50 protein-coding genes (2 of these 50 only partly in view) are annotated in these 56949 nt (G+C 67.8%); 16 read left to right on the top strand and 34 right to left on the bottom strand.

Annotation, left to right across the window (positions count from 1 at the left end; translation table 11 throughout):
- The 4 genes from AC1DGD_RS09505 to AC1DGD_RS09490 form a co-directional block, all read right to left on the bottom strand.
- On the bottom strand, positions 1–118 hold the beginning of the coding sequence (locus AC1DGD_RS09505) for a sensor domain-containing protein (protein ID WP_476856637.1). Its footprint begins 2162 nt before the window's first position; only the first 118 of its 2280 coding nucleotides appear in the window; it begins with the start codon at positions 116–118; the stop codon falls past the left edge of the window.
- Positions 119–266: 148 nt separating this feature from the next.
- Positions 267–1439, bottom strand: coding sequence for a glycosyltransferase family 4 protein (locus tag AC1DGD_RS09500; protein ID WP_476856636.1), 1173 nt, complete (start codon positions 1437–1439; stop codon positions 267–269).
- Between the two features lie 386 nt (positions 1440–1825).
- A complete protein-coding gene (locus tag AC1DGD_RS09495) occupies positions 1826–2065 on the bottom strand; it encodes a hypothetical protein (RefSeq protein WP_143264731.1) in 240 nt (79 codons plus the stop codon).
- Between the two features lie 66 nt (positions 2066–2131).
- Positions 2132–3568, bottom strand: coding sequence for a flotillin family protein (locus tag AC1DGD_RS09490; RefSeq protein ID WP_079553343.1), 1437 nt, complete (start codon positions 3566–3568; stop codon positions 2132–2134).
- A 355-nt stretch (positions 3569–3923) separates the two neighbouring features.
- Between AC1DGD_RS09490 and AC1DGD_RS09485 the strand changes: the two genes are divergently transcribed.
- A complete protein-coding gene (locus AC1DGD_RS09485; protein WP_476856635.1) occupies positions 3924–5405 on the top strand; it encodes a phenylacetate--CoA ligase family protein in 1482 nt (493 codons plus the stop codon).
- A gap of 32 nt (positions 5406–5437) precedes the next feature.
- Here the strand turns inward: AC1DGD_RS09485 and AC1DGD_RS09480 are convergent, their stop codons facing one another.
- Genes AC1DGD_RS09480 through AC1DGD_RS09470 form a run of 3 tightly spaced genes read right to left on the bottom strand, consistent with a single transcriptional unit; the run spans position 5438 to position 7595 of the window.
- Positions 5438–5845: an HNH endonuclease gene (locus AC1DGD_RS09480; RefSeq protein WP_476856634.1), complete on the bottom strand. Its 408-nt coding sequence runs from the start codon at positions 5843–5845 to the stop codon at positions 5438–5440.
- Complete coding sequence (locus AC1DGD_RS09475; protein ID WP_476856633.1) at positions 5800–6372, bottom strand: hypothetical protein; 573 nt, start codon at positions 6370–6372, stop codon at positions 5800–5802. Before AC1DGD_RS09475 ends, AC1DGD_RS09480 begins: the two co-directional genes overlap by 46 nt.
- Positions 6369–7595, bottom strand: a complete 1227-nt coding sequence (locus AC1DGD_RS09470) for a serine hydrolase domain-containing protein (RefSeq protein WP_476856632.1) — start codon at positions 7593–7595, stop codon at positions 6369–6371. Before AC1DGD_RS09470 ends, AC1DGD_RS09475 begins: the two co-directional genes overlap by 4 nt.
- A gap of 203 nt (positions 7596–7798) precedes the next feature.
- Here AC1DGD_RS09470 and AC1DGD_RS09465 point away from each other — a divergent pair, with 203 nt between their 5' ends.
- From AC1DGD_RS09465 to AC1DGD_RS09455, 3 genes are all read left to right on the top strand, one after another.
- The gene (locus tag AC1DGD_RS09465; RefSeq protein ID WP_476856631.1) at positions 7799–8338 is read left to right on the top strand and encodes a GNAT family N-acetyltransferase; all 540 of its coding nucleotides are present in this window, start codon (positions 7799–7801) and stop codon (positions 8336–8338) included.
- Between the two features lie 54 nt (positions 8339–8392).
- Complete coding sequence (locus AC1DGD_RS09460) at positions 8393–8830, top strand: VOC family protein (protein WP_476856630.1); 438 nt, start codon at positions 8393–8395, stop codon at positions 8828–8830.
- 174 nt (positions 8831–9004) lie between these two features.
- Positions 9005–10699 (top strand): SulP family inorganic anion transporter, encoded by a 1695-nt coding sequence (locus tag AC1DGD_RS09455; RefSeq protein ID WP_476856629.1) that lies wholly within the window; start codon positions 9005–9007, stop codon positions 10697–10699.
- 41 nt (positions 10700–10740) lie between these two features.
- On the opposite strand, the gene fdxA is transcribed toward AC1DGD_RS09455, so the two are convergent.
- The 9 genes from fdxA to AC1DGD_RS09410 all read right to left on the bottom strand — a co-directional run bounded on the left by fdxA (position 10741) and on the right by AC1DGD_RS09410 (position 18756).
- Entirely contained in the window at positions 10741–11070 is a 330-nt protein-coding gene (fdxA, locus tag AC1DGD_RS09450; protein ID WP_476856628.1) for a ferredoxin, read from the bottom strand.
- A gap of 6 nt (positions 11071–11076) precedes the next feature.
- Positions 11077–12552, bottom strand: coding sequence for an aldehyde dehydrogenase family protein (locus tag AC1DGD_RS09445; protein ID WP_476856627.1), 1476 nt, complete (start codon positions 12550–12552; stop codon positions 11077–11079).
- Between the two features lie 56 nt (positions 12553–12608).
- Positions 12609–13397: an SDR family oxidoreductase gene (locus AC1DGD_RS09440; RefSeq protein WP_476856626.1), complete on the bottom strand. Its 789-nt coding sequence runs from the start codon at positions 13395–13397 to the stop codon at positions 12609–12611.
- Positions 13397–14329: a dihydrodipicolinate synthase family protein gene (locus AC1DGD_RS09435; protein ID WP_476856625.1), complete on the bottom strand. Its 933-nt coding sequence runs from the start codon at positions 14327–14329 to the stop codon at positions 13397–13399. Before AC1DGD_RS09435 ends, AC1DGD_RS09440 begins: the two co-directional genes overlap by 1 nt.
- 61 nt (positions 14330–14390) lie before the next feature.
- Positions 14391–15221 (bottom strand): enoyl-CoA hydratase-related protein, encoded by an 831-nt coding sequence (locus AC1DGD_RS09430; RefSeq protein ID WP_476856624.1) that lies wholly within the window; start codon positions 15219–15221, stop codon positions 14391–14393.
- A complete protein-coding gene (locus AC1DGD_RS09425) occupies positions 15218–16489 on the bottom strand; it encodes a CaiB/BaiF CoA transferase family protein (RefSeq protein WP_476856623.1) in 1272 nt (423 codons plus the stop codon). Before AC1DGD_RS09425 ends, AC1DGD_RS09430 begins: the two co-directional genes overlap by 4 nt.
- The gene (locus AC1DGD_RS09420; protein WP_476856622.1) at positions 16486–17868 is read right to left on the bottom strand and encodes an FAD-dependent oxidoreductase; all 1383 of its coding nucleotides are present in this window, start codon (positions 17866–17868) and stop codon (positions 16486–16488) included. Before AC1DGD_RS09420 ends, AC1DGD_RS09425 begins: the two co-directional genes overlap by 4 nt.
- Positions 17869–17900: 32 nt before the next feature.
- Positions 17901–18035: a hypothetical protein gene (locus tag AC1DGD_RS09415; protein WP_476856621.1), complete on the bottom strand. Its 135-nt coding sequence runs from the start codon at positions 18033–18035 to the stop codon at positions 17901–17903.
- A 112-nt stretch (positions 18036–18147) separates the two neighbouring features.
- The gene (locus tag AC1DGD_RS09410) at positions 18148–18756 is read right to left on the bottom strand and encodes a helix-turn-helix domain-containing protein (RefSeq protein ID WP_028277301.1); all 609 of its coding nucleotides are present in this window, start codon (positions 18754–18756) and stop codon (positions 18148–18150) included.
- A gap of 590 nt (positions 18757–19346) precedes the next feature.
- On the opposite strand from AC1DGD_RS09410, the gene AC1DGD_RS09405 reads away from it, so the two are divergent.
- Complete coding sequence (locus AC1DGD_RS09405) at positions 19347–20651, top strand: MFS transporter (RefSeq protein WP_476856620.1); 1305 nt, start codon at positions 19347–19349, stop codon at positions 20649–20651.
- Between the two features lie 106 nt (positions 20652–20757).
- A complete protein-coding gene (locus AC1DGD_RS09400) occupies positions 20758–21267 on the top strand; it encodes a cytidine/deoxycytidylate deaminase family protein (protein WP_476849144.1) in 510 nt (169 codons plus the stop codon).
- A 232-nt stretch (positions 21268–21499) separates the two neighbouring features.
- Here the strand turns inward: AC1DGD_RS09400 and AC1DGD_RS09395 are convergent, their stop codons facing one another.
- Positions 21500–21919, bottom strand: a complete 420-nt coding sequence (locus AC1DGD_RS09395; protein ID WP_253906807.1) for a DUF4383 domain-containing protein — start codon at positions 21917–21919, stop codon at positions 21500–21502.
- 220 nt (positions 21920–22139) lie between these two features.
- Here AC1DGD_RS09395 and AC1DGD_RS09390 point away from each other — a divergent pair, with 220 nt between their 5' ends.
- On the top strand, positions 22140–23459 hold the full coding sequence (locus tag AC1DGD_RS09390) for a cell division protein PerM (RefSeq protein WP_230011170.1): 1320 nt from the start codon (positions 22140–22142) through the stop codon (positions 23457–23459).
- A 22-nt stretch (positions 23460–23481) separates the two neighbouring features.
- Here the strand turns inward: AC1DGD_RS09390 and AC1DGD_RS09385 are convergent, their stop codons facing one another.
- On the bottom strand, positions 23482–23925 hold the full coding sequence (locus AC1DGD_RS09385) for a hypothetical protein (RefSeq protein WP_476849143.1): 444 nt from the start codon (positions 23923–23925) through the stop codon (positions 23482–23484).
- A 39-nt stretch (positions 23926–23964) separates the two neighbouring features.
- On the opposite strand from AC1DGD_RS09385, the gene purN reads away from it, so the two are divergent.
- Complete coding sequence (gene purN / locus AC1DGD_RS09380; RefSeq protein ID WP_476856619.1) at positions 23965–24540, top strand: phosphoribosylglycinamide formyltransferase; 576 nt, start codon at positions 23965–23967, stop codon at positions 24538–24540.
- 361 nt (positions 24541–24901) lie between these two features.
- Positions 24902–25648, top strand: a complete 747-nt coding sequence (locus AC1DGD_RS09375) for a hypothetical protein (protein WP_476856618.1) — start codon at positions 24902–24904, stop codon at positions 25646–25648.
- Between the two features lie 93 nt (positions 25649–25741).
- Here the strand turns inward: AC1DGD_RS09375 and AC1DGD_RS09370 are convergent, their stop codons facing one another.
- Entirely contained in the window at positions 25742–27094 is a 1353-nt protein-coding gene (locus tag AC1DGD_RS09370; RefSeq protein WP_243180242.1) for an MFS transporter, read from the bottom strand.
- A 150-nt stretch (positions 27095–27244) separates the two neighbouring features.
- Here AC1DGD_RS09370 and purH point away from each other — a divergent pair, with 150 nt between their 5' ends.
- On the top strand, positions 27245–28930 hold the full coding sequence (gene purH, locus AC1DGD_RS09365; RefSeq protein ID WP_476856617.1) for a bifunctional phosphoribosylaminoimidazolecarboxamide formyltransferase/IMP cyclohydrolase: 1686 nt from the start codon (positions 27245–27247) through the stop codon (positions 28928–28930).
- Positions 28931–30016: 1086 nt separating this feature from the next.
- Here purH and AC1DGD_RS09360 read toward each other — a convergent pair.
- The gene (locus AC1DGD_RS09360; protein WP_476856616.1) at positions 30017–31015 is read right to left on the bottom strand and encodes a trypsin-like serine peptidase; all 999 of its coding nucleotides are present in this window, start codon (positions 31013–31015) and stop codon (positions 30017–30019) included.
- A gap of 245 nt (positions 31016–31260) precedes the next feature.
- Between AC1DGD_RS09360 and AC1DGD_RS09355 the strand changes: the two genes are divergently transcribed.
- Positions 31261–33483, top strand: coding sequence for an NADP-dependent isocitrate dehydrogenase (locus AC1DGD_RS09355; RefSeq protein ID WP_476856615.1), 2223 nt, complete (start codon positions 31261–31263; stop codon positions 33481–33483).
- Between the two features lie 197 nt (positions 33484–33680).
- Here AC1DGD_RS09355 and AC1DGD_RS09350 read toward each other — a convergent pair whose 3' ends face one another.
- The 10 genes from AC1DGD_RS09350 to AC1DGD_RS09305 form a co-directional block, all read right to left on the bottom strand.
- Positions 33681–34217, bottom strand: coding sequence for a mucin-associated surface protein (locus AC1DGD_RS09350; RefSeq protein WP_476856614.1), 537 nt, complete (start codon positions 34215–34217; stop codon positions 33681–33683).
- Positions 34214–35416, bottom strand: coding sequence for a serine/threonine-protein kinase (locus AC1DGD_RS09345; RefSeq protein WP_476856647.1), 1203 nt, complete (start codon positions 35414–35416; stop codon positions 34214–34216). The genes AC1DGD_RS09350 and AC1DGD_RS09345 overlap by 4 nt, the downstream gene beginning before the upstream one ends.
- 474 nt (positions 35417–35890) lie before the next feature.
- The gene (locus AC1DGD_RS09340; RefSeq protein ID WP_476856613.1) at positions 35891–37147 is read right to left on the bottom strand and encodes a hypothetical protein; all 1257 of its coding nucleotides are present in this window, start codon (positions 37145–37147) and stop codon (positions 35891–35893) included.
- Positions 37148–37299: 152 nt separating this feature from the next.
- Positions 37300–38370, bottom strand: a complete 1071-nt coding sequence (locus AC1DGD_RS09335; protein ID WP_476856612.1) for a Gfo/Idh/MocA family protein — start codon at positions 38368–38370, stop codon at positions 37300–37302.
- A gap of 184 nt (positions 38371–38554) precedes the next feature.
- Positions 38555–39262 carry an ABC transporter ATP-binding protein gene (locus tag AC1DGD_RS09330; protein WP_476856611.1) on the bottom strand — a complete coding sequence of 236 codons (708 nt, stop codon included), beginning with the start codon at positions 39260–39262 and terminating at the stop codon, positions 38555–38557.
- Between the two features lie 2 nt (positions 39263–39264).
- Entirely contained in the window at positions 39265–40713 is a 1449-nt protein-coding gene (locus AC1DGD_RS09325; RefSeq protein ID WP_476856610.1) for an ABC transporter permease, read from the bottom strand.
- Between the two features lie 280 nt (positions 40714–40993).
- The gene (locus AC1DGD_RS09320) at positions 40994–42097 is read right to left on the bottom strand and encodes a substrate-binding domain-containing protein (protein ID WP_476856609.1); all 1104 of its coding nucleotides are present in this window, start codon (positions 42095–42097) and stop codon (positions 40994–40996) included.
- A 65-nt stretch (positions 42098–42162) separates the two neighbouring features.
- Positions 42163–43431 (bottom strand): multiple monosaccharide ABC transporter permease, encoded by a 1269-nt coding sequence (gene mmsB / locus AC1DGD_RS09315; protein WP_476856608.1) that lies wholly within the window; start codon positions 43429–43431, stop codon positions 42163–42165.
- 54 nt (positions 43432–43485) lie between these two features.
- Entirely contained in the window at positions 43486–45042 is a 1557-nt protein-coding gene (gene mmsA / locus AC1DGD_RS09310) for a multiple monosaccharide ABC transporter ATP-binding protein (protein ID WP_476849130.1), read from the bottom strand.
- A 131-nt stretch (positions 45043–45173) separates the two neighbouring features.
- Complete coding sequence (locus AC1DGD_RS09305; RefSeq protein ID WP_243180206.1) at positions 45174–46364, bottom strand: ROK family transcriptional regulator; 1191 nt, start codon at positions 46362–46364, stop codon at positions 45174–45176.
- A 241-nt stretch (positions 46365–46605) separates the two neighbouring features.
- On the opposite strand from AC1DGD_RS09305, the gene AC1DGD_RS09300 reads away from it, so the two are divergent.
- Complete coding sequence (locus AC1DGD_RS09300; RefSeq protein WP_476856607.1) at positions 46606–47412, top strand: nitrilase-related carbon-nitrogen hydrolase; 807 nt, start codon at positions 46606–46608, stop codon at positions 47410–47412.
- Here the strand turns inward: AC1DGD_RS09300 and AC1DGD_RS09295 are convergent.
- Positions 47391–49166: a PucR family transcriptional regulator gene (locus AC1DGD_RS09295; protein ID WP_476856606.1), complete on the bottom strand. Its 1776-nt coding sequence runs from the start codon at positions 49164–49166 to the stop codon at positions 47391–47393. The two genes, AC1DGD_RS09300 and AC1DGD_RS09295, sit on opposite strands and share 22 nt — an antisense overlap.
- A 111-nt stretch (positions 49167–49277) precedes the next feature.
- Here AC1DGD_RS09295 and AC1DGD_RS09290 point away from each other — a divergent pair, with 111 nt between their 5' ends.
- Both AC1DGD_RS09290 and AC1DGD_RS09285 read left to right on the top strand, forming a co-directional pair.
- Positions 49278–50816 (top strand): amino acid permease, encoded by a 1539-nt coding sequence (locus tag AC1DGD_RS09290; RefSeq protein WP_476856605.1) that lies wholly within the window; start codon positions 49278–49280, stop codon positions 50814–50816.
- Complete coding sequence (locus AC1DGD_RS09285; protein ID WP_476856604.1) at positions 50813–52510, top strand: flavin monoamine oxidase family protein; 1698 nt, start codon at positions 50813–50815, stop codon at positions 52508–52510. The genes AC1DGD_RS09290 and AC1DGD_RS09285 overlap by 4 nt, the downstream gene beginning before the upstream one ends.
- A gap of 27 nt (positions 52511–52537) precedes the next feature.
- Here the strand turns inward: AC1DGD_RS09285 and AC1DGD_RS09280 are convergent, their stop codons facing one another.
- From AC1DGD_RS09280 to purU, 3 genes are all read right to left on the bottom strand, one after another.
- Positions 52538–53059 carry a gamma carbonic anhydrase family protein gene (locus AC1DGD_RS09280; RefSeq protein WP_223914204.1) on the bottom strand — a complete coding sequence of 174 codons (522 nt, stop codon included), beginning with the start codon at positions 53057–53059 and terminating at the stop codon, positions 52538–52540.
- A gap of 104 nt (positions 53060–53163) precedes the next feature.
- On the bottom strand, positions 53164–53643 hold the full coding sequence (locus AC1DGD_RS09275; RefSeq protein ID WP_476856603.1) for a methyltransferase domain-containing protein: 480 nt from the start codon (positions 53641–53643) through the stop codon (positions 53164–53166).
- A gap of 21 nt (positions 53644–53664) precedes the next feature.
- Entirely contained in the window at positions 53665–54525 is an 861-nt protein-coding gene (gene purU / locus AC1DGD_RS09270; RefSeq protein WP_476856602.1) for a formyltetrahydrofolate deformylase, read from the bottom strand.
- A gap of 313 nt (positions 54526–54838) precedes the next feature.
- Between purU and glyA the strand changes: the two genes are divergently transcribed.
- Together glyA and AC1DGD_RS09260 are read left to right on the top strand one after the other, a co-directional pair.
- Positions 54839–56137, top strand: coding sequence for a serine hydroxymethyltransferase (glyA, locus tag AC1DGD_RS09265; RefSeq protein WP_028277328.1), 1299 nt, complete (start codon positions 54839–54841; stop codon positions 56135–56137).
- 3 nt (positions 56138–56140) lie between these two features.
- A protein-coding gene (locus AC1DGD_RS09260) for a bifunctional methylenetetrahydrofolate dehydrogenase/methenyltetrahydrofolate cyclohydrolase (protein ID WP_476856601.1) crosses the window boundary here: on the top strand, positions 56141–56949 show its 5' portion. 112 nt of this gene lie beyond the right edge of the window; only the first 809 of its 921 coding nucleotides appear in the window; the start codon lies at positions 56141–56143; the stop codon falls past the right edge of the window.

Genomic DNA, 56949 nt, shown 5'->3' with positions numbered 1-56949 from the left:
CGTAGCCCGGGACCGCGGCGGATACTTCCTGGGGGACTGTCGTGGGGACTGTGCCGGGGGCTTCCTCCGGGTACGACGACGCCGTCACCCGGCTACCGCCGTGCGAACCTGAGACCACCAACGAGACATTTAGAACCCTCCCATCGGGAAATCATAGGCGCCGGAAGCCTCCCTTGGGTGTCAAGAGGGTGTCAACACGTGGGCGGGGCCGAATCCGTGCCCGTGGCGGAGGACCAACCGCCCAGTTGCGCTATCACCTAGGGTGCTTAAAACCCCGGTTTGGCAGCCCTAAGTGATAGGGCAACGCGGGGGGAGCGGCCCACCTGGGACTCGCCGATCACGGCCCTGTAGTGGCCAACGAGTTCGGCGCCGAGCACGGACCACGTCCGGCCCTGGACCGAGGCGTGCGCGGCCACGGCGAACGCTCGGCGCTTGGCGTCGTCGCCCATCAGGTCCATCACCCGGGCACGGAACCCGGCGAGGTCGCCGGGCTCGTACAGCCAGCCGGTCCGCGAGTTCTCCACGAGGTCCAGCGGGCCGCCGCGGCCCGTGGCCACCACCGGCACCCCGGACGCCATGGCCTCCTGGATGGTCTGGCAAAAGGTCTCGAACTCGCCGGGATGGACGAAGAGATCGAAGGAGGCCACGGCCCGGGCGAGGTGGTCGCCGCCGAGGAAACCGGTGAAGACCGCCCGCGGCAGGGCAGCTTCCAGGGCGGCCCGCTGGGGCCCGTCGCCGATGATCACCAGCCGGGTCCCGGGAACATCCGCCAGCACCGCCAGATCCTCCACCTGCTTCTCGGCCGCCAGCCGGCCCACGTAGCCGATGAGGCGCTCGCCGCCGGGCGCCACGGCAGCCCGCCAGCCGGCGTCGCGCTTCGCGGGGTTGAACCGCTGCGTGTCCACACCGCGCCGCCACATGTCCACGCGCGGAATGCCGCGGCCGCGGAGCTGGTTGAGCGCGAACGTGGAAGGGACCAGGGTGCGCGAGGCCAGCAGGTGGATCTGGTCCACCCGGTTCCAGGCCCAGTTCTCCAGGAAGGGGACGCCGTAGCGGCCCGCATAGCCGGGGACCTCGGTCTGGTAGATGGCGACCGTGGGGATGCCGAGCTGGTGGGCGGCCTGCGCTGCCCGCCAGCCGAGCACGAACGGGGACGCGAGGTGCACGACGTCGGGCGCGTAGTCGGCAAGGATTCGCTTGACCCGATACACACCGCCCATCGCCACCCGCAGATTCGCGTAGCCGGCCAGCGGGACCGAGGGGAGCCGGAGGACGTGGGCGCCATAGACCTCGTCCTGTACATCCGTGTCCTGCGTGGACGGTGCGATTACCAGCACCTCGTCCCCGCGCTCGTGCAGATGCTCCAGCACGCGCAGGATGGAGTGGGTGACCCCGTTCATGAGCGGCAGGAATGATTCGGCGACGATTGCGATCCTCACCCCTCCACGGTGCGGGCGGCGGTTTGCGGTGCGGGGGAGCAGGCGTGGCCGGGAGGGGAAGAGTGGGTAAACAGGTGGGCGAACTCAGGAGGGAACCGCCACAGGGCGCGCGGATAGGCGGACGGTTGCCGGGAACTAGTCAGGCACCCTCTCGTGGGCGCAGTTCATCGCGGCCATGCGTCCACGGCGCAAACCCTACGAAGCAGCGGTGCCGGATGGCATGACGAAAGTCGAGCTACAGCGGGTCGGGCCAGTTGCCGACCGGGAAGCGGGCACGGATGCCGGAAACCGGACCGCAACGCGCACGCTTGTTGCCTTCCATCAGAAATACCTCCAGAGGCTACGGAACTTCAGAATACGCCCGTCGCCTCCTACCGTCCAGAGGGTCAATCGGCCTTGAGGACATCCGGAAGTTCGTCCACAAACACCGTCTGCGGCGGTTCAAAATAGATGACCAGGACCTGCTCGCCCACGGCGAAAACGCTGGTCTTATCGAAGGGGTGCGCGTGGAACGCACTGGTTCCGCCGCGGACCGGCAGCATGACCTCGCCGATGGTGCCCGGGCCGATCCGTCCGGTGACGCGGCCGATCTTTCCGGTCAGGCTCCGGTCAACATCCTTATGCATCAGAACCCCAGTACATCAGAATCCCAGTACATCAGGTCCTCCGGTTCCCCGCGCGCATTCCCGCCCCTACGCCTCAGGCGCCTTCGCCGGCCGTTTGCCGCCATCCCGGGTGTTTTTGAGGGCCGTGGAGAGCGCCGGGAGGTAGTCGCCCACCTGTGCCAAAATCCCGCCGATCATCCGGTTGACCCCTTCGCCGCCGTTGAGAACGGTCATCTGGCCGACGTGCGCGAACGGCTCGGCCGCCGCCGCCACGATCGCCGGCATGTTCTCGGCGAGCTGCTGGGAGATGACGGCGTCCTGGTTGGTGCCCAGTGCTTCGGCGCGGGCCTTGATGCCCTCTGCCTCTGCCAGTGCCTTGGCTTTGATGGCGGAGGCGGCGGCATCGCCGCGGGCCTTCGTGGCGGCGGCCTCGGCCTCGCCGGTGACCTTGGTGGCCCCGGCCGCGGCTGCTGCCGCCGTCGCGTTCGCCTGGGCCTGCACCTCGGTCCGCCGGGCGTTGGCCTGGGCCTCCAGCTCGGTGCGCCGGGCCAGCGCCTCGGCAGCGCTGATGTCCGCGGATTTCTGGCCTTCCGCGTCGGTGCGCTTGGCGTAGGCCCTCGCATCGGCGGGCTTGCGGACGGTGGTCTGCAGTTTTTGTTCCTCCCGGTCGGCCTCGAGCTTGGCCACCTCGGTTTCCTGGACCACCACCTGCTGGCGCGCCGTGGCGTCGGCCAGCGGCCCAGCCTGGGCCGCGTTCGCCTTGGCGCGCTCGGCATTGGCCTGCGCCTCGGACTGCCGGATGGCGGACAAGCTCCGGGCATCGGCAATCAAGGCCTCGGCCTCCGCTTCCTTTTCCGCCGCCTCGCGGTTCCGGGTGGCCTCCGCGATGCGGGCCTCCATCTTGACCATGGCAATGTGCGGCTTGGCGATGTTCTGGATGTAGCCCGTGGGGTCCTGGAGGTCCTTGATCTGCAGCGAGTCGACGACGAGGCCCAGCTTCTCCATTTCGACGCCGCTGGCGCTGCGGACCTGGGAGGCCAGCTTGTCGCGCTCGCGGATGATCTCCTCGACCGTCATGCTGCCGATGATCGAGCGCAGGTGGCCTTCGAAGACGTTGTACACCTGGCTTTCCATCTTGGGCTGCTGGCCCAGGAACCGGCGCGCGGCGTTGGCAATGAACGGCGGGGCATCGCCGATCTTGTAGATGACCACGCCGTCGACAATCACCTGGATGCCCTGGGAGGTCACACAGGAGACCTTGAGTTCGGTTTCGTTCAGCGTCAGGGACAGCGGCCGCACCGTCTGCAGGCCCGGCAGCACGAGGGCCCCCTTGCCGGTGACGATCTTGAAGTCCATCCCTTCACGGGTTTCCAGCGTGCCGCGCGTCAGGCCGGAGATAATGAGGGCCTCGTTCGGTTCCGCCACCTTCCACATCAGTTTTGTTGCCACCCAGATGACGCCGACGACGGCGACCGCCCCCAGGATGATCGAAATGAGCGGATACAAAAATGACAAGTCCGGCATAACCAGGTCCTTTCACGGCGGTGGAAAAGAAATTAAGCAAAGCCCCAAACGATGCTGCTGGTAGTCCCCGGCCGGCCTGGAGGCAGGAATTCCCACGCCGCCCAGCCAGCTGTTGTACACAGTCTGTGGTGCTTCCGGCCGGGAGTCCAGCAATTCGACGATGTCCGGGCATACGCCCAGGTCCCGCCGGTGCCTAAAGCCCCTGTTGGGAGCCTTCGCCGCCGTGCCAGCGTGGAAGAGGGTGCGGGCTTTGAAGGGCGGATGAGCGTGCCTTCAGGGACGAACGGGAAGGGCAGACGCCAGGGGTACCGGACCCGTGAAGGGGTGATGGGTGATGCGCGGCTCTCCTCTCGGGATGACACGGACGGCCGGGATCGCGTGGGACATCTGGCGGGCCGGTCGGGCAAGCCAGGATGAGATCGACCGCCGGCAGCGCGACCGGCTCGCTGCGCTGGTTGAGTGCGCACGGTCCTCTTCGCCCTTCTTCCGCAGGCTGTACCGGGACGTCCCGGACGTGGTCCCGGACTCAGCCATGGACCGGGCTAAGGATCTGGGCAGGTATTTAGGGGAGCTGCCCCCGGTGGGCAAGCGCGAGCTCGTGGAGAACTTCGATGACTGGGTGACGGATCCCCACATCACGCTCGCCGGGCTGAAGCACGACCTGCTCGATGACCAGTCGCGGATCGGCGGCCTCTACCGCGGACAGTACCTCGTGGTGACGACGTCGGGGTCCACCGGTGAACCCGCGGTCCTGGTCCATGACCGGACCTCGCAGCTGGTGGCCAGTCTCCTGGGCCCGATCCGCGAACGGCGGACCCTGATGGCGGCCAAGGAGGCGCGGGCTTTCCTGCACCGGGGACTGCGGGCCGCGGCGCTGATTGCGGACGGGGACCACTTTGCCGGCGTCGTGCTGACCGAATCCGCGCGGCGGCGCAGCCCCCGCATCGCCCGCCGGGTGCGCGTATTCTCCGTGCTCGGGCCGCTCCGGGACCTCGTGGCGGACCTCAACGACTTCCAGCCGACAGTGCTTTACGGGTATCCGAGCGCCATGGTGCAATTGGCCGCCGAACAGAAGGCGGGACGGCTACGGATTCATCCGCTCCTGGCGGTCGCGTCCGGAGAGAGCCTGGCAGCCCACGCAGCGGCCGAGATCGAGGCGGCCCTCGGCTGCCGGGTCACTGAGCGATACCTTGCCTCGGAGGCGCTCGCCCTGACCAGCCGCTGCCGGCAGGGGCTGCTGCACGTCAACGCGGACTGGAACATCGTGGAACCAGTGGACGACGCCTTCCGGCCCGTCCCGCCGGGCGAACTCTCCCACACGGTGCTGGTCACCAACCTGGCCAACCGGGTCCAGCCACTAATCCGGTACAACCTTGGCGACCGGGTGCAGCTGGCTGCCGGCCCGTGCGCCTGCGGCAGCCCGTTTCCCACGCTGCGGGTCGAGGGCCGCAGCGGCGACGTGCTGAGCTTCGCTGCCGCCGACAAGGCAACGTTGGACGGCACAAGGTTGGACGGTGCAGTGCCGGACGGGGCAGTGGTGGACGGTGCAGGGTCGGACGGGAAAGTGGTCACCGTGCTGCCGTTGGCGCTGGGCACGGTGATCGAGGAGGCCGCCGGCGTCCGCCGGTTCCAGGCGATCCGCACCGGGCCGCGCTCGCTCACCGTGCGGCTCGAGCTCTGGCCGGATGCCGCGACGACGGCCGTGCGGACGGCGGTGGGGGAGCGCCTGGGTGCGTTCTTCGCGGCCCAGGGCGCCGCCGGCGTCGACGTCCGCTTTAGCGATGAGCCGCCCCGGCCGGACCGGAGCGGCAAGTTCCGCGAGGTGTGGTCCGCCTGAGCCGGCTGCTGCTGCCCCTGCTGTTAGGGCTGTTAGTGCTGTTCCAGGATCCGCCGGGCGTCCTGCTGGGCCTGGAGCTGCTCCGGGGTCACGGACTGTCCGGTCAGGAACCCGGCGGCGGCCATGATCCGGCGCAGCTCCGCGACGCTGCGCGGGGTCCGTACCCCGTGGTGCGCCATGGCGTGGCAGTTGGCGCAGAGCGGGACGAGGTCTGTGATGGGGTCCAGTTCATACCCGCTGCCCAGCTGTGACACCGGGACCAGGTGGTGGACCGGGATGAAGTCTTTGCCGATCTCGCCGTAGGCGATTTCAAACGAGAATCCGCACGCGGCGCAGCTGGTCCCGTGGTGGGCGACGCAGACCCGTCGGGCGTCCGGACTGTGTTCGTACTTGTTTACTTCGACCCGGGTGACCGCCGCCGCCGGGACGGTGCCGGGCACGGGCTGCGTGGGGTCAGCCGGCACCGGGCCAAACTCACCCCAGAGGCCGCGGAGCAGGGGCTCGACGGCGGGTCGACGGCCAGCGCGGGACCATGAAGGGCTTCCCAGTCGATGCCGGGCACGGCCTCGGCGAGGACCCCGGTCGGGATCTGGTCGCCGGCGGGCAGGAGGGCGTCGAAGTCCACCTGGACGTAGAGCGGGGACGGGGCCTGTGCGCCGGGCTGTGCGTCGGCCTGCGCGCCGGCCGGTACGCCGGTCCGAGCGGCGCTCGCGGAGTCCGGTGCCTGGACGCGGGGAGCCGGCCGTTCCGCGACGATGATGCCGTGGCCGATCAGGCCGCGTCCGTGGCGGCCCTGGAGCACCAGCCACGCGTCCGTTCCGGCCGCGTTGCCGGCTCCGCTGTCGAGAGAGGTCCCGACGTCCCAGCTGGCCAGGTGCCGGCCGGTTTCGGCGACCTCTTCCAGCACGGCCGGGTAGGTCCAATCGTTCCATTCGTCGGGGTCCCAGACGAGGATGATTGCTGTCATCTGCCCATTGTCGCAGTGCCCGGACTGCCTGCGGCATTGTTGAGCGGCCCGGTCGGCCCGGTCATGCACGTGGCGTTGAGGGTGTCCTCCGCGATGGACTCCATTTGGTGCAGAATGTGGGTGTCCCCGCGTGGGAGCGGTTCCGGCGGGTAGGCCACGGCCATGGTGAGCTGCCGGGTTCCGTCCGCGCTGGTCATGGTGATGGTGCCGTAGCCGGGCACGTCGCCGGGATGGCCGTAGTAGAAGTCGTTGGTGCACAGATCGTTCCAGCGGACCACGCCGAGTCCGTACCTGGCGTAGAGCGGGCTCTCCATTTGCGTGATCGTCGCCGGCTTGAGCAGCTTGTTCTGCAGCAGCGCGCGGTAGAACGTATTCACGTCCGCCACGGAGGACACCATGCCGCCCGCGGCGTTGTCGATCTGGGCGGCCGGATAGGTGACGTCCAGTTGTTTGCGGTCCAGCGCGATGTAGCCGTGGATCATGGACGACGGCGCCGGCCCGGCCGCCGTCATCAAGGTTTCACTCAAACCCAGCGGCTCGATGATGTCGGTGCTGATCACCTCGCCGATCCGCCGGCCGCTGAGGCGCTCGACGATCAGCGCCAGGGCAATGTAATTCGAGTTGGAGTATTCAAATCCCTGGGCCAGCTTCGCCTGCCAGGAGATCCGCCCCGCCATGGCCAGCAGATCCGCCAGGCTCACCTTGGTGGTCAGGGCTTCGCGCACTGTGGCCGGATCGAACAACGGCCCGTCCACCGACGGCATGCCGGAGCGGTGCTGCAGCAGCTGGCGGACCGTGACCGGTCCCGGCGGGTGCATCACCTTGTTGAACTCCGGCAGGTAGGTGCTGACCGGCGCGTCCAGTTCCAGCCGGCCCTCCTCGGCCAGTTTGAGCACGCAGACGGCCACCATGGACTTGGTGACCCCGCCGATGTGCACCGGGTCCGTTATCTCGGCCCGGGACGGGCTGTTCAGGTTTCGGACCCCGTAGGCCGCGGACCACTCGTCCCCGCCCACGCGGACCTGGATGAGGACGGCCGGGGCGCCCTCGTCGAGCAATCTCCTGCCGAACTGTTCGAGCACGGACCGGTAGCCGGAATCGGGCGACGCCGGCGCCGGCGGTTTCGGCCCGGGGACGCAGCCGCCGAGGGCGGCCGTAAGCACGACGGCGAGGATTGCGGCCGTGAACCGGCGGGATTTTTCGCGGATCCAGACCATCGGCATGAGGGTCCTTCTTGCAGGTCGGGAGTGCAGTCAGGGCAGGAAAACGCCCCCAGCCAGGCACAGTCCTAATGCTTGTGATGGTCCTCAGGCAGACATCAGTCGACCAGAGCCATAAGTCACGGGTATGGATTCGACCGACATTCCGAGATCGCGGGCAACCGGCGCAGCGGGCTCAAAGCCTTCGATCATCCATAATTATCGCTGTGGACCATGCGCGAGTACCTCGGATCGAGGTCGTCTTCGAAACGGATCGGCTGCTGCTGCGGCCATGGCGGGTGTCTGACGCCGCCGTCCTGCGCGAGCTGTGGACCGAGCGCGATCCTCGCGTCCCTCCTCATCGTCGCATCAGTCCCGATGGTCACCCCACGCTGGAAGATATCGAGGACCGGATCCGTCGTGATAGCCGACACCCCTTCCCTGGGTTGCTGGCCGCAGAGCAAAAGAGTTCGGGGCAGGTCATCGGCTACTGCGGGCTGATTCCCAACGAGCACGGACGGGCTGGAGAGCCAGAACTCGCGTTCGAGTTCCTCCGCGAAGTCTGGCGCCACGGGTTTGCGACCGAGGCCTCGTCGACCGTCCTCCAGCGGGCGCAGGCGTCGGGCTACCGACGCCTGTGGGCTACAGTCCGTGACTGGAACACAGCGTCACGCCGTGTGCTGGCCAAACTCGGATTTGTCGAAACCGGGCAAGTAGAACCTGACGAAATCCACGGCGATTCTCTCTTCACTACGAAGACACTCTGACCATAATCCGGCCCGGCACTGGAGCTAGTCGGTCCGTCTTGGTAGCTTCAACGCATGGCCATCAAACTTGAAAACGTCGGTATTGCGGTTCGTGACCTCGAAGCAACAATCGCCTTTTTCGCCGACCTCGGTCTCACCGTCGTCGGCCGTGATACCGTCAGCGGCGAGTGGACCGACACTGCCGTCGGACTTGATGGCAACCACGCCAAGATTGCGATGCTCCAGACCCCGGACGGTCATGGTCGACTTGAGCTCTTCGAGTACATCCATCCTAAAGGGATCGAGTCGAACCCAACCCGTCCCAACGACATCGGCATGCACCGCGTGGCCTTCTCGGTTGACGACATCGACAAGGCCCTTGAGGTAGCTGCGAAGCACGGATGCCATCCGCTACGCGGTGTGGCGACCTACGGTGACGTCTACAAACTCACCTACCTCCGAGGTCCCAGCGGAATCCTCGTGATGCTCGCCGAGAAACTGAAAAAAGACTGACACCCGGATCGGCCCGATTAGCCTGTGAATCGCGGCCATGCGATCGAGCTGATTGGCGGCCCATCCGGGTCAGTTTTCACCAGAGCCAAACCTGCACCTCACAGTTATCTGCGCAAGGCTGGGGTCGCCCGATGATGGATGGCGGGCAGGGGCGTGATGGGACATGATCAGAAGATGCGCCGATCCGGAAGGACTGCATTCTGGGCGGTCCCGCCGGCCCTGCGTGGCTACAGGATCGAGTGGCTGCGCCACGACTTGGTGGCGGGCGCCGCGCTCTTCGCGATCTTGGTCCCAGCTGGCATGGCGTACGCCCAGGCCGCCGGCCTTCCACCGGTGACCGGCCTGTACGCGACGGTAGTGCCCCTGCTTGTCTACGCGGCAGTCGGGCCATCGCGTGTGCTGGTGCTGGGCCCGGATTCCGCGCTCGCTCCGATGATCGTGGCAGCCTTGATTCCCTTGGCCGCGGATAATGAGCAGAAATCCGTGGCCCTGGCCGGTCTCCTCGCCATACTGATTGGCGGCATCTTGCTGCTCGGCTCAGTGCTGAGGTTGGGAATCGTCACTGGACTGCTGTCGAAGCCCATCCGGCTCGGCTATCTCAACGGCATCGCCTTGCTGGTGGCCGTGTCCCAGCTTCCCACCCTCCTGGGGATCTCCGTGGAAGGCGGTACACCCTGGGAAAGACTCATCGCCGCCGTGCCGAAGGTGCTTGCCGGCGAGACCAATTTGACGGCACTACTGCTCGGCTTGGTCTCGCTGGCGCTCATCTGGGTTCCCCGCCGGCTGAAATGGAAGGTTCCGGGCGTGCTCATTGCGGTGGTTGTGTCCTGCATCGCCGTGGCCGTGCTGGGACTCCAAGAGCGTTTGAAGGTCACTGGTGCCCTCCCGCAGGGGCTCCCTGCACCGGCCCTGGGCGGAATTGGCTGGGCCGACGTTCTGACACTGTTGCCCGCCGCCGCCGCGATCGCCCTCATCGTCTTCGTTGATACCGGTACCCTGGCACAATCCCTGGCGGCCGCAGAGGACGGCAGGGTATCCGGCAACCACGAAATGGCAGCCTTGGGCGCGGCGAACGCTGCCACCGGGCTGCTCGGTGGCTTCCCGGTGTCGGCCAGCACGTCCCGCACGCCGGTGGCAGTCGAGTCCGGGGCGAAATCCCAGCTCACGGGGGCCGTAGGCGCCGTCCTGGTGCTCGGCTTCATGCTTGTGGCGCCTGGCGTCACCGAGTTCCTGCCGGCCACAACCCTTGCAGCCATTGTCATCGCCGCAGCCGCCGCAATAGCCGACCCGGCCGGTGTGCGACGGCTCATCGGCATGAGCCGCAGTGAATCGTTGGTGATGCTCGCGGCCTTCCTGGGGGTGACCATACTGGGCGTCCTCCCGGGCATCGCCGTTGCCATCGGCTTGGCAATTCTGGACTTCCTACGGCAGGCCTGGGACCCCTACCGTGCTGAACTGGTGGACGTGCCCGGGGTTCCGGGGTACCACGACGTGAGCCGTCATCCGGAAGGGGAACGCATCCCCGGCCTGTTGATCCTGCGCTTCGACGCACCGCTGTTCTTCGGCAACGGCGCCTTGTTGGGGTCCTTCGTGCGCAACGAACTGGACCAGGCGGGGGACGGCATAGAACGCGTGGTGCTGGCGGCAGAACCAGTGACGGGAATCGACACGACTGCACTGGACGAGTTGGTGCGGCTTGACGAATGGCTGGACCGGCACGGCGTGGACCTGGTGTTCGCCGAGCTCAAAGACCCGGTCAAAGACAGATTGTTGCAGTACGGCATGGGCGCCCGCTTCTCTCCCGAACATTTCTACCCAACAGTGAGCGAAGCAGTGAGGGCGTTCCAACGGGAGAAAAGGGAGGGGTAGGGAACGGTTGTCCCCGGTCATCAGCCAGTTCAGTCACGGGCTCAGCCGACGGCGCGTGCGCCTAGAGGCGCACGCGCCGCCACCGGGTGGTCGCGGTGCAGGTTTCCGAGGGCTGAGGCGCCCTGCGGCGACCCCAGTTCCTCGAAGAACTCCACGTTGGCGCGCACGTAGTCGGCCCACTCGTCCGGGACATCGTCCGAGTAGTAGATCGCCTCGACCGGGCAGACGGGATCGCAGGCGCCGCAGTCCACGCATTCGGACGGGTGGATGTAGAGCGAGCGTTCACCCTCATAGATGCAGTCCACCGGGCATTCGTCGATGCAGGCCTTGTCCTTGACATCCACACAGGGCTGGGCGATCACGTACGTCATGGCTGGCTACACACCCGTGTAGACGGTCTTGCCCCACGTGAAGAAGTCCAGTGCGGACTTCCCCTGTTCGCGGAACGTGTTGGTGGAGGAGTCCTTGACGCCGCCGAACGGCACGTTCAGGTCCAGGCCCGCCGTCGGACGGTTGACCTTGATGACGCCGGCCTGGGCGCGGGCGGCGAAGTCCGTGGAGAACGCCAGGGAGTCGGTGCAGATCCCGGCGGTCAGGCCGTAGCGGGAGTCGTTGATCGCGGCGAGCCCGGCCTCGTAGTCCGGGACCTCGAGGACGGCCACGACGGGTCCGAAGATCTCTTCGGTCACGGCGGCGTCGTCGAAGGGCAGGTCCGTGAGGATGGCGGCCGGGAAGAGGAACCCGGCGTCCGTGCCGCCGTCGTACTCGCCGTGCAGCAGCGTGGCGCCGCGTTCGACGGCGGTGCGCACCGCGGCCTGGTTCTGTTCGAACTGCTGGCTGCTTACCACGGCGCCCATCTTTCCGGCCTCGAGGCCGTCGCCGGCGGTGTACTGCGCGGCTTCCTCGGTGAGGGCCGCCAGGAATTTCTCGCGGATGCCGGACGTGACGTAGACGCGGGACGTGGCGGTGCAGGCCTGGCCGGTGAGGCCGAACGCGCCGGCCGCCACCACCTGGGCGGCCTTGCGGGGATCGGCGTCGTCCAGGACCAGCACGCCGTTCTTGCCGCCCATTTCCAGCTGGACCCGGGCGCGGCGGGCGTTGAGGATCTCCTGCAGCCCCAGCCCGACGTTGGTGGAGCCGGTGAAGGACAACCCGGCGATGCGGGGATCGCGGGCCAGGGCGTCGCCCACCACGCGGCCCTTGCCGTGGACCACGTTGAACACGCCGGCGGGCAGCCCGGCGTCCTGCAGGGCGCGGGCCAGGTGCGTGGCGGAGAGCGGGGTGAGCTCGGCCGGCTTGATGACCACGGCGTTGCCGCTGATCAATGCAGGGGCGGACTTCCAGGCCGGGATGGCGATGGGGAAGTTCCACGGCGTGATGAGCCCGACGACGCCGAGAGCCTCGCGGCGGGTGGTGATGGTGGTGTCCGGCAGGCCGCTGGGCAGCACCTCGCCGGTGGCGGCCCAGCCGAGGGAACCGAAGAAACGCAGCACGTCGGAGGCGCGCTTGACCTCGCCCTTGGCCTCGGCGAGGGTCTTGCCCTCTTCACGGACGAGGTCCTCGGCGATGGCGGTCTGGCGCTCCAGGAGCAGGTTGCCGGCGGCCATCAGGATGGCGCCGCGGGACGGGGCGGGCAGGGCTGCCCAGGCCGGCTGCGCGGCGGCGGCGGCGGTGATGGCGGCGTCGACGTCGGCTGCGGTGCCGCTGGGGGAGAGGGCGGCGAGCTCGCCCGGGCGGGCCGGGTTCATCCGCTCGGTGTCCGCCCCGCCGAGCCATTCGCCGTTGATCAGGTGCCGGGCGGTGAGGAGGTCCCGGGCTGTTGCGGTTGAGGTGTCTGTGTCGGTGGAAGTCATGGTGTTCCTTCGTGAGAGTCGGAGCTGGGTGTGTGCTGAGTGTTCAGCGCCTGTGGCTAGAGCCCGCGGATCAGGCCGCCGTCGCAGCGCAGTGCCACGCCGGTGATGTAGGAGGCCGGGGCGCTGCAGAGGAACGCCGCGGCGGCGCCGAATTCCTCCGGTTCGCCGTAGCGGCGGGCAGGGATGGTCTTGCGGGATTCGAGCTGGATTTCCTCGGGCGTGGTGCCGCGCCGTTTGGCGGCGGCCTGGTCCAGTTCCGCGACCCGGTCCGTGGCGATGCGTCCGGGAAGGAGCATGTTGACCGTGACGGCGTCCAGCGCCACCTCGGCGGCGAGGGTCTTGAGGTAGCCGGCCAGCGCCGCGCGGCCGGTGTTGGACACAGCCAGGTTCGGCAGTGGTGCCACGACGCCGCTCGACCCGACGGCCAGGACCCGGCCCCAGCGCCGTTCCCGCATGCCCGGCAGGATGTGCGAAACCAGGGCGTGGTGCGGTTTGACGAGTTGTTCGAACGCCGCGGCGATGTCGTCCGCGCCGAGCGTGGCGGCCGCGCCGGGCTTCGGCCCGGGACCGTTGAGGACCAGGATGTCGATGGGCCCGAGTTCCGCGACTGTCTGTTCGACGGCGGCGGCCACGCCCTCCGCGGTGCTGAGGTCCGCTTCGATGGCGACGGCGCCCGGTCCGAAGGCGTCCGTCAGTTCGGCCACGATCTCCTTGGCGCGGACTTCGCGCCGGCCGGTGATGGCCACCCGGACGCCTTCGGCGGCGAGGGCCCGGGCGATGGCGAGGCCCAGGCCGCCGGTCGAGGCGGCCACAAAGGCGGTCTTTCCGCTGATTCCGAAATCCATCAGTTCCTCCCCGCCGTGGTCAGCACGGCGGCCGGGTTCTGGCCGAGGGCCTCGGCCGCCTCGGCCAGGTGCGTGCGCAGCCCGGTCCGGAGAACCTCCGGGAACGGCGCGGCCGGTGCCCGGACGCCGGCGTCGGCGATGAGTCCGCGCTGGTGCAGGCATTCCTTGCGGATCGCCAGCGCGATTTTCGCCTGCTGCTCGAAGTTGATCAGCGGCAGGTAGGGCAGCAGGGCATCGCGGGCGGCCTCGTAGCCGTCTCTCTGCCAGGCCTGCACGCAGGCGATGAGCGCTTCCGGGTAGGAGAAACCGGTCATCGCCCCCGCGGCGCCGGCCATGAGCTCGTCCAGCAGCCCCTGGCCGCCGAGACCGCCGAAGACCGAGACGTCGAGGGCTGCGGTCAGGTGCCCGATCGCCACGGAGGTGGGCGGGGCCTCGGCCTTGACCCCGGTGACGAAGCCGCAGGCCTGCACCACCGAAATGAGCGCCTCGGTGCTGATGTGGACGCCGCTGGCCAGCGGGTAGTCCTGCAGCACCACGTTGGCGCCGGTGGAGTGGTGGATGGCGTTCAGGTGCGCGATGACCACCCCGGGGGTGGCGGAGTTGGCCTGGACCATGACGGCCGACAGCCGGTCCCCGGTGGCGGCCTGGATGGAACGGATTTCATCGACGGCCGTGCCGGTGAAGAGGGAAGTCACTCCCACCACGAGGGGCAGGCGCGTTTCCTCCATGACCACTTCCAGGACCAGGCTGCGCTCGGCCGCCGTCAGGGCCGCGGCCTCGCCGAACACGCCCAGGACCGTGAGTCCCGTGGCGCCGATCGACTCGTAGTAGCTCACGAGCCCGGCCAGGCTGTCCGTGTCGACATCCAGGGTGCTGCCCTGGAACGGTGTGGCGACGACGCCCCACACGCCGGGTGTCAGTGACTCCCGCATTGGTTTCTCCTTCTAAGCTCTTGTTGTTCTTCGAGCGGCTAAATATCGGGCCGTGGAACGGCTAGCGTCCCGGCCAGTGCGGGGCGCGCTTCTCCTGGAAGGCGCGGACGCCCTCGGCGGAGTCTTCGCTGTCCAGCGCCGCCATGAGGGCGGGCAGCCGGAGGCCGCGGGCCTCGGCGGCGGTCAGGTGCGCGGTCTGCGTGACCATCTGCTTGACCGCCCGGACCGAGGTGGGGGCGCAGGCGAGGATCTGGTCCAGCCAGCGCTGTACCGCGGCGTCGAGCTGGTCCGCGGGGACCACCTCATTGACCAGGCCCATGGACTGCATCTCGGTGGCCTCGGCCTTCCGCCCGGTCAGGAGCATGCCCATTGCCTGGGTGTACGGGATCCGGCGCACCAGCTGGTGGATGCCGCCGTCGAGCGCCAGGCGCCCGACGCGCGGTTCCGTCAGCCCGAAGCGGGCCGTGTCCGCGGCGATTACGATGTCCGCTCCGAGCACGATCTCCATGCCGCCGCCGAGCGCATAACCGTTGACCCGGGCGATCACCGGGATGTCCAGCGTGGTGCGCAGGCTGAGCCCGCCGAACCCGTTCGGGTCCAGGCCGGCCCAGTATTCGAGCCCGGTCTTGTCCACGGCGGAGGCGGACATGTCCGCGCCGACGCAGAAGGCCCGGGTCCCGGCGCCGGTGATGACCACGGCGCGGACGTCCGGATCGGCTTCGAGCTGGTCCCAGATCTCGTTGAGCCGGGCCTGCGCGCCGCCGTCGACGGCGTTGAGCACGTGCTGGCGGTCGATGACCACGGTGGCGACGTGGTTCTCGATGGTCAGGGTGACCTGGTCAACGGCGGCGGGAACCGAGGCGGTATGCCCGGCTTCTGAAACGGCGGTCACCGAAGGACTCCCAGCTGCTGCAGGCGCTCGATGGTCTCGGCGTCGAACCCGTTCTCCAGCAGCACCTCGACGTTGTGTTCGCCGAGGCGCGGGGCCACCCGGCGGATGGTGGGCGGGGTGGCGGAGAGCCGGATGGGTGCGTTGAGCATCTTCACGGTGCCGACGCCGGGGTGTTCGGCCTCGACGATCATGTTGTTGGCGTGGGTCTGAGCATCGGCCAGGGTCTGTTCCAGGGTGTGGACCGGGGCGTTGAGCAGCCCCTGGTCTTCGAGCCGGGTGGTCCAGTATTCGGTGGTGTTGGTGGCCATGCGCTCGCGGAAGATCGCCTGCAGTGCCGGCTTGTGCTTGAACTGCTGTTCGAGGTTGGCGAACTCGGGCCGCAGCGTGAGGTCCTCGTCCAGGCCCAGGGCCTCGGAAATGCGCAGCAGCGGGTCCGGGGTGAAGCCGCCCACCATGCAGACGGCGCCGTCGGTGGTTTCAAAGACGCCGCTGAGCGGCATGGCGCCCCAGTTGACCTCGTAGCCGCGGTTGAGCTGCATGCAGGCCTCCTGCATCTGCAGGTGCAGCATGGAGTCGTACATGGTCACCTCCACCTTCTGCCCGACGCCGGCGGACTCGCGGGTGCGCAGTGCCAGCAGGATGCCCTGCATGAGGTGCATGCCCGTGATGTAGTCGCACAGTGTGGTGGGGTAGATGGCCGGTTTCATGTCATCGGACTCGCGCCGCCACATGACGCCGGAGTAGGCCTGGGCGATCGCGTCCTGGCCGCCCTTGTGCGAGTAGGGGCCCTCGGGCCCGAAGCCGGTGCCGGAGGCCCAGATGATGCCCGGGTTCTGCTCCTTGAGGTCCTCGTAGCCGAAGCCCATCCGCTCCATGACGCCGGAGCGGAAGTTGCTGACCACGACGTCGGCGTCGGCGAGCAGCCGGTGGAGGACGGCTTTGCCCTCATCGGTGCGGGTGTCCACGGAGATGCTGCGCTTGTTCCGGTTGATGGACAGGAAGATCGGGTTGTCCTGGCCGTCCTTGTCCGGGAACGAGTTGCGGGAGATGTCTCCGGCGCCGGGTCGTTCCACCTTGATGATGTCCGCGCCGTAGTCGCCCAGCAGCTGGGTGCAGGACGGGCCCATGAACACCTGGGTGAAGTCCACGATCTTGATTCCCTCGAGCGGGAGCGGGGTGACCGCCGCCTCAGTGGCGGGTGCTGTTCCTTCTGCTGTTGTGCCTTCTGCAGTTGTGCTTGAAAGCAGGTCGTCGATGACGGTGCTCATGCCCCCACCACCGCGTCCACGTCAAGGGTGGCGTTCGACGACGGGACGTCGCCCGGGTCGGCGCCGTGCCGGCGCATGCCCTGCTGGATGTCCAGGGCGGAGACGTCGCGGACGAGGGTGCCGTTCTGGATCGCCAGGGCGGCGGCGACGCCGACTGCCTGGCCCATGGCCATGCAGGGCGGGATCTCGCGGGACATCTTCTGGGCCTCGGGGGTGGCGGAGTAGTGCCGGCCGGCGACGAGCAGCTGGTCCACTTCCTTGGGCAGCAGCGAGCGGAACGGGTAATAGTAGTCGCGGCCGCGGGCCACGGTGTCGGCGAAGTGGCGGCGGGAGGTGACATCTTCCTTGGTCATGACGTACTCGCCTTCGAGCAGGCGGGTCTGGCGCACGCCCATCTGGGACGCGACGTCGAGCATGTAGCAGTTCTCGAAGCCGGGCAGGTTGGCGCGGACGTAGTCCACGGCCTCGGTGATGCGGTCCCGCGCGGCGAACTCGGCGGCCGTCATGTCCGCCGGGTCGACGCCGTCGAAGCCGGTCATGTGCGGTGCGTTGCACCAGACGACGCCGTCGATGGGCGTCTTGAGCCACCACAGTTCCCAGGCGCCGCCGAGGAGGCGCTTGATCTTGCGGTTGATGGCGCGGGCTTCCTTCGGGTTGGCCTGTTCGAAGGCCTCCGCGGCGTTGGTGTCGACGTTGCCCAGGCGGAAGACGAGCGTGGTGAGGTAGCTGTCCTTGACGTAGCTGGCGCCGGCCCGGGAGGCGACGTCGATGTCGCCGGTGGTGTCGATGACGACGTCGGCCATGAAGGCCTGCGGGCCGGACTTGGTCTCGCAGATCACGCCCTTCATGACGCCGTTGTCCACGATGGGGCGGGAGAACCAGGAGTGCAGGCGCAGGTTGACGCCGGCCTCGCGGACGAGGTCGTTGGAGACACGCTTCCAGCCGTCCGGGTCGAAGGCTGCGGCGTAGCAGACCGGCTTGGGGGTGGTGTGGGAGTGGAAGTCGAAGGTGCCGTAGCGGCCCCACTTGTTCCACAGTTCCTCGGAGGTCTTGCGGTCATCGGCCGGCGGGACGATCGCCAGGCCCAGCTTCTGCAGCCGCTGGACGTACTCGGAGACGATGCCGGTGACCGTGATTTCCTGGCCGTTGATCATGTCATCGAGCACCAGGACCATGCCGCCGGAGGCGAGGCCACCCAGGGAGGAATAGCGTTCCAGCAGCGTGACAGAGGCGCCCGAGCGGGCCGCGGTGACGGCTGCGGCCACGCCTGCGGGGCCACCGCCGACGACGAGGACGTCGGAGCGGGAGATGACAGGGGCGGTGAGGTCCGCCGTGGTGGTGCTGAGTTCCAGCGACGACATGGCTGTGGACGGGTTCATGGGGGATCCTTACTGTTTCGGCCGAAGTGCCGTTAGAGGCGTGCCGTGGGAACGGGTGCCGTTGGAACGGTGCCGGTGACGTAGAAGACGGTGACGTAGAAGACGGTGCCCGGCAGTAACGCGGCAACGCTGACCGCGAAATCGACCCGGCAGAGGGTATGACGCATCGCGGCCCGTTGCGGGGCCGTGGTGCAGGCTGTTGGAGGGGTTCCGGCGGACACCGCGGTATAGAAGAGGCGTCCGGACCGGAGAAAGGTGACGGCGGCTAGGGCCGGCGGATCACCACGCGTGAGGTGCGTTAACCCAGATTGCTACGCAGACCTCTTCGTAGCTGTTCTTGTACCAGTGGGGCGTATCCGAGGAGAAGGTGATCGAATCGCCTTCTTCCAGGGTGTACTTCTCGCCGTCCAGGAAGATGTCCTTCCGGCCGGAGAGCACGATGCCGAATTCCTCGCCGCTGTGCCGGAAAGGAGTGGCGCTGGTGTCGTGGCCTGGCGGACTCACGATCCATTGGGCCTCCAGCGCACCGTTGAGGTCCGGGGTGAGCAGTTCATAGACTGCTTCACCTACGGACTTCTTGGTGACGCCCTTGAGGTTCCGCCGCTCGGCCTTGCGGACCACGGGGGACCTGGTTTCCTCCTGTCCGAGGAAGAACTTCCCCACCGGAATGTCCAGGCCGTGTGCCAGCTGCGCCAAGGTGGTGAAAGAGGGATTGGCCAGGCCGCGTTCGATCTGGCTGACGATCGCCGGGCTGAGGCCAGTGACTTCCGAGAGCTTCGCGAGGGTCATCCCTTTGTCCTTGCGCATGTTGCGGACCTTGTTGCCGACGGTGGCAAGAAGGACGCTTGTGCCGGCGGGGGAATGTCCCGTGACGATTTCGTTGGTCATGCTCCGACTCTCTCTTGGTGAGCTAACACACATAACTATAGTGAAAACTTTTAGCGAATCAAGGTTTTGCTGAATATTTTTGCGGTTCCGGGCCGAATCTGCGCCTGACGTGGGGCTTTGTAATCCGGCCCGGGCCCGGCCTGCTGCGGGCGGACGGGACTTCTCCGAAAACCATTGACTCTGTGAAGATCTTCAATATAGTTGTGTGAGCCGCAACACTTTTGGGAAGAACGCTTCAAACAGGTTAGGGCGCACAGCCTTCTGGCGGAAGGTGCATCCGACCCGCGAACACGTTCCTTTCCTTAAGCAAAGCTGCCGTGACATCTGCCAAGCCATCCGCAGAGCACGATGTTGGCCGGTCACCAGGGACCAGTTCCTTGTTGCCGAGCTGGATGGCCCGTTTGCATTCAAGCGCTACGAAGAGGCATGCGTAGCTATCTGGGCTAACTCGCCTCCCATGTGGTGAGCCGGTCCCGCCCCGCGGACCAAGCCAAACGATAGTTTCGATTGCCGGCGACCCCAACAGGGGTGCCCGCCGGCAATCCGTACCCTCACGCACCCCGAAAGTGCGGGGGAAGGAAAAAGGAATCATGACTGACACTGTCGTCAAGACTGACCTGGAGACCGGCCGCAAGTCCCGGCTATCTCCGGAAGTCCGCCGGGGACTGCTCGGCCTTGGACTTGGAAACACCCTGGAATGGTACGACTGGATGGTCTTCGGCCTGCTGTCGGCCTTCATCGGACCCAAGTTCTTCCCGTCGCAGGACCCCGTTGCCGCGACGCTGAGCGCGCTGGCAGTCTTTGCCGTCGGCTTCGCGTTCCGTCCGCTGGGCGGCATCCTGCTCGGCACCTTCGCCGACAGGATCGGACGACGGCGGGTAATGCTCTGGTCCATCATGATGATGGCGATCACCACCCTGATCATTGCCGTGTCGCCGACCTATGACCAGATTGGCCCCGCGGCCGGCGTCATCCTGCTGATCTGCCGCATCGTTCAGGGCATCTCCACCGGTGTCGAAGCTCCGCTGTCCACCGCCCACGCCGTCGAACTCGTCCCCGAGGGACGCGAGGGCTTTGTCGCCGGCATCATCTCCTTCTACGTCAACGCAGGCATCCTGCTCGCCTCGCTGGTCAGCTACCTCTCGTCCCTGATGCTCGGTGGGGCCGTCATGGCCGACTGGGGATGGCGTGTGCCGTTCATCGTCGGCGCAGCCTTCGGCTTCGTCGTTGTCTACCTTCGCCGGACGCTTCCGGAAACCATGAAGCCGGAAGAGCTGGCGAACAACTCCGCCAAGACCGTCTGGGGTGGAGTGCGCAAGCACTGGCTCAGCGTCCTGGCCATCACCTTCGTCGTCGGCGCGGCGCAAGCCTACAACTACGCCTGGAACACCGGCCTTCCCACGGCGGCCCGCACCGGCTTCAAGGAGGACGCAACCGCCGTCTTCGCGCTCACCACCATCCTCGGCGTCGTGCTGGTTGTCGGCAGCCTCATCATCAGCAAGGTCGCTGACGGCAAGTCAATGTCCAAGTGGTTCCTGATCACCCGTGCGCTGGCCATTCCGTCCGTGTTCCTGATGCTGATGTACGTCAAGCCCGGCATCGCCGGCTTCGCGGCCGTCCTCCTCGGCGGCTCGGTTGTGCTGGTCCTGAACATGACCCTGTACAACGTGGTCACCAGCTCCCTGATGCCGAAGGGTTGCCGCGGTGCCGGCACCGCGCTCGGCTACGGCCTGGGCGTCGCCCTCTTCGGTGGCACGGCCTCCTACCTCCTGGTCTGGCTCCAGTCCATGAACGCCTCCTGGATCTTCCCCGTATACGTGGCTGTCCTGTCGGCGCTCAGCATCGTCTTCTACCTGCTCGCCCGGAAGAAGAACGGCATCTTCATCGGCCGGTAGAGCACACAGCCGGCTACGACCACGGCCGGTTACGAACACGGCCGGTTACGAAGACAGCCAGGCCAGAACACAGGCACGCAGGAACAGCGGTAAGAAGGAACGGAAAGTGGGAACCCTCATGGACGCCAGTCGCCCGGACACAAACGGTTTGCAGGCAAACGTGATCTCCTTTGATCTCGATGCCTCCGACGTGGGGCTTTACGAGGCAGCGCGCGCGCTGTTGCTCACCGCCCACCACAGCGAGAACCACCGGGTGGCGGCCGCCATGCGCGGTGAGTCGGGGGCCATCTATCTCGGACTGCACATTGGCGCCAAACGCATCAATGTGTGCGCCGAATCCAGCGCCCTCGCCAATGCCCGCATGGCCCAGGAGCCAGCAATCCACTCCGTGGTAGCCGTCAGCATGGACGGGCAGGGACACCCCCAGGTCACCAACCCGTGCGGCGTCTGCCGGGAGTTGCTGCGTTCTTACGGAACCGAGACGTCTGTACTGGTCGATGCCGGGGGCGAGGTGGGCAAGGTCCGGATCAAGGAACTGCTGCCCTTTCCCTGGATGCGTGCCACCGAAACGGAGTGGGACACTGTTCCGCCCCGCGTTCAGGAACACGCAACCTAACGAGCCGCCGCGGCACCCGCATCATCACCGGCGGCAACGGCAGCGGCAGGGCGTCACGGAAGGCCGGGACTCACAAGTCCCGGCCTTCCGCCGTGCCGGGAGGTTCCGCCGTCGGGCGGCCCCAGACGCCACACAGAAAGCTGGTGCAGCCGCCGCGTTTCCGCTAAACCGCTGCACCAGCAGGTAGTACGAATTTTCTGAATACTATGAAACGTTACTCATTCGCGGCTCCCTATGTCCCGGGGGTTGATGACCGGGTCTTTACGTCTTCTTCCAGGTGCCTTGTCATCAGCCAGCCTGCGCCGGCCATTACTACGCCCATCACCATGAAGGCCCAATTGTCCATGGTGTTCAGCGACAGGAAGTTGGCCGCCGAATCCACGCCGACGATGAAACCGTAAATGCTAAGGACGATGTACAGCAGACCGGAGCCCATGAGGAAATTCCGGGCGCCCATGGCAGTCCGGGACATGGTCAGGCCGGTGGCGCCGATCGCGAGCTGAACGATGTTCAGCAACATCGACACCTGGAACAGGCCCAGGAACAGGGCCTTGGAATCGGGCCCGAAGAACCTCAGTTCGCTGTAATTCGTAGTGATGCCGGGGATGAACCCCAGGATGCCCACGACGATCAGGACGATACCTGCACCCATGCCGACGTTCTGTACATCTGTCCGACCAAAATGAACGCCGTGCGCATGAGGAGATGCGGTAGTCATTATCTGCCTCCAACCACTGATTGCGGACATTTACAATTTTACGACCGGGGTGCGCAAAAAGCGCCGGGGGCCCCCGACGGCAAATCCGGCGGATCCGGCCAATGTGCCTGTCGGAAACCGGCCGGGTGCCGGGCCCGTGGCACCATGGATCTCGATGAAACTGCGCGCTGATCAGACCGGACAACGTGGCCTTCCCATGCCCCTGTGGCTGCAGGGTGCCCTCGAGTCCGCCCAGGCCGCCGTCATTTCCGCCCTCGTGGTGGTGGCCCCGATTGTCATGGTCTGGGCCACGGCCGGATTCCAGCATGACGGATTCGATGTCCTGGCGCGCCTGGCAGGCCAGGCCTGGCTGCTGATCCACGGCGTGCCCCTGCTGCTGGACACCGCCGGTGCCGGGTCCGCCGCTCAGCCGGAATCCGGGACGCTCTCGCTCATCCCGCTGGGCCTGGCCCTGATCCCGTTCCTGCTCGCCTGGCGCGCCGGTCGGCGCCTGGCCCGCGCCTCATATACGGACCAGCTTTGGCAGGCCCTGCTCGGCTCCTGGCTGGCGTATGCCGGATTCGGGATTGCAACGGGCTTCGTCTGCCGCACGGCCGACGTCGGCATCAGCCTGTGGGCCGCCGCGTTCATTCCCCTCATCCCGTTCGGGCTCGGCATGGTGGTGGGCGCGCGCCGCGAGGCCGGGTCGTGGAGCCGGCTGATCGGCGTCGACGCCGTGGCCTGGCTGTCCCGTACCAGCCAGCACTCGCGTTGGGCCGGGTCCTACCTGGGTTCGGCCATCAAGGCAGGCTCGGTGGCGCTGATGGCGAGCCTGGCGATGTCCGCCGCGCTGCTGGCCGTCGACCTCTTCATCCACTGGAACCTTGTGGTCGCCGTTTATGAGGGGCTCGACGCCGGTGCCATGGGCGGCGGTGTCCTCACCATCGTGCAGCTGGGCTTCCTGCCCAACCTCGTCGTCTTTGCCCTGGCCTGGATCTCCGGCGCGGGGTTCGCCCTGGGCGTCGGGTCGCTGGCCGGACCGCTCGGGACCGCCGTCGGGCCGCTGCCGTCCGTTCCGGTGTTTGCCGCCCTGCCGGCCGGTTCCCTCGACTTCGGCTTCGTGGCCCTGGTGGTGCCGGCGCTGGCCGGGGCGCTGGCCGGCTGGTGGTTCCTGCGCGAAGGCGAAAACCACTTCGATGAATGGCTGTCCATCAAGATCCGGGCCCGCTGGTTTACCGCCGCCGCCTCCACCCTGGTGCTGGGCGCGGTGATCGGCTCCGTCGCCGGGCTGCTCGCGGCGGGGCTCGCCTGGCTGGCCCGCGGTTCGGCCGGCATCGGTCGGCTGACGGAGATCGGGCCCGACCCGCTGCGCACGGCGCTGTTCGTGGCCGCGGAGGTCGGAATCGGCGTCGTGATCGGCTACGCGGCCGGACCGTGGCTGGAACGCCAGCAGAAACTGCGCGAGGCAGACCTGGAAACGGTCAGCAGCCGCTAGGGCAGCGGCGTCGGTGCAGCTGTTAGCGCAGCTGCGTGGGCAGCTGGCCCGGCAGGGACTTCTCCAGCTGCGTCCGGCATTCCGAGGTTGCCTGCTGCGTCAGTGCGTAGCGGACGCACTGCTGGTAATCGCGGATCTGGTTGAAGAACAGCGTCGAGGCCAGGACCACCAGCAGCATCACCGCCGAAACCACCAGCCCGGATATCGCGCCGTACAGAACCAGCCGCGATTCCTTGTATTTCACCGCCCGGACCAGGACCACGATGCCCAGCACAATCCCCGCCACCGTGAGCAGCGCCGTCAGCCACACATAACCCACGTCGAGCTGGAAGACGAAGAACGAGCCCAGGACCGCGATGACGAACAGCCGGAACAGGGTGTGCGTCAGCCGTGCGGAATCTTGTGCTGCCTGGCCGGCCGGTTGCCGGTCCGACTGGCCGCTGCCGGATTCCGTGGGGGGATTCATGTTTTCCAGCCTACGCGAGCGGCCCCATAAGCTAGGACCATGCGCATAGTTGTCCTCGTTTCCGGCACCGGCTCCAACCTCCAGGCAGTAATCGATGCCGTGAAGTCCGGCGATCTCGACGTCGAGATCGCCGCCGTCGGCGCCGACCGGCCGGGGACGTTTGGGGTGGAACGCTCCGCCGCCGCCGGGATTCCCACGTTTGTGGTGGACTTCAAGGCCTACCCGGACAGGGCGGCCTGGAACGCGGCCCTGACCGAAGCCGTGGCCGGCTTCGCCCCGGATGTGGTGGTCTCCTCGGGCTTCATGCGGATTGTCAGCGCCGACTTCATCGACGCGTTTGGCGGCAAATACCTCAACACGCACCCGGCGCTGCTGCCGTCCTTCCCCGGCGCCCACGGTGTCCGCGACGCGCTGGCCTACGGCGTGAAGGTCACCGGCTGCACGGTGCACTGGGCCGACGCCGGGGTGGACACGGGCCCCATCATCGCGCAGGAAGCCGTGGCGGTCGGGGACGGCGAGAGCGAGGAATCCCTGCACGAGCGCATCAAGGTGGTGGAACGCCGGCTCTTGGTCTCCACGCTCGCTTCCCTCGCCGCGGCCCACACCCCCGCCTGATTTCCCCGCTGCTGGTTTCCCGCGCTGCCGGGTTTCCCCCGCTTGACCCAACTAGCTCGCAGTAGGGGCCGTTTTGGGCGCTCAAAACGGCCCCTGCTGCTGGCCAGTTGGGTAGACGGGCCGCGGCTTGTGGATAACTCTCCGAGGCAGTCCTCGGTTTTGCGACGATGGGTCGATGAAGACACCCCGGCCGCTCCCGTCCCCGCTCGGTTCGGCGCCGTTTACAGTCAGGGAGGCCGTCAACGCCGGAGTCAGCCGGCGCCGGCTTAAGCATCGCTCGCTCCACGTTCCGAGCCGCGGGATCCGGTTGCCAGCAGAACACCCCGTTGAACTAGCGCACCATGCGCGGCCCCTCACCCTTGTGACGCAATTCTCTGCAGCCTCCCACGCGACCGCCTTCTTGATCTGGGACTTTCCGGGCTTCCTCCCGGGTGCCGACGCCCTCGGCATCCACATTTCCCGTCCGGACACGATGGCAATACCGCGGCGCAGGGGCGTGATTGGCCATGTCGGGCAATTCTTCGCCGACGAAATCACCACGATCGACGGGCTGCTGGTCACCACTCGGACCAGGACGTGGCTGGACTGCGCCCGGAAGATGAGCATTGACGAGCTGACCGTGGTGGCTGACCACTTATTGCGTCATCCTCGGCCTGAGTTTGAAGGCCGGACGGAGCCTTATGCCGGTCCTGGGGAACTGGCCGAAATGCTGGACCGACACAAGGGTACGCCCGGCATCCGCAAGGCGCGTCTCGCCTTGGACCAAGCCCGGATCGGCGCGGATTCGGCCCCCGAGACGAGACTCCGGCTTGCCCTCTGCCGCTCAGGACTACCGGAACCGGAACTGAACGTGCGCACGGTCCTGCGCTCCGGCGTCGTGCGTCAACCTGATCTTGCCTATCCGGAACACCGGGTTGCTGTGGAGTATGAGGGGGCCGTGCACTCCGACGCGGCCCAGGTCGTACGTGATATTGCCAAGGAAGAGGACTACGCAGGCAGTGGCTGGATCCTGGTCAGGATCTCAAAACGGCACATGGAGAACGAGGCGCGCGCCGCCGTGGCCAAGGTCCGCGCCGCTCTCGCCTACCGCGGCTGGCAGCCCAAGTAGCTCGCAGCAGGGGCCGTTCTGAAGACTCAGAACGGCCCCTGCTGCGAGTCAGTTGGGTTAGGGATGAGGGTGAGCGCTCGGGTTGTGGGCGCGTTACTCGAGCCGGCGCTGCTTCGTCTCGGGGGCGAAGAACGCCATCCACAGCACGGAGAGCAGCACGAGGCCGCCGGCCAGGGCGAACGACGTCGCGAGCCCCAGTTCCGGCCACAGGAAGGCCGCGAAGATCAGCGGACCGAACCCGGCGCCGAGCCGGGAGAACGTCGAGGCCCAGCCGAAGCCGGAGCCGCGCAGTTCCGTGGGGTAGAGCTCGGAGACGTAGGTGTAGAGCACCGGGATGGCCACCTGCACCACGAAGCCGAACACCAGGAGCCAGAACACGGCGGCGGTGGGAATGTCCACCACGATCGCCACGATCACCAGCGTCAGCGCGGACAGCGGGCCGGTGATCGCCAGGATCCACTTGCGGCCCACCCGCTCCACCAGCAGGGCGGCCACCACCACGCCCAGGAGTCCGACGGCGGCCATCGACGCCGTGGTCAGGAAGGCCTTGTACTCCTCGAAGCCGGCGCCGATCAGGATCCGCGGCATCCACGTCAGCGACAGGTAGTAGACGAGCAGGATGCTGAAGAACAGGGCCCATGCCGCCGTCGTGATCTTCCAGTTGAACTGCCAGAGGGCGCGCAACTGCGTCCACGCACTCCCCGCCGAGAGGCGTGGTGCATCCTGCGGTGCGGGCAGGCTGTAGACGCGGGCCTCGGCGCCGGTGGCCTGGACCAGGGCGTCGATCACCTTGGCGGCCTCGTCGCGGCGGCCCTTGCGGATCAGGAACAGCGGGGATTCCGGCACGCTGCGGCGGATCCAGAACACCAGCAGCGCCGGGAGCACCATGACCAGCATGGTCAGCCGCCAGTCCGCGAAGGCCGCGACCAGCCCGGCGGAGACAAAACCGCAGAGGGCCGCGCCGATCGGCCACCAGCCGTCCATCGCGGTGAGCACCCGGCCGCGCTGTTTGCGCGGGGTGAACTCGCCCACCAGCGCGTAGTCCACCGGGATGCAGCCGCCCAGGCCGAACCCGGCCAGGAACCGGAACACGACGAACCACATGAAGTCGGGGGAGAAGGCGCCGAGCACGGTGAAGATGGAGAAAATCAGCAGGGTCGCGGTGAAGGCCTTCTTGCGGCCGATGGTGTCCGCGATGGTGCCCCAGACGAACGCGCCCAAGGCCATGCCAATGAGGTTCGCCGTGCCGATCCAGGCGGCATCGCCCGGGCTCAGCGACCAGTGCTTGGACAGCAACGGAATGAGGATGCCGTTGAGGGTGACGTCCCAGGCATCGAACATGAAGCCCAGTCCGCCGATCAGGAAGATCCGGCCCTGGACCTTCCACCGCCACGGCAGTTCCTGGACCACCTGTTCGCCGCTGGGCACAGTGGTGTACGTGTTCATCTTGGCCTCCTGTGAAAACTCTACGTGGCCGGGCCGCGGCCTGCGCGTGCTTCACACTCCGGCGCGCGGGAGGGCCCGGCGGCGGGACGCGATAAACTGGCCGCATCCCCACCACCCGCGGCCCCGCCGCGATATAAGACGGAGACTTTTGTGAGCTTCACGCAGCTTGACCGTGTATCCATCGACCGAGTTCCCATCCACCGGGCACTGATTTCGGTCTACGACAAGACCGGTCTGGAGGAGCTCGCTCAAGGCCTGCACGCCGCCGGCGTCAAGATCGTCTCCACCGGCTCCACGGCCAAGAAGATCGCCGCCGCGGGCATCCCCGTGCAGGAAGTCGAGGAAGTCACCGGCTCCCCCGAAATGCTGGACGGCCGCGTCAAGACCCTGCACCCGCGCGTGCACGGCGGCATCCTCGCGGACCGCCGCGTCCCGGCCCACATGCAGACCCTGGCGGACATGGAGATCGAGCCGTTCGACCTCGTCGTCGTCAATCTCTACCCCTTCGTGGAGACCGTGAAGTCCGGTGCCGCGCCGGACGACGTCGTCGAACAGATCGACATCGGGGGGCCCGCGATGGTGCGCTCCGCCGCGAAGAACCACGCCGCCGTCGCCATCGTGGTGGACCCGGCGTCCTACGGTGCCGTGGTGGAGGCCGCCGCCTCGGGCGGTTTTGACCTGAAGACCCGCCGCCGGCTCGCCGCCAAGGCGTTCGCGCACACCGCGGCCTACGACACCGCCGTGGCCACTTGGACCGCCAGCCAGTTCCGCGACGAGGACGGCGACGGCGTGATCGACTGGCCCGCCTACGCCGGCCTGGCCCTGGAACGCTCCGAGGTGCTCCGCTACGGCGAAAACCCGCACCAGCAGGCCGCACTGTATGTGGACAAGGCCGCCCCGGCCGGCATCGCCCAGGCCGACCAGCTGCACGGCAAGGCCATGAGCTACAACAACTTCGTCGACGCCGACGCCGCCCTGCGCGCCGCCTTCGACTTCGCCGAACCCGCCGTCGCCATCATCAAGCACGCCAACCCGTGCGGCGTGGCCGTGGGGTCCTCGTCGGCGGCCGACCCGATCGCCGACGCCCACGCCAAGGCCCACGCCTGCGATCCCGTGTCCGCGTTCGGCGGCGTCATCGCAGCGAACCGCACCGTCACCGCCGGGATGGCACGGACCGTCGCCGGCATCTTCACGGAGGTCGTCATCGCGCCGGGCTTCGACGACGAGGCAGTGGAGATCCTGTCCAAGAAGAAGAACATCCGCCTCCTGGCCCTCCCGGACGGATACGGACGATACCCGACCGAGTTCCGCCAGGTCTCCGGCGGCATGCTGGTGCAGGCCACGGACAAGGTCGACGCCGACGGCGACACCCCCGCGAACTGGACCCTGGCCGCGGGCGACGCCGCCGACGCCGCCACCTTGGCCGACCTCGCGTTCGCCTGGACCGCGTGCCGCGCGGCGAAGTCCAACGCCATCCTGCTCGCGGACAACGGTGCCGCCGTCGGCATCGGCATGGGCCAGGTCAACCGGCTCGATTCCTGCAAGCTCGCGGTCGAGCGCGCCAACACCCTTGGCGTCACCGTGGAGTCCGATGTCGAGGGTGCTGGCGGGGCCTCGAATGCCGACGCCGCCGCTTCGCCGGAGCGTGCCCGGGGCGCTGTAGCGGCCTCGGACGCGTTCTTCCCGTTCGCCGACGGACTGCAGATCCTGGTCGACGCCGGCGTGCGCGCCGTCGTCCAGCCCGGCGGCTCAGTCCGGGACGAGGAAGTCATCGCCGCGGCCAACGCCGCCGGCATCACCATGTACTTCACCGGGGCACGCCACTTCTTCCACTAGGGCCCTTCCACTCGGGTAGTGCTCTTCCACTCGGGCTGCGGTTCGCGCACAAGGGACCCGCGCGCAAGAGACCGGCACAAAAAATGGACATGCCCTCCCTGGCTGGGGGACATGTCCATTTTTTGTGCCACCGAGTGGGCTGGTGGCCAGCCCGCGAGACATGCCCGTTCTTTCCGCGGGACATGCTCATTCTTCGCGGCAAGGAGTGGGCATATGGGGGATATGTCCAGGCTTCGGAGCGTGGGGAGGGCATGTCCCGTGCGACCCTCGGCGGCCAGGGCCAGCCGGGGGACATGCTCAGTCTTTTCGTTGCGTAGCGGGCCAACCCAAAGGACGTGCTCGCGGCTTCAGGAGCTCGAGACCGACCCGGTCGGACATGCCCATTCCTTCCCTGACATGCCCTCCCTGGCCGGGGGACATGTCCATTTTTTGCGCCAGCGAGTGGGCTGGTGGCCGGTCCCTGGGACAGGCTCATGCTTTCCGCGGGACATGCTCATTTTTCGCGGCAAGGAGTGGGCATATGGGGGATATGTCCAGGCTTCGGTGTGTGGAGAGGGCATGTCCCGTGCGACCCTGGGCTGCCAGGGCCAGCCGGGGGACATGCCCGTTCTTTCTGGCGCGCCGGGGGCCATCCGGGGGACATGCTCATTCGTTGCCAAGCGCCGAGAAGCCACCCGGGAGGACATGTCCACTCCGCATGGCAAGGCCCGGACATGTGGGGTATATGTCCGGGCCTTGGTGTTAGCGGAGGGCATGTCCAGGGGGCGGGCGCGATCCGCCGTCGCACATAAAGCCAGCGCGGGGCCACTGCGTCCTCCCCACTGCTGAAGATGGGACGCAATGACCCCGCGCTGGGGCAAACAGGGTAAACAGGGTAGACAAGCCCGGCTGCGCTGGCCCCGCGAACAGGCCCCCGCGAACGGAGCGCGGGCCCCGCGAACAGGCCCCCGCGAACGGAGCGCGGGCCCCGCGAACAGGCCCCCGCGAACGGAGCGTGCGGGCCCCGCGAACGGAACGCGGGCCCCGCGAACAGGCCCCTGCGAACGGAGCGCGGGCCCCGCGCGAACGAGGCCCCGCGCCCTCAGGTCAGGAAGCGGCCGCCGTGGTGTAGGCCTGCTGGATCACGCTGCCCCAGTACGGGCCGTACATCGTGGTGGAGTTGCTGCCGTAGCCGTAGCTGTTGATGGAGTTCTGGTAGCCGCCGGCGCTGGTGCCGATGAACCACGGACCGCCTGAGGAACCGCCGGTCATGTTGCAGGGGATCCCCTGGGTGTTGAACTGCGGGTTGTAGGGATCGTTCGTGGCGGTGCCGGAGCAGCTCTTGAGGGATTCACCGTTGAAGGGCGCTGCGGCGGGGTAACCGAATGACTTGTAGCTCAGGCCGCGGGCGGCGTTGAACTGCAGCCCGGAGCCGCCGACGACGTCGCTCAGGTACTGGCCGTTGAGCGTGGACATGACGGCGAAGCCGGTGTCGTAGGTCATGTCACCCGAGGAGCTCCACTGGGTGGGGGCGTAGAGGGCCTTGGCCGTCCACTTGCCGTAGGGGGCCGCGCCGTTCAGGTACGCCGGGACGAACGTGAACTTGGTGGCGAAGGCGCCCGGGCCCTCATTCACGCAGTGCCCGGCCGTGGAGACCGTGCTCTTGTTGCCGGAGGAGACCGAGTTGCCGGAGCAGACGTAGTTCGTCCCGCCGAGGGTGAAGAAGACCTTGCCGATGTGCGGGACGGGGGTTTCGCTGGCATTGGTCTTGGTCTGGAGCGTCTGGGATTGCAGCTTGGGAGCCGCGGCCTCGACCTTGCTCGGCGCGCCCGTTTCCGCCGGGCCCCTGGCCGCGGTGGCCTTGCCGTTGCGCTTCATGGCCCTGTCGGCCAAGACGTCGCCGGGGACGGCGCTGCGCATGCGTTCCGCGGTCCAGTAGTCGGCCGCGCCCGTCTCGGTGACGGTGTGGCTGGCGACATCGGAGGTGGGAACCGGTGCCTTGGCCGGTGCGGGGGAGGCCGTGGCCGCCCCCGCGGCACTCAGGGCCAGCAGCGCGGCGGCCGAAAGAGTCAGCAGGCTGGTGGCCAGAGTCTTGGGTGTTCTCATGGGTGTCCTAACCGGTGGAAAAGCGGGGCGGCCGCTGTTGGCGGCCGCTGGATGGAACGAAACTACGGCAATTTGACTAATCTGTAAAGTCGCTTGTCAATTTTTGTTATGCCGTGTCGGGATGTCACTCATCCGTCCGCGCACGACGCCGGTAGGCGCCAACGGGGGCACCTCGGGTAAGTTAGGGGTGTTGAGATAACACAAGATTCCGGAAATACCCAGACCTTCAGGGAGACGCCCGCGCAATGGCAAAGATTATCTATACCCACACCGACGAAGCGCCGATGCTGGCCACCTATTCGTTCTTGCCGATCATTGAGGCGTTCGCCTCGACGGCCGGTGTGGAAGTGGAGACCCGCGACATCTCGCTGGCCGGCCGCATCATCGCCGTGTTCGGCGACTACCTCACCGAAGAGCAGCGCGTCAGCGACGCCCTGGCCGAGCTTGGTGCCCTCGCCAAGACGCCCGAAGCCAACATCATCAAGCTGCCCAACATCAGCGCCTCCGTGCCCCAGTTGAAGGCCGCCATCGCCGAACTCCAGGGCCACGGCTACGCGCTGCCGGACTACCCGGACAACCCCTCCTCGGACGAGGAAACGGACATCCGGTCCCGCTACGACAAGATCAAGGGCTCCGCCGTGAACCCGGTCCTGCGCGAAGGCAACTCGGACCGCCGCGCCCCGCTCTCGGTCAAGAACTACGCCCGCCAGAACCCGCACAGCATGGGCGCCTGGACTCCGGAGTCCAAGACCAACGTGGCCCACATGGACGCCGACGACTTCCGCTCGAACGAGCTGTCCGTGGTGATCGAGGCCGACACCAACATCAAGATCCAGCTCGTCAAGGAAGACGGCACCGTCAAGGTCCTCAAGCGTGCCTTCCCGGTCCTGGCCGGCGAGGTCATCGACGGCACCGTGATGCGGGCCGCGGCCCTGGATGAGTTCCTCGCAGCCCAGGTCGTCCGGGCCAAGAACGAGGGCGTGCTGTTCTCCGCCCACCTCAAGGCCACCATGATGAAGGTCTCGGACCCCATCATCTTCGGCCACGTCGTCAAGGCCTACTTCGCGGACCTCTTCGCCACCTACGGTGAGCAGATCGCCGCCGCCGGCCTGAGCCCCAACAACGGCCTTGCCTCCATCCTCAACGGCCTCGAGGACCTGCCGGAGGAGATCCGCGGCGAGGTCCAGGCAGCCATCGAAAAGGGCCTCAACGAGGGCCCCGAACTTGCGATGGTCGATTCCGACAAGGGCATCACCAACCTGCACGTGCCCTCCGACGTCATTGTCGACGCCTCGATGCCGGCCATGATCCGCAGCTCGGGCCACATGTGGGGCCGCGACGGCCAGGAAGCCGATACCCTCGCCGTCCTCCCGGACAGCAGCTACGCCGGCATCTACCAGGTCGTGGTTGATGACTGCCGCGCACACGGGGCCTTCGATCCCACCACCATGGGCACCGTCCCGAACGTCGGCCTCATGGCCCAGGCCGCCGAGGAATACGGCAGCCACGACAAGACGTTCGAGATCCAGTCCGCCGGCACCGTCCAGATCGTTGACGACGCCGGCACGGTGCTGATCGAGCACAAGGTTGCCCCGGGCGACATCTGGCGCGCCTGCCAGACCAAGGACGTGCCGATCCGCGACTGGGTGAAGCTGGCCGTCACCCGTGCCCGCGCCTCCGCCACGCCCGCCGTCTTCTGGCTGGACAAGGGCCGCGCGCACGACGCCCGGATGATCGCCAAGGTGGAGGAATACCTCAAGGACCACGACACGGAGGGCCTGGAAATCGCCATCATGTCCCCGGATGAGGCCACGGCCTTCACGGTGGAGCGCCTCCGCAAGGGCGAGGACACCATCTCGGTGACCGGCAACGTGCTCCGCGACTACCTCACCGACCTCTTCCCGATCCTGGAACTGGGCACCAGCGCCAAGATGCTTTCGGTGGTGCCGCTGATCAACGGCGGCGGCCTGTTCGAGACCGGCGCCGGCGGATCCGCCCCGAAGCACGTCCAGCAGTTACTCAAGGAAAACCACCTGCGCTGGGACAGCCTGGGTGAATTCCTCGCACTGGCCGTCAGCTTCGAGCACCTCGCCACCAGCACCGGCAACGCCCGCGCCCAGGTCCTGGCCGACACCCTGGACCGGGCCACCGGCACGTTCCTGCTGGAGGACAAGTCCCCGAAGCGCAAGGCCGGCGAGTTGGACAACCGCGGCAGCCACTTCTACCTGGCCAAGTTCTGGGCCCAGGAACTGGCCAGCCAGAACGACGACGCCGAGCTCGCCGCGGCCTTCGCCGCCGTTTCTGACGCGCTGAACTCCAACGAGGACACTATCACCGGCGAACTCCTGGCCGTCCAGGGTTCCCCGGTGGACCTTGGCGGGTACTACCGGCCGGATGCGGCCAAGGTTGCAGCGGTCATGCGCCCGTCGGCGAAGTTCAGCGAAGTGCTTGCGACGCTGACCAAGTAGTCCCAGCCTCAACCGGCGCCAGACCTCAGGCAGCGCCCGGGCCGGCCGCCACGCAGAACGCCCCGTCTCCCGAAAGGGAGGCGGGGCGTTCTGCTGTCCGCCCGGGATTCCGGTGCGCGCGTCGCTGCTGGTTGTAGGGGTGGCTGGTCGGAGGATGGCAGGAAGGAGGGGCAGCCGGGCGGGGGAGGGCTGCGGGGTCAGCCCTTGCCGTTGCCCTTGTGCTTCGATTTCCCGGTGGCGGCCTTGGCCGGGGCCGGGGCGACGGCGGCCGGGGCCGTCCGCGCTGCAGCGACCTGGGCTGCTGCCTGAGCCGCGGCAGCCTTTTCAGCCGCTGCTTTGTCGGCTGCCGCTTTGTCAGCCGCTGCTTTTTCCGCAGCCTTCCGGGCCGCCTCGGCCGCCTGCTGCGCGGTAAGGTCCGCCCGGACGGCGTCAATCGATGACTTGATGCTCTGGTGGCGTCTGAAGGACACCTCGCCGCTCGCGGCGACGGCATCCAGCCGGGTCAGCAACTCGTCAAGGTGCTTCAGGGAACCCTCCGGGTCGTTGGCGGCTGCAGCCTGGCTGACAGCCAAGACTTCGGATTGAAGTTGCCGGGCCGCGCCGCTGCCCAGTTCGGGGGCGGGGGAGCCGCAACCGGCCAAAGCCCCGGCGGCCAGGAGTCCGGCGAGGAGGCTTGCGGGCACCCGATACCTCACCCGGCCGCGGTCTTGCCCGGCGGTTCGCGAATCGCTCATGGTTCCACACCCTTCTGCAGTTCCCTCAGGTGATCGCCGAGCGGTCCGGTGACGGTGGGGTAGGGGACGACGTCGGGCGCCGCGGGGGCGGACAGGGCGACCGCGATCGTCGCCACGACGGCAAGGACTGCCAGCACGGCGAGCAGCCCGGCCACGCGGGTGCGGGGCCGGGCCCGGAGAAACCATGCGGCCCCGCGCGACACGGAGCGGCGGCGGCGCGGCCGCAGCGGCAGGGCATCCGGGTCCAGTGAGTTCAGGGGGCGTGTTCTCGACGCCGCAGCCGTTGCGGCTCCGGGCCTGGGTGGGCGGGGCCGCCTTGCCGGCGGGGCCGGGAGGACCCGGGTGGGTTCCGTTGTGACCGGCCCCGGCAGCGATCCGGGGGAAACGAGGGCAACACGGAAAGCTGCCTCGAGATCGGCGGCCGCGGGGCGGTCCAACGGGTCCAGGACGGTCATGGCCTGGATGAGCCGGGCCCACTCCTCGGGCACGGCGTCCGGGATGACGGGGGCGCGGTGCAGGCGGGCCACGGCGGATTCGACGGCGCTGCCCGGGTACTCCACCTCGCCCTTGAGGCATTCGAGCAGGACCAGGCCCAGCGAGTAGATATCACTCGCCGGACCGAGGTCGGCCCCGCGGGCCTGTTCGGGACTGAGGTAGGCGGCGGTTCCCACCATGGTTCCCGTGGCGGTCAGCCGGGTCCCGTCGATGATCCGGGCGATGCCGAAGTCTGTGAGCTTGGGCCGCAGCGGCTCTCCCGGCCGGACCGGCACCAGGAGGATGTTGGCGGGCTTGATGTCCCGGTGGACGATGCCGAGGCCGTGGACGTAGGCGAGGGCATCGGCGATCCCGGCGCCCACCACGGCCAACTCGGCCAGCGGCAGGGGACTGTGGCGGATCCGGGTCCGCAGATCCTGGCCGTCCACGAGCTCCATGGTCAGGAACGGCCGGGGCTCCTCGGGAATCCGGGTGTCCGTCCCGGCGTCGAACAGCGTCACCAGGCTTGGATGATTCAGGGTCGCCAGCAGTTCGATCTCCGCTTCCTGGCGGCGAAGCTCGTCAGGATCCGCCGACTGCGGTGCAAAGAGTTTCAGGGCAACGTCCCGGCCAAGGTTCAGGTCCTTGGCCGTGTAGACCGATGCCATGCCGCCCCGGCCAATCACCTCCCCCAGCTGATAGCGGCCGCCCAGGGGCTCCGCCATGATGCTGTTGGGCGAACTGTCCACGCTGTCCCCGTACCTTTCGTGTGCGCCCCGGCGGCGCTCCTAAAGAATGATACGGGTACGGGTATCTGATTGCGGTCCGCGTGGTGCGTGGGGGACCCCCGGTCCCGGCGCCGAAGCGTCTTCCCTCACCGGACGCCCACCCGCGGACGCCCCTCCGCCGGAGCATGCCGTTGGGTCCCCCAGCGGACCCAACGACCTTGCTCCGGCGGTACAGGACCTTGATGGGAGCGGTGGCATGCGCTAGGGCGGGCGGGGCTTGCAGCCGGGCCTCGGCTGCGGACCGGAACGCTCGGGGTGGGCGGGCGCTGAGAGGGTCAGGCCGGCGGGAAATGGGGTGCCGGAAGCCCGGCGGTGGACGGTCGTGTCCATGGGGGATTCTCCTGGGTGACTGTTGGCGGGCGGCGAAGGCAGCCCGACGGGCCGTGCTCTGTGGAGGCAGAGACGGCCCGACTAGTCAGGAGAAGAACCGGGATCAGCGCTAACGGCTGCGTACTCGTGCTGGAGCGGTCCGCCGATGGCGTCGGCCCCGATGGTGGGCACGTAGAAGACCAGGCTGGGCATCCACGCAGCCGTTCCGGCAGGCCCGCCGCCGGAGTGCCCGCTGCCGGACCCCGAGCCCGGAGCCGGCGGGAGTGCGTCAGGCGCAGGCAGTCCCGTTCCGCCGTGCCATGGGCCCGGACCCGGGTTGCCGGAGGGAGCCGGCGGTTCACCGGTCCCGGCAGGGGCCTTGGCCGGCGGGGCAGCGCCGGACTGGACAGCTGCCGCGCCCCGGGGTTCAGGGATCAGCAAGGCGGGATAGGCAACAGTGGCACCCGGGGAAGGAGACGCCGGGAACGGACGGGCCGCCACGGTGCCGGTGGGGGCAGGCGCCGGCAGTTCAGCTGGTGCTGCGTTGGCGGCGGTTGCTTTTGCGGCGCCCGCCGGTGCCGATTCGCCATCGACAGCGGCCGGCGTCCCCGCAGGCGATCCCGCCGCGACGTCGCCGCCTGGAACGACGCCGCCTGGAACGACGCCGTCTGGTGGCCCGGCCGCCGGGTCGCCGGGGAGCGGAGTTGCTGGCTCCGGAACCGGAACCGGGGCCGCCGGGTCGCCGGGCGACGAAGGTGCTGGAGCCGGTACCGCAGGGTCCACCACCGGCGGATCGACGCCGGGGACCGGAACCGCAGGGTCCACCACCGGCGGAACAACACCGGGGACCGGAACCGCAGGGTCCACCACAGGCCCGGTTGCCGGCGGGGTGAGTGCCGGCGCAGGGAGCGAAGGGTCAGGGAGCGCCGGAGAGGGGAGCGCCGGGTCCGGTGCCGCCGGCCCAGGGGCGGGCGGTGGCGCGTCGGGAACCGCCGGGTCAGGGGCGGTGTCCGCGGGCCCGTTCGGGTCGGCAGGAACGACGTCCGCGGAAGCTACTCCCGGCCCCGGAACAGCGCCCGCCGCCCAGGTGCCCGCCGGGACCGCAGGGATGTCCACGGAGACCACGCCGTCGAGGGAGGGAACAGGGAGGTCGTCGGCGTCCGTACAGGAGGCGGCGGCCGTGCTCTCCCCGGCGTCGTCGGCCGTCCCGTAGAACGCGCAGGCGTCGTCCGCCTGCGCGGCCGTGCAGGTCAGTGTCAGCCACGCGGCGCCGGCGACGGCGGCCAAAAGCACGCGCCGCAAGGGGCGCAGGGGGCGCAAGGTGCGGCCCGCGCGGGAGGACGCTGCTGCAGGATCCATGCGCGCACCCCCGATCCCGGAAGACTGGACAATTGCCTACAGGGTAAGTCGGCCCCAACAGGAGAGTCCAGAGCGGGGCCGAAACTGTAGGCATACCGAGACACTTGGAATGCGCCGGGTCCGTTGCCTGGGGCGTGGAAAATGCGAGGCGGTTAGTGGGCGTCGTTGGGGTAGCTCACGCCGAGCTGCGCGCGTACGCCGTCGAAAAGCCGCATGGTGTTCAGGGAGTCCTCCAGAGGCATGACCGGGCTCTCGGTGAGGCCCTGCTGGATGCACCGCGTGACCTCGCGGAGCTCGTAGGTGTAGCCACGTCCCACCACGGTGAACTGCTCCGTCCGGGGCCCCTCGAAGCCGATCCGGACCAGCAGTTCCTTCGGGTTGTTGATGGAGCCGGGGCTCTGGAGGTAGCCCTTGGTGCCGGCGACGGTGGCCGTGCGGGGGCCGTAGGCCATCAATGACGAGGTCAGTTGGGCCTGGGCGCCGTGGTGGTAACCGAGCGTCAACGCATTCTGGGCGTCGACGCCGTCGTCGTTCAGCCAGCCGGTGGCGCTGACCGTTTGCGGGAACCCCAGGGTGCCGAGCGCCCAGAGCAGGGGATAGACCGTCATGTCCAGCAGGGCGCCGCCACCGTCCTTGGGTGCCCAAAGCCGGGAACCGGGCGAGTACGGCGCCGGAAAGCCGAGGTCGGCGCCGACCCATTTCACCTCGCCGATCTCGCCCGAGGCAGCGATCTCGAACGCCCGCTGCATGCTGGGCAGGAACCGGCTCCACACCGCCTCCATCAGGAAGACTCCGTTGGTCCGGGCCGCCGCGATCAGCTCGGCTGCTTCCCGGGCATTGATCGTGAGGGCCTTCTCGCACAGCACGTGCTTGCCGGCGTTGAGGGCGGCGAGGGCTATCTTGTGATGGTGGGCGTGCGGGGTGGCGACGTAGACGACGTCGACGGCGTCATTGGCGAGCAAGCGGGCATAGCCACTGGCGCCCTCCTGGTCACCGTAGGCGTGGACAAAGCCGTAGTCGGCCGCGAACGCGTCCGCGGCCGCCTGTGTGCGGGAGCTGACGGCGTACAGTTCCGCATCCGCCAGCAGCCCAAGGTCGCGTGTGACCGAAGCGGCGATCCCGCCGGTGGCGATGACACCCCAGCGCAGCCTGGCACCGGTGGCTGTGCGGGGGTCCTGGTCCGGCTGGCTGAACAGCCACGGCTTTGCGATGAGGGCAGACATGATGCCATCTTCTCACCCAGGGGGCGGGCGGGCCGCGGTGTTGACGGCCCTGGCATGGCGGAGGTTCGACGCGGAGATCCAGTCTCACGAAGTTCAGCTCCGGCGGCTCGCCGCCGGAGCTGCGGGCGGGCCCCCAAGGCCTGCCCGCAGCTCCGCCGCCAAAGTCCCCGCAGCCGGCCGGTCCTCAGCTGGTCAGGGCCGCCGTCGCACGGGTCCGGGCCGTTTCCTCCGTGAGCCGGCCCTGCTGGAGCCGGAAGCGCCGGGCCGTCTTGTTGGCCAGGGCACGGTCGTGGGTGACCACCAGGATGGTGGTGTTGTGGTCCCGGCTGAGCGTGCTGAGCAGCTCGATGATGTGCTCGCCGGTCTGCTCGTCCAGGTTGCCGGTGGGTTCATCGGCCAGGATCAGTTTGGGTTCGTTCGCCAGCGCCCGGGCGATCGCCACCCGCTGCTGCTCGCCGCCGGAGAGCCGGTTGATGCGCCGCCCGTGCTTCTCCGGATCGAGCTGGACCTGTTCGAGCAGCTGCCGGGCCCGCTCGGCCCGCGCCGCCTTGCGCACGCCGGCGAATTCCATCGGCAGCATCACGTTGTCCACGGCCGAGAGGTTCGGGATCAGGTTGAACTGCTGGAACACGAAGCCGATGTCCCGGCGCCGGTAGTTGGTCAGTTTCCCGTCGGGCATGCTGGCCAGGCTCACGCCGTTGACCACCACGTCGCCGCTGGTGGGCTTGTCCAGCGCCCCGAGCAAGGAGAGCAGGGTGCTCTTGCCGCTGCCGCTCTTGCCCACGATCGAGGCCAGCGTGCCCTGCTCCAGCTCGAAGCTGACATCGTTGACCGGCTTGATGGTCCGGTCGCCGGACTTGAACGTGCGGACCAGGTTCTTGACTTCGATCATGGCTATTCTCCTCGGAGGACTTCGATGGGACGGATGCGGGCGGTGAGCAGGGCCGGGACGAGCGCGCCGATGATGGCGACGCCGAAAACTGCGGCGATGCCCGCGGCGATCACGCCGGGGGAGGCGCTCGCCGTCACGGAGGTCAGCAGCTGGCTGGCCCCGCCCAGCGGTCCGCCCGCCCCGCCCGGGAACCCGCCCCCGGGAAAGCCGCCAGCGCCGCCGCGCTGGCCGGTGGCCGCCGCGCTCGTGCTGCTGCTTGAGCTGATGAGGGCGCTGGCGATGCCGCCGCTGGCGAGGGAGGCGACGGCGGCGCCCACCACGCTGCCCATGGCCACCAGCACGAGGGCCTCCAGCACAAACTGCAGGCCGATGGTGCGGTTCGGGGCGCCGATGGCCTTCAGGACACCGATCTCGCGGCGTCGTTCGCGGACCAGCATGACCATGATCAGGAGGATGATCAGGCCGGCGGTGCCAAGGGCCGCGATGAAGGCGATGAAGGAAATGTTCTTGACGCTGTCCAGCGAGCTGACGGCTGTCTCAAGGTTCCGCTGGCCCTGGGTGACGTCGGCCTTGTCGGAGCCCAGCGCCGCCTGCAGGGCGGTCTTGGCGGCGTCGACGTTTTCCATGCTGTTGACCGTGACGATCATGGTGGAGAGTTCGTCCGGGAGCGCGGCGAGGGTCTGGGCGGTCGGCAGCGTCACGTAGAGCGCATTGTTGCCGAACGCGGTCCCGGAGTCGAACAGCCCCCGGACGGTGAAGGTTTTATCACCGATGGTGAACGTCGAGCCCACGCTGAGGCCGTTCTTGGTGGCCAGGGTGGTGCCCAGCAGGGCGCCGGTGGACGCAGCGGTGTAGTTGCCCAGGCCGGTGCCCTGCGTCAGCTGCAGGGCCTTGCCGGTGGAGTCCACCTCGGCGCCGATGCCCGTTGCCGTGATGGGCAGCGAGAACGCCGGCGCGGCCTGCGCGGTGCCGCCGGTACTGCCCGAGGTGCTGCTTCCGGAGGCGCCGGTACTGGCTTGGTTACGGTTGCCGAGGGTGCCGGCGTCGACGGCGGCCGTGAGGCTCGTGGTGACGGAGGTGGCCGACTGGCCGCCGGGGCCGCCTTGGCCTGTCCGTCCTGACGCGGCCTCGGCGGCAATGTCAGCGGCGTTGCGCAGGCGCAGCGCCTTGGTGCCGACCACGCTGCTGACGTTGGGGACGGCCGCCGCCGTGGCCGCCTGGGCGGACGTCAGCGGCTCGCCGCCACCCTCGAACCCCTGGCCGCCGGCGGGGTTCACGGTCAGGACCGTGCCCACCGAGGCGTTCAGCTCGGCAACCTTGCCGGTGACGGCCTGGTTGGCCACGAGCATGGCCAGGGCAAGTCCAATGGCTACGGCCAGGACCGCCACCACGGCGGCGGTCCTGACCTTGTTTCGAAAGGCGTTGCCTACACTCCGGGCAAGAACGCTCACGGTGCTCCTAGTTTTTCTTGGGTGTCTCTGGGGGTATCTCCTGCCGGGCCCGATGCCCGGCGCTGGTCCCACAGTGGTACGGGCCGCTGTGCGAACCTCCCCGCAAAGCTATGTCTCCGCTGTGAAGCGCCTCGCCGCAGGCAAGGTCACTGCCAAGGTCACCGCCGGCGCACCACCGCCAGCGCATCACGGCCAACGCAAGAGCCCCGGCCCTCCCTTGCGGGAGAGCCGGGGCTCTGTACTCTGGCGCGGCCGGTGAAGCGGTCGCCCAGATAAGGAACTACTGCTTGGTGATCGGGCCGAGGACCGGATCGTTCTCGTACGCCGTGTGGACGTTGTCCTTGGTGACGATGACCGGCTTCAGCAGGTACGCGGGAACAACCTTGTTTCCGTTGTTGTAGGACTTGTCGTCGTTAATCTCCGGCTTCTTGCCTGCCTGGACGTCGTTGACCATGGTGATCGAGTGGTCAACGAGCGCATTGGTGTCCTTGTTGATGGTGGAGTACTGCTCGCCCGCCATGATGGACTTGACCGACTCAACCTCGGAGTCCTGGCCCGTGACAACCGGGATCGGCTTGCCGGCGGCCTTGACAGAGGTGATGATCGCGCGGGCCAGGGTGTCGTTCGGGGACAGCACGCCGTCAAGCGGGGCGCTGCCGTACGTTCCGGCGAGCAGGGTGTCCATGCGCTTCTGGGCGTTCTCTGCCTTCCAGCCCTGGGTAACGGCCTGTTCGAAGCTCGTCTGGCCCGAAAGGACCTTGAGGGTGCCGTCGTCGATCTTCGGCTTCAGGACGCTCATGGCGCCGTCGAAGAAGACCTTCGCGTTGGCGTCATCAGGGGAACCTGCGAAGAGCTCGATGTTGTACGGGCCTGCCGGCTTCTTGCCCTTCATGCCGTCCAGCAGCGCCTGGCCCTGGAGTTCACCGACCTTGAAGTTGTCGTAGGCCACGTAGTAGTCCACGTCCGGGGTGTTCAGGAGCAGACGGTCATACGCGATGATCGTGGCGCCGGCATCCTTGGCCTGCTTGAGCTGGGTGCCCAGCTGCGCACCGTCGATGGCACCGACGATGATGAGCTTGTCGCCCTTGGTGATCATGGCACTAATCTGGTTCTGCTGATCCGAAACGCCGCCATTGGCGAACTGCACATCCGGCTTGTAGCCGGCCTTGGTGAGGCCGTCGTTGAACAGCTGCTCCGCCAGAACCCAGTTTTCCGAGGTCTTCTGGGGCAGCGCGACGCCGATCGACGAGCCCTTCGGGAATGCTTCGCCTCCGGAGCTCGAACCGCCGGTAGTCCCGGTGTCGGAACGGCCGCAGGCCGTCAGCGCCAGTGCCGCAATAGCAGCGATTGCTGCTGCCTTTCCTGCTTTACCAATCATTCGCATTGCTTGGTTCACTTTCTTTTGGTGGTGTGCGGAGAATTGTGGGGTTGGGGAACCGGGGGAGCCGCTCAGGCTCCCCTGGAGATGACGTCTGTGGTTTGGGTTGTCTCGTCGGCCTTGATCTCGTTACTGCGGCTGAAGTTCTTCATCAGCATCCCGACGACGGACCTCTTGCCCTGGGTCTTGTTGTAGACGTCGAAGGCGACGGCGATCAGGAGCACCAGGCCCTTGATGATCTGGGTGAGGTCGGCGCCGACGCCGAGCAGCTGCAGGCCGTTGTTCAGGACTGCCATGACCAGGCCGCCGATGATCGAGCCGATCACGGTGCCCACGCCACCGGTGACCGCGGCGCCGCCAATGAACACGGCGGCGATGGCGTCCAGTTCCCAGCCGACGCCGTCGAACGGGCCTGAGGCGGTGGAGCGGCCGACGAAAATCATGCCGGCGAGGCCGGCCAGGAAGGACATGTTCATCATGACCAGGAAGTTGACCTTCTTGGACTGGACACCGGAGAGCTCGGCGGCGTGCCGGTTGCCACCGACGGCGTAGATGTGGCGGCCGATAACGGTCTTGGAGGAGATGAAGCCGTACACGAGGACCAGGACGGCCAGGATCAGGCCCGGCACGGGGAAGGAGGTGCCCGGCCGGCCGGTGGCAAAGAGGTAGGTCGCGTAGAGGATGGCGCCGGAGACCAGCACCAGTTTGATAACCATGACCCACGCTTCGGGAACCTCGGCACCGAGGGCCTTGGCGTTGCGGCGGGAGCGGATCTCGCTGAAGATCACGAACGCGACGCCGAGCAGGCCAATGAGCATGGTGGGGTTGTTGTAGCCGGTATTCGGTCCAAACTCGGGCAGGTAGCCGGAGCCGATGTACTGGAAATCCGTGGGAACCGGGATGGTGTTCGACTTGCCGACCAACTGGTTGGCGCCGCGGAAGATCAGCATGCCGGACAGCGTCACGATGAACGCGGGGATGCCGACATAGGCCACCCAGAATCCCTGCCACATTCCGATCAGGGCGCCGAGCCCGAGCCCCATCAGGACGCCGATGTACCAGGGCAGCCCCCAGTCGCGGATGAAGAGTGACACGCAGACACCCACGAAGGCCGCGACGGAACCGACCGAGAGGTCGATGTGCCCGGCGATGATGACCAGCACCATGCCGATGGCGAGGATCAGGATGTAGGAGTTGCCGTTGAAGAGGTTGATGACGTTGCCCGATGTGAGCGTGCGGCCCTCCGTGAAAATCTCGAAGAACACGATCAGCGCAACCAGGGCGAAGATCATGCCGAATTGGCGGGTGTTGCCGCCAAAGAGCTTCTTGAGCGCGTTCATTGTTTCAGTCCTTGTGTCCGGGGTGTTCGGATTGTTCTGGTTTGTCCCAAAGGGTCAAGCGGTCTTGCGGGCAGACGTCATGAGTTTCATGAGGCTTTCCTGGCTGGCTTCGTCCTTGTTCAGGACGCCGGTGATGGCGCCTTCGAAAATCGTGTAGATCCGGTCCGAGAGGCCCAACAGCTCGGGCAGCTCCGAGGAAATGACGATCACGGCCTTGCCCTCGTTGGCCAGCTTCTGGATGATGCCGTAGATCTCGTACTTGGCCCCGACATCGATCCCGCGGGTGGGTTCGTCCAGGATCAGCACGTCCGGGTCGGTGAACATCCACTTCGCCAGCACGACCTTCTGCTGGTTGCCGCCGGAGAGCTTTGCGACGCCTTCCTCCACGGAGGGCGTCTTGGTCCGCAGCGACTTCCGGTATTCCTCCGCGACGGCGTATTCCTTGTTGGCGTCCACCACGAAGTTCTTGCTGATCTTGCGCAGGTTTGCCGAGACCGTGGTGGCCTTGATGTCGTCCAGCAGGTTCAGGCCCAGGGACTTGCGGTCCTCGGTGACGTAGCCGAGTCCGGCGTCGATCGCCTGGCGGACGCTCTTGAGCTGCAGTTCCTTGCCTTCTTTGTAGACATGGCCCGAGATGAAGCGGCCGTACGAGCGCCCGAACACGGACCGGGCCAGTTCGGTGCGTCCGGCGCCCATCAGGCCCGCGAACCCGACGATCTCGCCGCGGCGGACGAAAAAGCTGGAGTTCTTGCAGACCAGGCGGTCCTGGATCTGCGGGTGCCCGACGTTCCAGTTCTTCACCTCGAAGAGGACATCGCCGATCTTCGGCTCGTGGTCCGGGAACCGGGATTCCAGGGTCCGGCCCACCATGCCCTTGATGATGCGGTCCTCGTCGACGCCGTCGGCCTTGACGTTCAGGGTCTCGATCGACTTGCCGTCGCGGATGATCGTGATCTCATCGGCGATCTGTTCGATCTCGTTGAGCTTGTGCGAAATGATGATCGAGGTGATTCCGCGGCCCTTGAGGCCCAGCATGAGGTCCAGCAGGTGCTGGGAGTCGGACTCGTTCAGCGCCGCCGTGGGCTCGTCCAGGATCAGGAGCTTGACCGACTTGTTCAGGGCTTTGGCGATCTCGACCAGCTGCTGCTTGCCGACGCCGATCTCCTTGATGGGGGTGTCCGGGTCCTCGCGCAGCCCCACGCGGGCCAGCAGTTCGGTGGACCGGGTCCGGGCCTCGGCCCAGTCGATCACGCCGCGCTTGGTGGGCTCGTTGCCGAGGAAGATGTTCTCCATGATCGACAGTTCGGGGATAAGCGCGAGTTCCTGGTGGATGATCACGATGCCGGCGTGCTCGCTGGCCCTGATGTCCTTGAACTCCTGGACTTCGTTCTGGTAAACGATGTCCCCGGTGTACGTGCCGTAGGGGTACACGCCTGAGAGTACCTTCATCAGGGTCGATTTCCCGGCGCCGTTCTCACCGCAGATGGCGTGGATCTCGCCGGCCTTCACCCGCAGGCTCACATCGGCCAAAGCTTTAACGCCGGGGAACTCCTTGGTGATGGATCGCATCTCGAGGATTAGCGGATCACTGTGCGTGTTGAGGGACGTCATCTGCCCTTACGCCTCCAATGCATGACTTCGTTGTCCGCCCCTGCAAACCGCAGGGCCGTCTGATGGAAAAGTAAACTGGATCACAGCCCTTGTCGTCAAGTCTTTAACGCAACAGCCACATAACGAAATGGTTAGTTTCGCCGGATTCCGGCGTGCTGGAAGACCAAAGCCGTGGCCCCGAGGGCCTCGGCCCGGTCGCCCAGGGACGACATCGTGAGGGTGGTTGTCTCGCCTATGACCGGCACCGCGTGGCGGATCAGGCCGCGCCGGATCGGGTCCAGCAGCAGCTGGCCAAGGCCCGCCAGCGGGCCGCCGACCACAATGACCTCGGGGTTGATCAGGTTCGCCACGTTGCCCAGCGCGCGCCCGACGGCGAGCCCGGCGTCGTCCACGACACGGAGCGTGGCGGAGTCCTTCTCCAGGGCCTTGCGCACGATGTCCCCGGGCGAGAGCGGCCGGTCCTCGCCGCGGCTCAGGAGCTCGATCATGGTGGTGGTGGAGGCGATGGTTTCCAGGCAGCCGCGGTTCCCGCAGCGGCAGATCAGCCCGTGCTCGTGGATGGTGGCATGGCCGATTTCGCCGGTGATGCCCACGTTGCCGTAGTACGGGGCGCCGTTGAGGATCAGCCCCGCGCCGATGCCCGAGCCGATCTTGAGGAACATCAGGTTGCTGATGCCGCTGTGCGGCCCCCAGGTGACCTCGGAGAGGGCGCCCAGGTTGGCGTCGTTGTCCACAAAGACGGGGAGTTCCAGCGCTTCTTCTAGGCGTTTGAGGATGTTGATGCCCACCCATTCGGGCAGGATCGCGCCTTGCGCCACGGTGCCTGTGCGGCGGTCGATCGGGCCGGGAATTCCGACGCCTGCACCCACCAGGGCGCTGCGTTCCACACCGCTGTCCGTGAGCAGCCGGTCCAGCACGCCGACGGCGGCCTGGATGCCTTCCTCGGCGTGATGGCCCAGGGGCAGCAGGACCGACTCTTCGGCGATCACGTGGTAACTCAGCGAGGCCAGCACGACGCGCAGGTGGCGCCGGCCGAAGTCGATTCCGACGGCGACGGCTCCGTTGCTGTTGAGCCGGACGTTCAGGGCGCGCCGCCCGGAACTGGTGATCGGTTCAGTCGAGGCCAGCCCGGCGTCCTGCATGATTTTGACGATGTTCGAGACCGTGGCTGTCGAAAGCCCGGTCTGGCGGGCCAGTTCCGCCTGCGTGGATGGGCCCGCGAGGAGGCATTCGATGATCCGCTGCTGGTTCAAATGCCGGAGGGCGGACTGCGATCCGGGGTTCTTGGTTCGGCTCCTCGTTGAGCGCGTTGGTGAGGGCATGCTATGAAGCGTGACGCATTCGCGCCTTGTAGTCAAGAAGTTAACGCAACGATAACGGCCGCGCCGGTCGAATGCCGGGGAGAGGGCGGTCAGCATCCGCCGTCTCCGCGGCAAGGACGTTCTGCCCCGCCGGCACGCTGGCCGGGTGGAATTGCACCACACCCCGCGTTCCGGGCCACGGCTACTCTGGTCGGGAGAACCCGCCGCGACCCGCGGAGGCGTCCGGAAACGTGAGGTGGTAATGGTGCTGCTGGCACTGATGCAGGCGAACTCCGCCGTGCTGGACATCGATGCGAACTGCGCCGCGGTGGAGGCCGCGGCGCGCAATGCGTCCGCCGCGGGCGCGCAGCTGCTGGTGACCCCGGAACTCTTCCCCGTGGGCTACGCGCCGCGGCGGCTGCGGGAGGCGTTCGATCCCGGCAGGTTGCCCGCGCTCCGGGAAGCCCTGGCCGGCATCGCGCGGCGCAACAACATCGCCCTGGTCTACAGCCTGCCCACGCTGACGCCGGCCGGCGGGTGGCACATTTCCGCCACCCTGGTCGACGAGGCGGGCGACGAGCTGCTCAGTTACGACAAGGTGCACCTGTTCGGCCCGGACGAGCGGGCGGCGTTCACACCCGCCGCGGCTTCCCCCGGCGTCGTGGATTTCCACGGGCACAAAACGGCGCTGGTCATCTGCTACGACATCGAGTTTCCCGAGTCGGCGCGGGCGGCCGCCCTGCGCGGCGCGGACCTGCTGCTGGTGCCGACGGCACTCGCCGGCGGATTCGACGCCGTGCCGCAGGTGCTGATCCGGGCCCGCGCCCTGGAGAACCAGCTGACGGTCGCCTACGCCAACCACACCGGTTCGGAGGATGACAGCGACTTCCGCGGCGGCAGCATCGTCGCGGGCCCGGACGGCTCGGTCCTGGCCGCGGCCGGGGCCGGGCCGGAACTGTTGTTTGCCGAGCTGGGTGAGACCGGCCGCGCCGCGGCAGACGGCATCGAGGACGCCGTGGACTACCTGCGCGACCGCCGCCCGGAGATCTACCGCTCCTGGGGAGTCTGACCGGCAGCCGACGCCAGACCTGCGCTGGCCGGTGCACTGGACGCCTGACCTGCGGTGGCCGGGGCGGGCGGCTCAGGCTCGGCCTGGTACTGCAGGGCGATCCAGAGTTCCGCGCGGGCTTGGGCCTGGTTGAGGTCAAGGCCCAGCAGCTCAGCGATGATGCCGATCTGCCGGCGGACGCTGTTTCGATGCAGTCCCGTGGCCTTTGCCGTGGCGTCCCAGCTTCCGTTTTCGCCCAGCCAGGCCCGCAGGATGCCGAGCAGGCTGTCGCGGCGCTCCGGCTCGAGGGCGAGCAGGGGCGCCAGCAGATGGCCCGCCAGCAGGGTGCCGGCAGCCGGTCCCAGCAGGCCGGCCACCGACCACGTCACGTCATCCGCCCGGACGCTCCGGCCGCTCGTGAGAACGCGGTTGCGCAGTGAAGCGGCGTGCCGGTAAGCCTCCGGCAGGTTCGCGAAATCGGTGCCGCTGCCGATCACAAGGCGCCAGCCGAGCCGCTCCACTTCGGCGAGCAGGGCGTCGTCGACCTTTAACCGGGTAATCGCGGCAAAGCCGTACTCGGTGAGCTCCACGAGTTTTGTGTCGAACAGCCGCCGCCACTCCAGCAACGCCCGCACCGGAGCCTCGCCCGGTCCGCCCGGGGTCCGGGAGCTGTCCGGGGCGGCGTCAATCCGGAGACCCTGCACGACCCGCAGCTGGCCGGACCGGGTGGAGGAGATGCTTTGGGCCAGCAGGTCCTTGAACCCGTTGACATGCCGTGCGGATCCCGAGGCCACGCTCTCCGGGTGGAGCAGCAGCGCCGTGGCCAGCTGGCTCGGGGCCAGGGAGCCGCTGATGCGCTGGCGGACCAGCAGTTCCAGCAGCCCGACCGCGGTGGAGACAACGCTGTTCTGGGCCGGGGTCAGCGGGGCGTCCGTGCCGAGGATGAGCGCGCCGAGGTTGGCGTCCCGGGTGCTGCGCAGCGGATACCCGAAGACGAGGGACGAGCCCGCGGCGTCGAACGAATCCATCTCGACCCGCGGACCGCTGCCGGCGAGCAGCCTGGCCAGCAGCGGCTGCAGGTCGGCGGGGTCAACTCCCGGCACGGTGCCGGCAGCGGCGCCGGCGGCCCGCGGACCGGGGGAGGGGCCCGAACCGCGGGCGCGCACCCGCCCGTCGGCGCCGACCAGCACGGCCCAAACCGGGACGCGCTGGACCAGGGCCGCGAGGAGTTCGTGCTCGGGGCGCGCGGACAAGACCGCGCGCATGAGCTGCCGGCTGGTGTCGGCCAACTGGCGGAAGGTCTTGGCGTTGTCCGACTCCAGGAGCCGGGAGAATTCCAGTCCCAGCGCGGCGAACGGGAGGCTCTCCGGGATGGCGACCAGGGTCAGGTTGTGCTGCCGGCAGGCCCGCACCACGGCATCGGGCACGGCGTTGAAGTACGGTTCCAGGCCAAAGCCCAGGGCGCCGACGCGGGCCTGGACCAGGCGCCGCACGTAAGCGTCCACCGCCTCCTCGCTGCCGCCCCCGCCCACGAACGGCAGGCCGGCCGTGAGCAGGAACTCGCCGTCGAGCAGGTAGGGGGTGGGATCTTCCAGTTCGCTGGGCTCCACCCAGCGCAGGCGCTCCTGGCCGTTGCCGCCGTCGTGCACGACGGCCAGTGCCGGCAACTGGCCCAGGAACTGCGCCAGAGTGACGAAGCCGAGCCGCTCCGGGTCCTCAGCAGCCACGGCCGCGGCCCCCGTGCCGGCCGCCCGGCCTGCGGAGTCCAAGTGCATTAAGTCTCATGAGTGAAGACTACAGGTCGTTTTGCACAACCTTGAGAGGTGGCTCACACGCCTAGGGTTGGTTCGGGAAACCGACCACTACTGAAGATAAGGACGTCAATGATGACTGTGCCAACTCTGATCGGCGACCGCCCGCCGGCGGAAGCCGGCCGTCCCGGGCTCACCGCCCAGCTCCTGCGCCGCAAGCCGATCGGACAGCTGGTCCGCGAGGCCGAGACCGGACACGGCGGCACGCGGCTGGTCCGCAGCTTCGGTGTCCTGCAGCTGACCATGATCAGCGTCGGCGCCACCCTGGGCACCGGCATCCTGGTCATCCTGGGCCAGTCGGTGCCGCTCGCCGGCCCGGCCATCTGGATCTCCTTCGCCATCGCCGGCTTCGCCGCCCTGCTCTCCGCCGTGTCCTACGCGGAGATGGCCGGCCTGGTCCCTGCCGCCGGTTCCAGCTACTCCTACACCTATGCCACCATGGGCGAGGGCATGGCCTGGATCTGCGGCTGGTGCCTGGTGCTCGAATACGCCGTCTCCGTGGCCGCCGTCGCGGTCGGTGCGGGCCAGTATGTCAACGAGGCCCTGGCGGTCTTCGGCCTGGAACTCCCGGACGCCATCTCGCAACCGCCGGGAGCCGGCGGCGTGCTGAACGTGCCCGCAATCGTGATTGTCGCCCTGGCCACCGTGCTGTTGGTCCGCGGCGCCAAGGAGAGCGCCTGGATCAACACGGCGATCGTCCTGGTCAAGGTCGGCATCCTGCTGTTCTTCTGCGCCGTGGCCTTCACCGCCTTCAACGGCGGACACTTCGAACCCCTCATGCCGATGGGCGCCGCCGGCGTCTCCGCCGCAGCCTCCCGGGTCTTCTTCTCCTACATCGGCTTCGATGCCGCCTCCACGGCCGGCGAGGAGGCCCGGAATCCCAAGCGCGACCTCCCGCGGGCCATCCTGCTCTCCATGCTGATCGTCACCAGCATCTATGTGCTTGTGGCCGTCGCCGCCATCGGCGCGCGCCCCTGGGGCTGGTTCGACGGCACCGAGGCGGCCCTCGTGAAGATCCTTGAGGAAATCACCGGCCAGCCGTGGGTTGGCGTGGTGTTCGCCGTCGGCGCCGTGCTCGCCATCGCCAGCATCGTGCTGACCGTGCTGTACGGGCAGACCCGGATCCTGCTTTCGATGTCGCGCGACGGCCTGGTGCCCAAGGTCTTCGGCCGGATCTCGGCCCGGACCGGCACGCCGGCTGCCGGAACCCTGATCGTGGGCACCGCCGTCGCACTGACCGCCGGCCTGGTGCCGCTCGGTGCCCTCGCCGACGCGACCAGCATCGGTACCCTGTTCGCCTTCGCCCTGGTCAACGTGGCAGTCATCTACCTGCGGCGGACCCGGCCCGAACTCACGCGCAGCTTCCGCGTCCCGCTCTTTCCGCTGACACCGGTTCTCGGCGCCCTCATGTGCGCTTACCTCATGGCCAACCTCGGCGCCGAGACCTGGGCGGTGTTCGGGGCCTGGATGCTCGTTGGCTGTGCCGCCTACTTCGGCTACGGCCGGAAGAACTCCAGGGTGGCTGCGCTGAGCCACGAGGACTACCTTGACCTATCAAGCCGCCACCCTGACAACACCACCACACACCAGGAAATGAAGGCAGAGACCTCATGACCATCGCCACCGAACTTCCGGCTCCCCGGTCCGCTGCTGAAGCGGGCGCGGCGCCCATCACCATGCTGAATCCGGACTTCCCGTTCAGCTACGACCACTACCTCGCCCACCCGGAGGGCCTGGGATCGGTGCCGCCCGAGCTGTACGGGACCGAGGTCGCCGTCGTCGGTGCCGGACTGTCCGGACTGGTGACCGCGTATGAGCTCATGAAGCTGGGCCTGCGGCCGGTTGTCTACGAGGCCGACAGGATCGGCGGCCGGCTGCGGACCGCCAGTTTCCCGTCCGCGCCGGGGATCGTGGCGGACCTCGGCGGAATGCGGTTCCCGGAATCCGGCAAGGCCTTCTACCACTACGTGGACCTGCTCGGGCTGCAGACCCGGGCCTTCCCCAATCCGCTGGCGCCGGCGACCTCCAGCACGGTGATCGAGCTCGCGGGCCAGAAATACTATGCCGAGACCGCCGCGGACCTGCCGCCGTTCTTCCGTGAGGTGGCGGACGCGTGGAAGGCTGCCGTGAACGACGGCGCCGCGTTCGCCGAGATGCAGGACGCCATCCGCGCCCGGGACACAGCCCGGATCAAGGACCTCTGGAACGCGCTGCTCCCGCAGCTGGACGAGCAGACGTTCTACGGCTTCATCGCCGGCAGCGACTCCTTCAAGGAAGCCGGATTCGCCCACCGCGAGGCCTTCGGGCAGGTGGGATTCGGCACCGGTGGCTGGGACACCGACTTCCCCAACTCGATCCTCGAAATCCTTCGCGTGGTCTACACCGACGCCGATGACCGGCACCGGCTCATCGACGGCGGCGCGCAGCGGCTCCCCGAGGCACTGTGGGAGCACGCGCCGTCGGGTATGGCCCACTGGCCGGACGGCACCTCGCTGGCCTCGCTGCACGCAGGCGCGCCGCGCGGCGCCGTGGACCGCATCGCCCGCGACGGCGGCGGCGACTTCCGGATCCGGGAACGCTGGGGTCGCGAATCCGCCTACCCGGCGGTGGTGACCACCTGCCAGTCATGGCTGCTCTCGACCAGGATCCACACGGACGAGGCCCTGTTCCCTGCCGAACTGTGGACGGCGATCGAGCGCTCCCACTACATGCAGTCCTCCAAGACCTTCGTCATGGTGGACCGGCCGTTCTGGAAGGACATCGACCCGGCCACCGGCCGCGAGGTCCTGTCCATGACGCTGACCGACCGGTTGAACCGTGCCACCTACCTGCTGGACAACGGCCCGGACCAGCCGGCCGTGATCCTGCTGTCCTACACCTGGAACGACGACGCGCTGAAGTGGCTCTCGCTCACCGCGGAGGAACGGGCGGAGCTCATGTTGCACTCGCTGCAGCAGATCTACCCCGGGGTGGACATCGCCAGCCACATCGTGGGCCAGCCGATCACGGTCTCCTGGGAGGCCGACCCCAACTTCATGGGCGCCTTCAAAGCCAACCTGCCGGGACACTACCGCTACCAGCAGCGGCTCTTCACGCACTTCAAACAGGACGGGCTGCCGGCCGAACAGCGCGGGATCTTCCTCGCCGGCGACGACGTCTCCTTCACCGCCGGCTGGGCCGAGGGAGCCGTCACCACCGGGCTCAACGCCGTCTGGGGCGTGGTCAACCACCTCGGTGGCTCCACCCCGGCCGGGAATCCCGGACCGGGCGAGCTGCTCTCCGAGCTCGGGCCGATCGCCCTGGACTGAGCGCCGCCGGCCCCGGCGCACTGCTCCTCAGGCGCTGTGAAGTTCGCGGTGCGCGCGTGCCAGTTCCTGATAGTGGGCGGCGTTGTGCTGGACACCGGCGAACTCCTCGTCGCTGAGCTCGCGCCGGACCTTGGCCGGAACGCCGGCCACCAGCGAGCGGGGCGGGATGACGGTGCCCTCCAGCACCACGGCACCGGCGGCGATGAGGGACCCGGCGCCGATCACGGCCCCGTTGAGGATGGTGGCGCTCATGCCGATCAGGCAGTCGTCCTCAACGGTGCAGCCGTGGACCACGGCGCTGTGGCCGACGCTGACCCGCGCACCGACGGTGCAGGGGAAGCCGGGGTCGGCGTGCAGCACCACGTTGTCCTGCAGGTTGCTGCCGGCGCCGACGGTGATGGCAGCGGTATCGGCGCGGACTGACACGCCGTAGAAGGCGCTCGAGTTCTCGGCCAGGGTGGCGTTGCCGATCACGGACGCCGTGGGCGCGACGAAGGCGGAGTCATGGACGGCCGGAGTGGTACCGGCGAATGCGTAGAGGGGAGCCATGCCTCCAGCCTAGGACACGCCCCACGCCCCGTTGAGCTATCAGTTCTGGTTGCCATGGGCGCGGTTTAACCACCACAAGTGATAGCTCAACGGGAAAAGGAGGGTCAGGCGGGGGAGCGGAGCACCGTGAAGCCCTCGCCGCCCCACTCGCTCTCGCCACGCCACTCGCCCTCGCCGCGCGGGTCGGCCGAGGTGTGCGGGTCGCCTGAGCTGCGCGGTTCGGGTGCGGGGAGTACGACGGCGATCGGCGCGCCCGGTTCCGCCACCCGCCCGAGTTCGCGGACGACGTCGTCCCACTGTTCCGCAGGCAGGCCCGCCAGGGCGTCCACCGCCCACACTGAGGCAAACGCGGCATCGGCGAACGGCAGGGAGACCGGTCCGGCCACGGAGGCTTCCAGCCCGTGGGATCGGGCGATGTGGATGTTCTCCTCGGACTGGTCGACACCGGTGAAATGGATGCCGGACTGCACAAAGTGCAGCCCGTCGGCGCCCGGGCCGCAATCCAGGCCCAGCACGCCGTGCCGGCCCTCGTTCTTCAACAGCGCCACAAACGATTCGAGCCGGTCCCTGCGGGAGGATTCCATAGCTCCAGTTAATGACCGCTTCTAGTTAAAGACAACCGTCCGGTTGCCGTCGAGCAGGACGCGGTGCTCGGCATGCCACTGCACGGCCTGGGCGAGGGTCCGGCCCTCCACGTCGCGGCCCATCTGGACGAACTGCTCCGCGGTGCGCCGGTGGTCCACGCGGATGACTTCCTGCTCGATGATGGGCCCCTCATCCAGGGCCGCCGTGACGTAGTGTGCCGTGGCGCCGATGAGCTTCACGCCGCGGGCATGCGCCTGGTGGTAGGGCTTGGCACCCTTGAAGGAGGGCAGGAACGAGTGGTGGATGTTGATGGCCTTGCCCGTCAGTTCGGTGCAGAGCTCGTCCGAGATGATCTGCATGTACCGGGCCAGGACTGTGAGCTCGATGTCGTGTTCCTTCATCAGGACCCGGAGGGCGTCCTCGGCCTGGATCTTGGTGTCCGGGGTGACCGGGATGTGGTGGAACGGGATGCCGTAGAACTCCGCCAAACCCTCGAGGTCGCGGTGGTTGGACACGATGGCCGGAATGTCGATCGGCAGGGTTCCGGAGCGCTGCAGGAACAGCAAGTCGTTGAGGCAGTGGGCGGACGTGCTGGCCATCAGCAGGGTGCGGACCCTCCGCCCGGCCGGGTTGAGGCTCCACTGCATCCCGAAGGCCTGCGCCACAGGTTCCAGCGCCGCCTGCAGCTCCGCCTGGGCCGCCGCCGTCGTCGCCTCGACCCGCATGAAAAAGGTGCCCGTGCCCTGGCTCCCGTACTGCTGGGAATCTGTAATATTGCAGCCCGCCACCAGGAGGGCCCCGGCGACGGCGTGCACGATGCCAGGCCGGTCAGGGCAGGAAAGAGTCAGGATGTAGGAGGCAGTCAGGTTCTCATCAGTCACGAGGAACAGCCTACCTGCGCTTCAAGGGCAGTTTTGAAAGGGTTTTGGTAGTGTTAACCCGTCGCAACTGGCGTTGGATGGCTAACCATCAGGGAGCGGCACTCACGAAGACCACGGATCGTACGCCTGGGCCGAGGGTCATGTCTTACCGGTCGGCAGCATCACCGCTGCCGCACCGTTGCTGGTGCCCGCGCGGGGTGCCGGCCGCCGCTGTCGCGGCCCGCTGTCAAGGGGCCCGTAATCAAGGGGCGGCGCAACGGGCCAGCCGGTAGCCTGACCAATAGCCGTACCCGTTGCCAACCAGGAGTTCCTCGTGACTACTACCACCGCCACCTCAGCCGCCGTGAGCAACCAGCCGCTGGCCGAACTCGACCCTGAAATCGCCGCCGTCCTTGCCCAGGAACTTGGCCGCCAGCGCGGCACCCTGGAAATGATCGCTTCCGAGAACTTCGCCCCGCGCGCCGTGATGGAAGCCCAGGGCTCCGTCCTGACCAACAAGTACGCCGAGGGCTACCCGGGACGCCGCTACTACGGCGGGTGTGAATACGTCGACGTCGCGGAGCAGCTCGCGATCGACCGCGTCAAGGACCTCTTCGGCGCCGAATACGCCAACGTGCAGCCGCACTCCGGTGCGCAGGCCAACGCCGCCGCGCTCGCCGCCATGATCACTCCCGGCGACAAAATCCTGGGCCTGTCCCTGGCCCACGGCGGGCACCTCACCCACGGCATGAAGCTGAACTTCTCCGGGAAGCTCTACAACGTCGCCGCCTACCAGGTCGAGGAAGATGACTTCCGCATCGACATGGACAAGCTGCGCGAGCAGGCCATCGCCGAAAAGCCCCAGGTCATCATCGCCGGCTGGTCCGCCTACCCGCGGCACCTCGATTTCGCGGCCTTCCGTTCGATCGCCGACGAGGTCGGCGCCCTGCTCTGGACCGACATGGCGCACTTTGCCGGCCTCGTCGCCGCCGGACTGCACCCGAGCCCGGTGCCGTACTCCGACGTCGTGACCTCCACCGTGCACAAGACGCTGTCCGGTCCGCGCTCCGGCGTGATCCTGGCGAAGCAGGAGTGGGCCAAGAAGCTTAACTCCGCCGTGTTCCCCGGCCAGCAGGGCGGCCCGCTCATGCACGTGATCGCGGCGAAGGCCGTGGCCTTCAAGATCGCCGGCACCGAGGAATTCAAGGAGCGCCAGGAACGCGTGCTCGAAGGCGCCAAGATCATCGCCGAGCGCCTCGGCCAGGCCGACGTCGCCGGCGCGGGCGTCTCGGTCCTGACCGGCGGCACCGACGTGCACCTGGTCCTGGTGGACTTGCGCAACTCCCAGCTGGACGGCCAGCAGGCCGAGGACCTCCTGCACTCGATCGGCATCACCGTCAACCGCAACGCGGTGCCGTTCGACCCCCGCCCGCCGATGGTCACCTCCGGCCTGCGCATCGGCACACCTGCCCTGGCCACCCGCGGCTTCGGCGCCGAGGAATTCACCGAGGTGGCGGACATCATCGCCACGGCGCTGAAGTCCGGAGCTGCCACGGAGATCGAACCCCTGCAGGCCCGCGTGGACAAGCTCGCCGCCGATTTCCCGCTGTACCCGCAGCACGAGCAGTGGTAGGCCATGACTTCTTCGCACACCGCAAAAACGGCTGAAACTGCACGGATCCTTGACGGCAAGGCCACCGCCGCCGCCATCAAGGCCGAGCTGACCGAGCGCGTGGCCGTGCTCAAGGCCCAGGGCATCACGCCCGGGCTGGGCACCATCCTGGTGGGCTCCGATCCCGGGAGCACCTGGTACGTCGGCGGCAAACACAAGGACTGCGCCGAGGTGGGCATTACCTCCATCCGCCGCGACCTGCCGGAAGAGACCAGCCAGGACGAACTCCTGGCCGTGGTCCGCGAGCTCAACGAGAACCCGGAATGCACCGGCTACATCGTCCAGCTGCCCCTGCCCAAACACATCGACCAGGACGTCATCCTGGAGGCCATGGATCCCGAGAAGGACGCCGATGGCCTGCACCCGATGAACCTGGGCCGGCTCGTGGCCAACGTCAGCGGACCCATGAAATCCCCGCTGCCGTGCACGCCCAAGGGCTGCGTGGAGCTGCTGACCCGGCACGGGATCGACCTGAACGGCAAACGCGTCCTCGTGGTGGGCCGCGGCGTCACCATCGGCCGTCCCGTGGGTCTGCTGCTGACCCGCAAGGACGTCAATGCCACGGTCATCCTGGCCCACACCGGAACGGTGGACCTGCCGGCAGAACTGCGGCAGGCTGACGTCGTGATTGCCGCCGCCGGGCAGCCGCACATGATCAAGGCCGCGGACCTCAAGCCCGGGGCGATCGTGCTCGACGTCGGTGTCAGCCGGGTCGATGACGGCAGCGGCAAGGCAGTGGTCACCGGCGACGTGGACCCCGCTGCGGCCGACGT

The sequence above is a fragment of the Arthrobacter sp. 05T45 genome (assembly GCF_056395875.1).
Note: the sequence above shows the minus strand (reverse complement) of the source record. Positions and strands in the feature narration are given on the sequence as shown.

Bases quoted from the DNA above. Each gene is read 5' to 3' on its own strand.
- AC1DGD_RS09290 (WP_476856605.1), top strand. From the start codon at position 49,278: ATGACTGTGCCAACTCTGATCGGCGACCGCCCGCCGGCGGAAGCCGGC.
- fdxA (WP_476856628.1), bottom strand. From the start codon at position 11,070: ATGACGTACGTGATCGCCCAGCCCTGTGTGGATGTCAAGGACAAGGCC.
- AC1DGD_RS09345 (WP_476856647.1), bottom strand. From the start codon at position 35,416: ATGGCGGAGCCCCTGGGCGGCCGCTATCAGCTGGGGGAGGTGATTGGC.
- AC1DGD_RS09425 (WP_476856623.1), bottom strand. From the start codon at position 16,489: ATGAGCACCGTCATCGACGACCTGCTTTCAAGCACAACTGCAGAAGGC.
- AC1DGD_RS09385 (WP_476849143.1), bottom strand. From the start codon at position 23,925: ATGAATCCCCCCACGGAATCCGGCAGCGGCCAGTCGGACCGGCAACCG.
- AC1DGD_RS09470 (WP_476856632.1), bottom strand. From the start codon at position 7,595: ATGCCGATGGTCTGGATCCGCGAAAAATCCCGCCGGTTCACGGCCGCA.
- AC1DGD_RS09435 (WP_476856625.1), bottom strand. From the start codon at position 14,329: ATGCGGGAGTCACTGACACCCGGCGTGTGGGGCGTCGTCGCCACACCG.
- AC1DGD_RS09275 (WP_476856603.1), bottom strand. From the start codon at position 53,643: ATGGAATCCTCCCGCAGGGACCGGCTCGAATCGTTTGTGGCGCTGTTG.
- AC1DGD_RS09415 (WP_476856621.1), bottom strand. From the start codon at position 18,035: ATGCGTCATACCCTCTGCCGGGTCGATTTCGCGGTCAGCGTTGCCGCG.
- AC1DGD_RS09305 (WP_243180206.1), bottom strand. From the start codon at position 46,364: ATGCCCTCACCAACGCGCTCAACGAGGAGCCGAACCAAGAACCCCGGA.
- AC1DGD_RS09295 (WP_476856606.1), bottom strand. From the start codon at position 49,166: ATGCACTTGGACTCCGCAGGCCGGGCGGCCGGCACGGGGGCCGCGGCC.
- AC1DGD_RS09395 (WP_253906807.1), bottom strand. From the start codon at position 21,919: ATGGGTGCAGGTATCGTCCTGATCGTCGTGGGCATCCTGGGGTTCATC.
- purN (WP_476856619.1), top strand. From the start codon at position 23,965: ATGCGCATAGTTGTCCTCGTTTCCGGCACCGGCTCCAACCTCCAGGCA.
- AC1DGD_RS09280 (WP_223914204.1), bottom strand. From the start codon at position 53,059: ATGGCTCCCCTCTACGCATTCGCCGGTACCACTCCGGCCGTCCATGAC.
- AC1DGD_RS09455 (WP_476856629.1), top strand. From the start codon at position 9,005: ATGCGCCGATCCGGAAGGACTGCATTCTGGGCGGTCCCGCCGGCCCTG.
- AC1DGD_RS09300 (WP_476856607.1), top strand. From the start codon at position 46,606: ATGGTGCTGCTGGCACTGATGCAGGCGAACTCCGCCGTGCTGGACATC.
- AC1DGD_RS09420 (WP_476856622.1), bottom strand. From the start codon at position 17,868: ATGAACCCGTCCACAGCCATGTCGTCGCTGGAACTCAGCACCACCACG.
- AC1DGD_RS09285 (WP_476856604.1), top strand. From the start codon at position 50,813: ATGACCATCGCCACCGAACTTCCGGCTCCCCGGTCCGCTGCTGAAGCG.
- AC1DGD_RS09490 (WP_079553343.1), bottom strand. From the start codon at position 3,568: ATGCCGGACTTGTCATTTTTGTATCCGCTCATTTCGATCATCCTGGGG.
- AC1DGD_RS09440 (WP_476856626.1), bottom strand. From the start codon at position 13,397: ATGGATTTCGGAATCAGCGGAAAGACCGCCTTTGTGGCCGCCTCGACC.
- AC1DGD_RS09355 (WP_476856615.1), top strand. From the start codon at position 31,261: ATGGCAAAGATTATCTATACCCACACCGACGAAGCGCCGATGCTGGCC.
- mmsB (WP_476856608.1), bottom strand. From the start codon at position 43,431: ATGAACGCGCTCAAGAAGCTCTTTGGCGGCAACACCCGCCAATTCGGC.
- AC1DGD_RS09405 (WP_476856620.1), top strand. From the start codon at position 19,347: ATGACTGACACTGTCGTCAAGACTGACCTGGAGACCGGCCGCAAGTCC.
- AC1DGD_RS09370 (WP_243180242.1), bottom strand. From the start codon at position 27,094: ATGAACACGTACACCACTGTGCCCAGCGGCGAACAGGTGGTCCAGGAA.
- AC1DGD_RS09335 (WP_476856612.1), bottom strand. From the start codon at position 38,370: ATGTCTGCCCTCATCGCAAAGCCGTGGCTGTTCAGCCAGCCGGACCAG.
- AC1DGD_RS09410 (WP_028277301.1), bottom strand. From the start codon at position 18,756: ATGACCAACGAAATCGTCACGGGACATTCCCCCGCCGGCACAAGCGTC.
- AC1DGD_RS09390 (WP_230011170.1), top strand. From the start codon at position 22,140: ATGAAACTGCGCGCTGATCAGACCGGACAACGTGGCCTTCCCATGCCC.
- AC1DGD_RS09460 (WP_476856630.1), top strand. From the start codon at position 8,393: ATGGCCATCAAACTTGAAAACGTCGGTATTGCGGTTCGTGACCTCGAA.
- mmsA (WP_476849130.1), bottom strand. From the start codon at position 45,042: ATGACGTCCCTCAACACGCACAGTGATCCGCTAATCCTCGAGATGCGA.
- AC1DGD_RS09475 (WP_476856633.1), bottom strand. From the start codon at position 6,372: ATGACAGCAATCATCCTCGTCTGGGACCCCGACGAATGGAACGATTGG.
- AC1DGD_RS09360 (WP_476856616.1), bottom strand. From the start codon at position 31,015: ATGAGAACACCCAAGACTCTGGCCACCAGCCTGCTGACTCTTTCGGCC.
- AC1DGD_RS09350 (WP_476856614.1), bottom strand. From the start codon at position 34,217: ATGAGCGATTCGCGAACCGCCGGGCAAGACCGCGGCCGGGTGAGGTAT.
- AC1DGD_RS09320 (WP_476856609.1), bottom strand. From the start codon at position 42,097: ATGCGAATGATTGGTAAAGCAGGAAAGGCAGCAGCAATCGCTGCTATT.
- AC1DGD_RS09495 (WP_143264731.1), bottom strand. From the start codon at position 2,065: ATGCATAAGGATGTTGACCGGAGCCTGACCGGAAAGATCGGCCGCGTC.
- AC1DGD_RS09485 (WP_476856635.1), top strand. From the start codon at position 3,924: ATGACACGGACGGCCGGGATCGCGTGGGACATCTGGCGGGCCGGTCGG.
- AC1DGD_RS09330 (WP_476856611.1), bottom strand. From the start codon at position 39,262: ATGATCGAAGTCAAGAACCTGGTCCGCACGTTCAAGTCCGGCGACCGG.
- AC1DGD_RS09340 (WP_476856613.1), bottom strand. From the start codon at position 37,147: ATGGATCCTGCAGCAGCGTCCTCCCGCGCGGGCCGCACCTTGCGCCCC.
- AC1DGD_RS09445 (WP_476856627.1), bottom strand. From the start codon at position 12,552: ATGACTTCCACCGACACAGACACCTCAACCGCAACAGCCCGGGACCTC.